Origin of the sequence: Streptomyces sp. NPDC052016 (genome assembly GCF_044548445.1) — a bacterium.
Taxonomy (GTDB): domain Bacteria; phylum Actinomycetota; class Actinomycetes; order Streptomycetales; family Streptomycetaceae; genus Streptomyces.
The window spans coordinates 165,472-221,593 of sequence record NZ_JBIUBX010000012.1; the positions used below are offsets into that span (position 1 = coordinate 165,472).

Sequence of the window (56,122 nt, forward strand, 5' to 3'; positions counted from 1 at the left end):
CGCCGCCCGGGCCAGCTCGGGGTTGTCGGCCCGGATCGCCGACGACACCACGACACAGCTGGCGTCGTCGGCCAGATGCCCGGCGTCGTGCCCGATGTGCACGGTCGCCCCCAGGGCCCGCAACGCCTCGGCGGTCCCGGACTCCTTGGCGTCGCTGCCGGCCACCTTGGCCCCGCGCTGGGCCAGGATCTTGGCGATCCCGGACATTCCGGCCCCACCGATGCCGATGAAGTGCGGTCGGTCCATGGCGGGAGGGAGGCCGGGTGCCATGCGAGTTCTCCAAGCGTGCGCTGCTGACGGGTGAGTCCGCCCCAGCCTATTGGGTCAGGCCCGCCGCCATGCCCGAGGGGCGCGGGGCGGCGTCCCCGCGCGGCTCCGCCGGGTGGGCGCGCCCGGCCCCGACGGTCCCGCACCCGGCGACGCGCCGCGCCCCCTCACGCCTTGCTGTGCGAGAACAGTTTCAGGACCGGCACCCCCACCGTGTGCCGGGCCCGGGAGGCCCAGTCCCGGTGGAAGAACTCCTCCACGTAGTGCGGATCGGTCAGCACGATCACCTCGTCGGCCCCCACCTCGTCGACGACCGTCTTGAGCGCGTCCAGCGGATGGTCCTCGATCAGCCGCCCCTCGGCCGCGCTGCCCGCGTTGCGCAACGCCGTGAGGGACACCTCCAGCGCTCTCTCGCCCACGCTCTTCGCCTCGTCCCCCTCGGGCGTCTCCCCCTCGCGCACGGCCTCGTCGAGCTCGCCGAGGGCGATGTCGTCGATGGCGCGCAGCAACCGGTCGGCCTGTTCGCCGCGCGGCTGGAGCAGCACGTGGAAGGAGACCGGCTCGTCCCCGTGCAAGGTGGTGACGAACTCCACGTCGGCGGACGTCAGGGCCTTTTCGATCATCAAAACACTGTTGAACACCGGCGCCCCATTCTCTTCGAGGACCCCCGCGGCCCTCAGTCCTCCGTGGGCCGTGCCCGGCCCCGCGGAACCCATCCTCCCCCGCACTCGCACGGGGTCGGCGGTCCTAGTCTGCCCACCCGGAGTTAACCGGAACGGCATATTCCGCCGCATTCGGGACTCAGGGCGCTGTGCCCGGATGCCCCCGAAACGGCGGATCACACCTGTCTTTTTCCGTCACATCAGCCCCTGCTGTAGCGCCCGTACAGGAACCCGTCCTCCTCCAGGAGGGACACCAGTGCGAAGCGGTGCGGGACCGCGACCACCGGGCCGCCCGCGATCCGCTGCGCGTCCCCCGCGGTGAGCAGCGGCGAGACGGTCAGGCACAGCTCGTCCAGCACCTCGTCGGCCACGAGCTGGCCCAGCAGCCGCGGCCCGCCCTCGGTCAGCAGCCGGGTGTGCCCGAGGTCGGCGAGGGCCCGTACGGCCCGCGCGGGGTCCACGCCCGTGCCGTCACCGGCGATCACCACCCGGGCGCCGGCCTTCTCCGCGGTCGCGACCCGGTCGGGGGCGGCCGCGGCGCCGGTCAGGATCAGGGTGGGGACCAGCGGCGAGGTGAACAGCGGGAGCGAGAAGTCCAGGTCCAGGCTCGCGGAGACGATGGCGATCGCCGGGGCGGGCCCCTGTCCGGCCGCCTCCCGCCGCGCGGCGAACTCCGCACGCGCGCGTGCGGGCCGGTACCCCTCCTGCCGTACCGTTTCGGCACCGACGAGCACCACGTCGGCGAGCCCCCGCAGGGTGCCGAAGATCCGCATGTCGGTGGCGTTGGAGATGGGCTGGGAGCGCCCCTCGTGCTGGGCCGCCCCGTCGAGCGTGGTGACCATGTTGGCCCGCAGCCAGGGCGTGGGCTCCCCCGGCCCGGTGTCCGGATAGGCGTAGGCCTCGGCGATCTCGTCGAGGCTCCACTCACGGGCCTCCGGCGCCCCGCCCTCCTCACCCCCGCCCGGGCCCGGGGAGGCCGTCGCCGCTGTCTGGTCGGTCACAGGGAACAGGCGTCGCATACCTCGCAGTCTGGCACGGCGCTTAGCATGGGTAACCGTGTCGTCCTCCCATTCCGTCCCCGGCCTCGCCCCGACAGCCGACGCGGCCCCCGTCTCCCTCTGCGCCCGCGAGCCGCGCGTGCCCGCGGACCGGCTGGTCGCCGAGATGGTGCCGCCGCCGCGCTTCGACTCGGTCCGCTTCAGCACCTACATCCCGGATCCCCACCAGCCCAGCCAGACCGAGGCGGTCGGGGTCCTGGAGGGCTTCGCTGCGGGGCTGGGAGGGGCACATGCCGTCGGCGGCGCCAAACGGGGTCTCTTCGGCCTCGGCAGGGCGAAGGCGCCGAAGGCCCCCGCCGGCCCCCGCGGCGTCTACCTCGACGGCGGCTACGGCGTCGGCAAGACCCACCTGCTCGCCTCCCTGTGGCACGCCACCCCGGCCGAGCCGGCGCTCAAGGCGTTCGGCACCTTCGTGGAGCTGACCAACCTGGTCGGTGCCCTCGGCTTCCAGCAGACGGTCCGGACCCTGTCCGGCCACCGTCTGCTGTGCATCGACGAGTTCGAGCTGGACGACCCGGGCGACACCGTCCTCGTGTCGACGCTGCTCGGCAAGCTGGTCGACGCGGGTGTCGCGCTCGCCGCCACCTCCAACACGCTGCCGGGCAAGCTCGGCGAGGGCCGGTTCGCGGCGGCCGACTTCCTGCGCGAGATCCAGGGCCTGTCCGCGCACTTCCGCACCCTGCGCATCGACGGGGAGGACTACCGCCACCGCGGCCTGCCCGAGGCGCCGGCGCCGTACTCCGACGAACAGGTGACGAAGGCCGCGTACGCCACCGAGGGAGCCTCCCTCGACGACTTCCCGCACCTGCTGGAGCACCTCGCCAAGGTGCACCCCAGCCGCTACGGCGCCCTGACCGACGACCTGCGGGCGGTCTGCCTCACCGACGTGCAGCCGGTGCCCGACCAGTCGACCGCCTTGCGCCTGGTCGTCCTCGCCGACCGGCTCTACGACCGCGAGGTCCCGGTCCTGGCCTCCGGGCTCCCCTTCGACCGGCTGTTCAGCGCGGAGATGCTGAACGGCGGCTACCGCAAGAAGTACTTCCGGGCGATCTCCCGGCTCACCGCGCTGGCCCGCGACGCCCAGCGGCTCGTCGAGCACCCCTGAACGATCACCACCACCCGGGGCAAGAGCCAGATCGCGCCATTCGACCCCCGCTTTTGAGGCGCACTTCATCTCGCAACGCCGAGTTAACCCTGCAAACAACTTTGCAGGGTTAACGTGTTTCTTGACCAGCCGTTGACCAACCGTTGGTCCGGACTAGAGGTGCGATCTGCGGGGAGGGAGGCGCATGTTCCGAGGTGTGACGGCCCGGACCGTGGTGTCGATCCTCGCCGCCGTCCTGCTGGCCCTCCCGTTCTTCGCACCCACGTCCTCCTTCGCACGCGCGCACACGGCCCGTCAGGCCGAGGCCAAGGCGCAGCCCGGAATCAAACCCTCCGGCACGTCACTGCGTGACGAGACCGTCACGTCCCGCACGTGCGACCGGTCCGGGGCGCCCGGCGACCCCTTCCGCACCCGCGACCGCAACCGCGCCGCCCTGACGGCCGATTCGGCGCCCCAGGAGCGCGAACGCGCCGTCCCGGCGCCGGATCCCGCGGCCACCCACCCTCTCGGCGGGCCGGCCGCGCTCCACCACCGCTCGTCGAGATCCTCGACGAGCCACTCTCCGGCGGCACTTCAGGTCTTCCGCTGCTGAGAGTGCAGAGCAGAACAGCAGTTCCCCCACCTGTCCTGCCCGTCCGACGCGCCCCCACGGCGCGCCAGGAGGAGTCACCACGTCATGCAGCCCCTCATCGACAACGCCCGTGCCTTCGGACAGCGCCCTGAGGAGTTCGCCAGACTCGCCGAAGGCCAGTCCCCCCAGGTCCTCTTCATCACCTGCTCCGACTCGCGGGTCGTTCCCGCCCTGATCACGGGCGCCCGCCCCGGCGAGCTCTTCGAGCTGCGCACCGCGGGCAACATCGTCCCCCCGTACGTCTCGCAGCTCCCCACCGGCGAGGCCGCCACCATCGAGTACGCCGTGGAGGTGCTCGGCGTCCGGGACGTCGTCGTCTGCGGCCACTCCCACTGCGGCGCCGTCGGCGCGCTGGTGCGCGGCGACGACCTCGAAGCAGTGCCCGCGGTACGGGACTGGCTCGCGCACGCCGCGGACCAGCCCGCGGCCGCCGATCCCGACGACCCGACCGTCATGCGGGCGGTGCAGAACCACGTCCTCGCCCAGATCCTGCGGCTGCGCTCCTACCCGTGCGTGGAGAAGCGGCTCGCGGACGGCCGGCTGCGGGTGCGCGGCTGGTACTACGAGGTGCACACCGGTGCCGTGCGCGAACACCGCGTGGACACCGACTCCTTCGAGGCCCTGTGAGCGCCGCGATGACCCGGCGGAACACCCAGGGGATATCGAGGTTCCCCCATCTCAGGCAGGACTTCACCGCCTCGCTCGTCGTCTTCCTGGTCGCGCTCCCGCTGTGCGTGGGCGTGGCCGTGGCCTCCGGCGTGCCGGCCGAGCTCGGGCTCGTCACCGGCATCGTCGGCGGCATCGTCACCGGTCTGATGCGCGGCAGCAGCCTGCAGGTCTCCGGTCCGGCGGCCGGCCTGACCGTGCTCGTCTTCGAGGCGGTGCAGGAGTTCGGGCTGCCCGCGCTCGGCGTGATCGTGCTCGCCACCGGCGTGCTGCAGATCACGATGGGCCTTCTGCGGCTGGGGCGCTACTTCCGGGCCATCTCGGTCTCCGTCGTCGAGGGCATGCTGGCCGGAATCGGACTGGTGCTGATCGCCGGTCAGCTGTACTCGGTGGTCGGCGCCGAGGCTCCGGACTCGGGGCTCGCGAAGATAGCCGGGCTGCCGGAGGCGCTCGTGGACGCGTTCCGGGACACCGGCGCGCTGGCCTCCCTCGGGCTCGGGGCGGGCACTGTCGCGGTGCTGGTGCTGTGGAAGCGGATGCCGGCGAAGGTGCGCACCGTCCCCGGCCCGCTCGCGGCGGTCGGCCTGGCGACCCTGGCCGCCGTCGTCTTCTCGATGCCCGTGGCCACCGTGGAGGTGCAGGGGCTGCTCGGCTCGATCCAGCCGCCGCCCCTGGATTCCTTCGGGGAGCTGGCGGGCTTCGGCCTGCTGGGCACGGTCGTCGCCTTCACCCTGATCGCCTCCGCCGAGTCGCTGTTCAGCGCGGCGGCGGTGGACCGGCTGCACGACGGGCCGCGCACAGAGTACGACAAGGAGCTGGTCGCGCAGGGCGCGGGCAACACCGTCTGCGGTGTGCTCGGCGCGCTGCCGATGACCGCGGTGATCGTGCGCAGCGCGGCCAACGTCCAGGCGGGCGCCCGCACCAAGGCGTCCCGGGTGATGCACGGCGTCTGGCTGCTGCTGTTCGCGGCCCTGCTGCCGAGCGTGCTGGCGTACATACCCCTGCCGGCCCTCGCGGGCGTACTGGTGCACGCCGGCGCCAAGCTCGTGCCGGTCCGCGCGCTGGCGGCACTGTGGCGCGAGCACCGCGGCGAGGCGGTGATCCTCGTGGCCACGGCCGTGTCGATCGTCGCGGTCAGCATGTTCGAGGGCGTGCTGATCGGCCTCGCGCTCGCCGTCGTCAAGACGGCCTGGGAGGCCTCGCACGTCCGGCTGGAGGTCGTCGACAAGGGCGCCGGACCCGTCCAGGCGTACCTGTCGGGCAACGCGACCTTCCTGAGGCTGCCGAAGATCCTCGACAGCCTCGAGGCCCTGCCGCAGGACCGCCCGGTCGAGCTGGACCTCTCCGGGCTGCACCACCTCGACCACGCGTGCCGCACGGCACTGGAGACGTGGGCCGAGCGGCACAGCGCGGTCGGGACCGAGCCGGTGAGGTTGACGACGGCCGCCTGACCGCCGTACTCGCCACCCGTGGCCGGGTCCGGGGCATGGCCCTGGACCCGGCCACGACATATCGTTGCAGGAACAGACATTACGGACCTCTGGTGGAGGAGGTCGTCATGCTCGAGGCACTGCTGACGGCGGCCGTGGCGGTCGGTGCTGGAGGACTCACGTATCTCGCGGCGGCCGCGCGGGTGGTCAAGCAGTACGAGCGCGGGGTGGTCTTCCGGCTCGGACGGGTCCTCGGCGACGTCCGGAAACCGGGCTTCACCACGGTGATCCCGGTGGTCGACCACATGCGCAAGGTCAACCTGCAGATCGTGACGATGCCGGTGCCCGCCCAGGAGGGCATCACCCGCGACAACGTGACCGTACGGGTCGACGCGGTCGTCTACTTCCGGGTGGTGGAACCGACGGCGGCGATCGTCAACGTCGAGGACTACCGCTTCGCCGTCTCCCAGATGGCCCAGACCTCGCTGCGGTCGATCATCGGCAAGAGCGAGCTGGACGACCTGCTGTCGAACCGGGAGAAGCTCAACGAGGGCCTGGAGTTGATGATCGACAGCCCGGCGGTCGGCTGGGGTGTGCAGATCGACCGGGTCGAGATCAAGGACGTGTCCCTGCCGGACACGATGAAGCGCTCGATGGCCCGCCAGGCCGAGGCGGACCGTGAGCGGCGGGCCCGGGTCATCAACGCGGACGCCGAGCTCCAGGCGTCCAGGAAGCTGGCCGAGGCGGCGCAGCAGATGGCCGACACCCCTTCCGCGCTCCAACTGCGGCTCCTTCAGACGGTGATGGCGGTGGCGGCGGAGAAGAACTCCACGCTGGTGCTGCCCATCCCGGTGGAACTGCTGCGCTTCCTGGAGAGGCCCCAGCAGCCTTTGCACGGACCGGAATCGGCACCGCAGGTCCATTCCCGGCCGGAGCAGGCCCCGCGGGACGGGCAGCCCTTGGCGCAGCCACGGCCGCTCGACCAGATGCCGCCGCAGACACCGTCACCGGCCCAGACGGCGTCGCAGCCCCAGTCGGCGTCACCGGCTCATACGCCGTCGTAGTTCCAGCCGGCGTCACCGGCTCGGACGCCGTCGTAGCTCCAGCCGGCGTCACCAGCTCGGACGCCGTCGTAGTTCCAGCCGGCGTCACCGGCTCGGACGCCGTCGCGGTTTGGCCAGACGGTGTCCGAGCCGCCCTCTGTCGCCCGTCTCCGCCCCGGACACCGTCGCCGCCGCGGGCCGTCACCCGGTGACGCGCGCTACGCGCGTTGTTCCCGAGGCGCGCGGCGAGTGGTAGACACAGCGGGATCGAAGTTCCTGTCCGCCAGCAGGAAGGTTTCGCTATGTCCGAAGTCCGTCACGCGGCAACCCGCCGTCAGATCCTCGCCCGCACCGGTGCCGCCGGAGCGGGCATCGTTTTCTCCGGGGCGCTGTCCGAGCTCTTCACGGACGCGGCCGCCGCCCAGAACCTCGGTCACACCGGCTACGGCCCCCTCGTCCCCGATCCGCACGGCCTGCTCGACCTGCCGGAGGGTTTCCGCTACCGGGTCCTGTCCCGGGAGGGCGACCGGCTGCGCTCCGGCGAGGGCCCGGTCCCCTCGAACCACGACGGCATGACGGCCCTGCCCGGCCGCCGCGGCCGGGTCCACCTGGTCCGCAACCACGAGAACCGCCACACCGCCGAGCTCGGCGTGCCGGCCGTCAAGGGTCTGACCTACGACCCGGCGGGCAAGGGCGGCTGCACGGCCCTGACGCTCGACGCGGACAACAGGGTGCTTGACGAACGGGTCGCGATCGCCGGTACGGCCGTCAACTGCGCGGGCGGCCCCACCCCGTGGCACACCTGGCTGACCTGCGAGGAGAACGAGGACCAGGCCGGCACCAACGGCTACACCAAGGACCACGGCTTCATCTTCGAGGTCGACCCGTCCGACCCGCACCGCACCGGCGCCGTCCCGCTCACCGCGATGGGCCGCTTCCAGCACGAGGCGATCGCCGTCGACCCGCGGCGCGGGATCGTCTACGAGACGGAGGACGCGTTCCAGAAACCCTTCGGCCTCTTCTACCGTTTCCTGCCGGAGAAGCCGCTGGGCGGCGTGGGTTCGCTGCGTGCGGGCGGGCGGCTCCAGGCGATGCGCGTGCCGGGTGTGCCGGACCTGTCGTCGATCCAGGAGACGGGCGCGGCCTTCGACGGCATCGAGTGGGTCGACGTCCCCGACCCGCTGGCCGCGCGGACCCCCGTCCGCCTCCAGGACTTCGGCCCGAAGGGCATCACCCACGCGCAGAAGCTGGAGGGCTGCTACTGGGGCGGGCGGTGCGTGTACTTCGTGTCGTCGTTCGCGCGCGGCACGGACGGCTCGGCGGCCGACCACTACGGCCAGATCTGGCGCTACGACCCGGAGCTCCGCCGGCTGACCCTGGTGATCGTCTTCGGCCCGGACACGGACGTGCAACTGCCCGGCGAGTCCCCCGACAACATCTGCCTCGCTCCCGGCGGCGGCCTGATGGTCTGCGAGGACGGCAACGGCGCGCAACACGTGTACGGCGTGACCAGGGGCGGCGAGGTGTACGCGATGGCCCGTGGCCGCCAGAACATCGGCACGCCCGAGGAACCGGAGTGGGGCGAGTTCGCCGGCGTCGCCTTCTCCCCCGACGGCCGGACCATGTACGTCAACTGCTACACGCCGGGGACGACGTTCGCGGTGACGGGCCCCTGGCGCCGGTAACGCGTGTCCCGCGGATCAGCCCGGCTCTTCCGTAGCGGCGAGCACCGTCACGTGCGGGCGAAGGGACCGGAGTCCTTCACGCGGCTCGCGCGGCTCGCGCACGAAGAGCTCGGGCTGCTCCCGGGTGGCGAGGTGCCCGCCCGCCGGCAGCCCGTCGTCTTCAATCGAGGCCGCGCCAGACGTTGTCGAAGGCGGCCTGCTCGATGCTCCGTCGCTGCCGTTCGGCGTCCAGTTCCAGCAGCGCGTCGTTGACGGCTGCCAGCACGGTCGCCACGGCGTAGTCCGCGATGTTCGGCGGATCAGCGCCCAGCTCGCCGTGGACGTCGAGGCTCTGCGCCAGAGCGACGAGGACGGGCTCGCCGGAGGCCCAGCGCTCCACCGCCCGGCGGCGGGAGGGCGAATCGGCCGGAGTGGGCTCCCCGCTGCGGAAGCGGCCCCCGCCCTGCCGCACGATCAGCCCTTCCTCCTCCAGGACGGCGAGGTACGTAGCGGCCAGGGAGTCGCCTCTGCGCCACAGCCAGTCGCCGACCGGCTCCCATGGATCGTCCATGACGAGGGAGGCGGCGGCCTCCGCCAGCAGGCGATCCGCCGGTGCGTCCAGGTGGCCCGGCACGATGCGCCCGCCGTCGAGCCGGATGGCCGGGGAGGCCGGAAGCCGCAGGAGATCGATCAGCTCGGCTCCCGCCAGCGCGAGCGACAGGTCACCCGCTTCCACAGGGCGGCCGCGCTCCTCACCGAGAGCGACGATCAACAGGTCCCGCGGCGTGGTCATGAGAGGCCTCACGTCCCTGAACGATTCCCCCGTCGAGTGTAGGCAGCGGGCAGACCCCCTGCATCCCGGCCGCTCCCTCCCCGACGTCCGTCCCGCGGCCGACGCCCGTCCCGAGCATCCGGGGCGAGGGCCCGGGCGGGTGACAGGCCACGAGGCGCGTACATATATAAAGACAAACCACACATCGCCGGTCATATCTTCATACGATGATCACTCCCGTACGCCGACTCGTCGCCCTCTGCTTCCTGGGCACCGCGCTCGCCGCATGCGGCACGGACCCGGCGCCCCGAGCGGCCCGCCCCGCACCCGTCCCGCCCTCGCCGGCGCCGTCCCGGCCGCCCACGCTGGCCCCGGGGCCGGGCGGTCTGACCCCTGTCTTCTCGCACGCCCCCCGCGGCCGCGACAGGACCGTCGCCCTCACCTTCGACGCCGACATGACCGCCGGCCAGGGAGCGCGTGCGGCGGCGGGTGAGCGGTTCGACAACCCGGAGCTGATCGCCGCGCTGCGGGCCCTGAAGGTGCCGGCCACCGTGTTCATGACGGGCCGGTGGGCCGAGGAGTACCCGGACCAGGCCCGCGCCATCGGTCGCGACCCGCTGTTCGAGGTCGCCAACCACTCCTACAGCCACTACGCCTTCACCGAGGACTGCTACGGCCTGCCCACCGTGCCCGACGACCGGATGCGGGCCGACGTGGAACGGGCGTACACGGCCTTCCGCGAGGCCGGGATCGCGGACGCGCGGCCGTACTTCCGCTTCCCCGGCGGCTGCTACGACCGGCGCGCGCTGCGGGCGGTGGGCGGCGCCGGGGTGACCGCCGTGCAGTGGGACGTGGTGAGCGGGGACGCGTTCGCGACGGACGCGGACGCCGTGGCCCGGCAGGTGCTGGACGGGGTGAGGCCGGGGTCGGTGGTGGTCATGCACTGCACGCGCAGCGCCGCCCCGACGACCGAGCGGGCGGTGCGCGCGATCGTTCCCGAGCTGCGCCGGCGGGGCTACCGGTTCGTGAAGGTGTCCGAGCTGATCGGGGCCGCGAACGGCCGGCGGTGAGCCGCCCGCGCTCTCGTACGCTGGAGGCATGAGCGACGACGGCGACATGGGCTACTGCCTGATCGACGCGACCCGGCCGCCCAAGGCCGACGGGCCGCCGTACGCGGAGTGCGTGCTGTGCCGGGAACCGACGGAGTACCCGGAGTCGTACAAGGGGATCACGCTGTGCCCGGTGTGCGAGTGGCAGGAGGCGCAGCGCACCGCCTGCTCAGGGTGATCTGCGGGAGGTGAGCGCGCAGGCCGCCGCCGTGGCCGCGGCCGTGAGGACGGCCGCGGCGGCCAGGGGCAGCAGCGGCGGGCTGATCGTCGCGGAGCGCGAGCCGGTGACCAGGCCGCTGACCGCCGCCTGCGCCGGGGAACCCGCCATCACCAGGGCCAGCAGCGCCGCGAGCAGCAGCGTGGGGATCGCCCGGCCCGGCGAGCGCACCACGGGCGGGGCGGTGAGCGCACCGACGGCCGTGCCGAGCATGGCGCAGGTGAGGGCCGCGAGCAGTCCGGCGGCGGAGGCCTCGAGAAGGGGGACGCGCCGCTGGTGGTCGGCGCCGACCGGGTCGCCGACGAGCACGACGACCGCGGTCGCGGCGGCCCCGAGGGCCATGGCGGCGATCAGCCCGACGAGGACGCAGGCCAGATGGGCCCGCGCGGGTCCGGTCGCCGCCGCGACGACGGTGCGGGCCGCCGGGGGTTCCTGGGTGACGCAGACGCGCACCAGCCAGGCGGAGACGGGCAGCAGCGCGGCAGCCGCGTAGCCGAGCGAGTCCAGCAGCGGCTGGCCGCCCTGCACGCCCACGGCCAGGAAGACGGCGTAGAGCAGAAACGGCGGCAGCCAGCGCTGGGAGCGGACGAGCAGGTCGGCCTGGTAGCGCAGGAGGGCGGTCATCGGCGGCCTTCGCGGTCGGCCGGACGCACGCTCACCACGTGGTACGGCGGGTCGGCGGTCAGCAGGGTGCGGAGCACGACGTCGGAGTGGGAGGCGGGGACGGCGAGCCGGTGGGTGCGGTCGGCCGTCTCCCCGGTCGCGGTGGCGAGGCGGAGCGCTTCCGGCGGCAGCGGCGCGGGGCCGCGCACCTCGATGGCCGTGTGCGGCCCGTCGGGGGCGGCGGCCGGTTCCCCGGTACGGTGGTGGAGGCCGCCGTCGCGGACCGTGTACACGGCGTCCGCCGCGTCCGTGAGGCGGCCGGGGTCGTGGTCGACGAAGACGACGGCTGTGCCGGCGGCCACCCGCTCGGCGACCGCCCGCTCCAGTTCGGCGCGCGCCTCGGCGTCGAGGCCGGTCCACGCCTCGTCCAGGATCAGCAGCTCGGGCTCGGCGAGGAGGGCCTGGGCCACGGCGACCTTCTGGCTGCTGCCCTTCGACAGCCGGTTCATCGGCGTACGGGCGTAGGCGGACGCGCCGAAGCGGTCGAGCCGGTCTCCCGCGGCGCGCTCGGCGGCGGCGCGGGTCAGGCCGTGGACGGTGCCGAGACGGGTGAGGTAGCCGAGGGCGGTGAACGGGAGGGCCGGCGGGAAGCGTTCGGGGACGTAGGCGGTGCGGGGGCGGCCGGTGACCCTGCCCTCGGTCGGGGCGTCGACGCGGGCGAGGAGGCGGAGGAGCGTGGACTTGCCCGTGCCGTTGGCGCCCTCGATGCGGGTGAGGGTGCCGGCGGCCGCCCGCAGGTGGACGTGGCGGAGAACCCAGGGGCCGCGGATGCCGTAGCGGCGGCCCACGGCCTCCAGCCGTAGCTCCTGTGGCATGCGGACCGTCCTCTCACGTGCGCGGAAGCAAGGATCTTCCCCCTGGCAGACTGGAGGACGTGACCAGTGATCCGGCCGTTCCCGGCGACAGCCCCTTCCGTGCCCCGCCTTCCTCGCGTTCCTCGCGTGACGAGGCGCCGCAGTTCGTTCTCCCGTTGGTGGTCCGTATCGAGCGTGCCGCCCCGCCGGCGCGTACGGACGCGCTGGAGACGGCCGCGCGGGCCGTGCTGACGCTCCTGTCGGACGAGCGTGCGCTGGGCGACGGCGAGTGGGCCCGGGCGGTGCGGGACTGGCAGGACGCCCGGATCCGCAAGGTCGTGCGGCGGGCCCGGGGAGCCGAGTGGCGCAGGGCGGAGGCGCTGCCCGGCATCACGGTCACGGGCAAGTCGGCGGAGGTGCGGGTGTTCCCGCCCGTGCCGCTGGACGGCTGGCCCAAGGACCTGGCGAGGCTCCAGGTCTCGGGGACCGACCTGGACGACCCGGAACCGCCCGTCGACGCCGACGCCACGGCCCCCGTGATCTGGCTGAACCCGGACCTCGGCATGTCCGCGGGCAAGGCGATGGCCCAGGCCGGCCACGGCGCCCAGCTCGCCTGGTGGGAACTGCCGGAGCAGGAGCGGACCGCCTGGCGCGAGACCGGTTTCGCGCTCGCCGTGCGGACGGCCGAGCCGGACCGGTGGCGGGAGTTGACGGCGAGCGGGCTGCCGGTGGTGCGGGACGCGGGGTTCACCGAGATCGCGCCGGGGAGCTGCACGGTGGTCGCGGACCACCCGGCCCTGCGCTGAACCTCAAATGTTGCTCTGAAGCGGGCCCGCGGGCGGTTCGCCGGGCGGTGGCCGGGTCATACCCACGTCACCACCGAGGGGGGCACGAAGGAGGCGGGGTCATGACGCGACTGGGTACGGGGATCGGCTGGCGGCCGGAGATCGCGGAGGCCGTGGAGCGGATGCCGGGGATCGACTGGGTCGAGGTCGTCGCCGAGAACGTCTGCCCCGGGCACCTGCCCGACTCCCTGCTGCGGCTGCGCGAGCGCGGGGTCACCGTCGTCCCGCACGGGGTCTCGCTCGGGCTCGGCGGCGCGGAGCGGCCCGACGAGGGGCGGCTCGCGGCGCTCGCCGAGCGGGCGGAGGGGCTGGGGTCCCCGCTGGTCACCGAGCACATCGCCTTCGTGCGGGCGGGCGGGCCGCTGACGGCCTCCCCGCACCTGGAGGCCGGGCACCTGCTGCCGGTGCCGCGCACCCGTGACGCGCTCGACGTGCTGTGCGAGAACGTGCGCATCGCGCAGGAGGCGCTGCCGGTGCCGCTGGCCGTGGAGAACATCGCGGCCCTCATCGCCTGGCCCGGCGAGGAGCTGACGGAAGGTCAGTTCCTGTACGAGCTGGCCGACCGCACCGGCGTACGCCTGCTCATCGACGTCGCCAACCTCCACACCAACCACGTCAACCGCGGCGAGGACCCCGCCAAGGCCCTCGCCGAACTGCCGCTGGAGGCCATCGCGTACGTCCATGTCGCGGGCGGCTTCGAGCGGGACGGCGTCTGGCACGACAGCCACGCCCACCCGGTCCCGCGCCCGGTCCTCGACGTCCTGACCGACCTCGCGTCCCGGGTGTCCCCGCCGGGGGTGCTGCTGGAGCGCGACGAGAACTTCCCCGAACCGGGCGAACTGGAGCGGGAGTTGGCGTCGATCCGGGAGGCCGTGGAGGAGGGCGCCCGCACCCGGACCGCCCCGGCGGACGCGACCGGGCCCGCCCGTACCCCGGACGCCGGCCGGGCCGCCGTCCCGGACGCCACCCGTCAGCGCCTCGGTCTCGCCCAGGCCGCCCTGCTGTCGGCCCTGGTCGCCGGGACCCCCGCCCCGGAGGGCTTCGACCGCGTACGGCTCGGGGTCCAGGCGCGGGCCCTGGCGGCGAAGCGGGCGGACGTGGTGGCGAAGGTCGCCCCCGAGCTGCCGTTGATCCTCGGCGGCGCATACCGGACCGCGTTCCTCGCGTACGCCCAGGGGCACCCGATGCGCGGCGGGTACCGGCAGGACGCCCTCGACTTCGCGGAGCGGGTGCTGCTCGGCGCATCGCTGGAGGAGGGCCGCGCGCGGCGGGAGCTGCGCCGCTGGTGGCTGGACCGGTCGGGCCCCGCCCCGAGGCGCCGGTCGCGGCTGGGGCGGGTGGGGCGGTCGTTGATCCGCCGGTGACCGGAGCGGCGGGCGGTCATCCGGCGGCGGCACGGCGCCGGCGGCGGTCGCTCCGCCCGCTGCCGGACGTGGACGAGGCCCTCCCGCCGAGTCGGCGGGAGGGCCTCGTCGCCAGGAGGCCAGAGGGTCTGCAGCAGACCCGTCATCGACTCGACCGAGTCGGCGTCGCAGGACGCGACCACCACCAGCCGGCCCAGTTCCACGGCCTCGGGCCGCTTCGTGCAGGACCACCGGCGGCCCGCCCGCAGGACGACCCGCCACAACCGCTCTCCTTCCGCCGCGTCGTCCGCCGGAATCGCCTGGGCGTTGTCGACGATGAACACATGGTGCTCCGCGTCCAGCCGGCCCAGGTCACGCAGACAGTCCGAGAACGCGTCCCGGTTCCAGCCGAGGTGGTCCGGCAGCCGCAGCGCGTCCCAGAACCGCTGGAACACCGCGTCCATGTCCGTCATCCCGAGCCCGTCGACTCGGGCCACGTACGTCCTGCCCGACACCGGCAGCAGCTCGCCGAGCGGCACGCCGGACTGGTCGGGAACGACGTGCAGCCAGGGGTGGATGCGCACTTGGGGACCCTCCTCCGTCACCGTCGCACCCCTGCGGGACCGGGGACCCGCCACCAGGGCCGGGGCGGGGCGGGGCGGCGGTGCACCACCGTGACACAGGACACGTCCGGGCGGTCAAGCCCCTTTCACCCCGGATGCCCGTGAAGCAACCCTTCGCCCCCGTAAGGAACTTCGCACGGGCGAGTAACATGCCAACCCCGCACCCGAAGCACACCGGCGTGCGGTGCCGTGCGCAGGAGGCACCATGCGACCGCGTCCCCCGATCAAAGGCAGGGGCATCCTCAGTGGTACCGGGCTCATCATCATGTGCCTGGCGGCGACGCTCGTGGCCCTCGTCTACCCGATCTGGTCGTACGAGGACCGGCCGGAAGCGGGGGCGGACGTCCTGAACGCGCAGACCGTGGCGACGATGTACGGTCCGCTGTCCGCGCTGGACCGGGACTTCCTCACCAAGGTGCGGCTGGCCGGGCTGTGGGAGCTGCCGGCCGGGCAGCAGGCGCAGCAGAAGGGCACCACCGAGGCTGTACGGACGGCGGGGCGGCATCTCGTCGAGGGGCACGCCTTCCTGGACGAGCGGGTGCGTTCGGTCGCCGCGCAGCTCGGGATCGGACTGCCGAACGAGCCCGACGACCGGCAGCGGGGCTGGCTGGAGGAGCTGGACGCGGCGCAGGGCGTTGAGTTCGACCGGAAGTTCGCCAACGTCCTGCGGCTGGCGCACGGCCGGGTGTTCTCCGTCGTCGCACAGGTGCGGGCCGCCACCCGCAACCTGCTGGTGCGCGAGCTCGCAGACGACGCCAACACCACCGTGCTGGACCACATCAAGGTCCTGGAGGCCACCGGGTACGTCGACTTCGACGCGCTGGCGCGGCAGCTGGCGTCCACCGGCGCCCCGACGCCGGCCGGCTCCCCCGCCGCGCCCGGTCCGGTGGCCGGCCCCGGCGAGGTCGTGCCGGTCACCCCCTCGCCGTACCCGAGTCACACCCTGCCGCCGGCCGCGACAGGTCCACCGGCGCCGCGGGGCGGTTCCTGAGGCCGGTGCGCCGGGCCGCGGGGGAAGCGGAACGTCACAGACGCGCAACACTGTGTCCGGATGGTGAACAAGGCATGGTGTTCCCCGGCGCGTCCGGCATAGAAAAACGGCATGTTCTGGGTCCTCCTCCTGCTGCTCGCCTGGACCGTCGCCGGTGCGGCGTGCACCCGCCTGTGCCTGGCAGCCGTCCGCACGGCGGCCGTCGAGGCGGACGCGGGCGTGGAACACGATCTGACGCTGTACGAGGCGGCGTTCCTCTCCGGCGGCCCGCGCCGGGTCGCCGATCTGACCCTGGTGTCCATGGCACGGGAGCGGCGGCTGCTGCTCGCCCACACCGGCTGGGCGACCGTCGTGGACCCGCGCGGACGCGACGAGATGGAGCGGTCGGTCATAGGGGCCATCGGACCGGAGGGGCAGTCCCGGATCGCACCGGTGCGGGCGGCCGCGGCCGCGGCGGACGCGGTGCGCGGCCTCGCCGACCGCCTGGTCGGCGCCGGCCTCGCGGTGCCCGACGGGGCGCGGACGACGGTCGCGGCCGGGGTGCGGCAGGTACGGGGCGCCGCCGTGACCGTGCTGGCGCTGGGTACCGTGGCGCTGCTGATGCCCGCCTCCTTGGACGTGCCGCGCACCCTGGTCGCCCTCTGGTTCGCGCTGCCCCTCGCGCTCACCCTGAGCTGTCTGGCCATCGCCCGGATCGAGGTGCACCCCTACTCGCGGTGGGCCTCCCCGGCCGGCCAGCGGCTGGTGGGCGCGCTGGCCCGGCACGCCGACGGCGCCGGTGACGACCGCACCTACCTCACCTCCGTCGCCGTACGCGGGATCCGGGCCGTCGGCGAGCCGGACCTGCGGGCGGCCTTCGCGCACCGCGAGCCGTACGGGCGCGGCTGAGGACCGGACCGGCTCGGGCGCATCCGGGTCCCGGGCAGGCGCACACGGGGCATTGGCGCCGACACCCGCGGACGGTGCTTGCCTTCCCCAACCGGCGCACCAAACATCCCTTTTGTCGCCGCCGACCGAAGGGACACGCGATGAGAGCTGCCGCCCTCTACCCGGCCGCCGGAGCCCTGCTCCTGACCACCCTCTCCACCGCCCCCGCGGGCGGGGTCCCGAACGCCGCCGCCGGCTCCGGCGTCGCGGTCGCGGCCGCGCGCGCCACGCAGGAGGGCATCGTCTTCGGCCCGTGCCCCGGCGCACAGGAGCTGTCGGCGGCCATGCAGTGCGGCACGGTCACCGTTCCGCTCGACTACGCGCAACCGGACGGCAGGAAGATCCGGCTGACCGTCAGCCGCGTGCGGGCCACCCAGCGCGACCCGCACAACAGCAAGCGCCGGGTGCCCCGGCAGGGCGCGCTGGTCTTCAACCCGGGCGGACCGGGCGCCTCGGGACTGCCCTTCCCGATGATCGGACAGCTGCCGGCCTGGAAGCGCATCGGGGCCGCGTACGACCTGGTCGGCTACGACCCGCGCGGCGTCGGCCGCTCGGCGCCGCTGTCCTGCCAGGAACCCCGGCACTTCTTCAAGGCGCCCTCACCGGCGCCGACACACCCCTCCGAGGCGTACAAGCGGGAGCGCATCGCGGCGGCGAAGGCGTACGCGCGCGGCTGCGCCGAGCGGGCGGGCAGCGCCCTGCGGCACTACAACTCGCTGAACAACGCCCGCGACCTGGACGTCGTGCGGGCCGCGCTCGGCGAGCGGCAGCTGACGTTCATGGGCGCGTCGTACGGCACCTACTTCGGGGCGCTGTACGCGACGCTGTTCCCCGCGCACGTGCGGCGGATGGTGTTCGACGCGGCCGTCAACCCCGACCCGGCGCAGGTCTGGTACCGCAACAACCTGGACCAGTCGGTGGCGTTCGAGAGCCGCTGGACGGACTTCCGCGAATGGATCGCCAGGCACGACGACGTGTACGGGCTGGGCGCGACGGCGGAGAGGGTGCTGCGCAGCTACGAGCGGGCGCGCGCCAGGCTGGCCGCCGAGCCGGCCGGCGGGAAGGTGGGCCCCGGGCAGCTGCAGGGCGCGTTCCTGCAGGCCGGGTACTACGACGACTTCTGGCCGTCCCGGGCCGAGGCGCTGTCGGCGTACCTGAAGGGTGATCCGAAGCCGCTCGTCCGGCTGGCCGCGCCGGCCCGGGAGGCCGCGGCGGAGGCGGAGAACGCCAACGCCGTCTACACCGCCGTGGAGTGCAACGACGCGCCCTGGCCGACGGACTTCCGGGTGTGGGACCGGGACAACACGCGGATCGCGCGCGTGGCGCCGTTCGAGACCTGGGACAACGTGTGGCTGAACCTGCCGTGCGCCTACTGGCCGGCGCCGCGCCAGAAGCCGCTGGACGTGCGGACCGGGCCGGGCGAGCTGCCTCCGACGCTGATCCTGGCCGCGGAGCGGGATGCCGCCGCGCCCTACGACGGGGCCCTGGAGATGCACCGGCGTCTGACGGGCTCGGTGCTGGTGACGGAGCGGGACTCCGGCACGCACGGGATCGCGGGCGGGCCGAACCGGTGTGTCAACGGCCACCTGGAGGCGTACCTGCTGGAAGGGCGGCTGCCGGTGCGGCGCGCGGCCTGCGCGCCGCACGCGGAGCCGAGGCCGGCGGACCGCCCCGGGAAGGCGGCGGCCCACGCGAGGAGCTGAAGCGGGTCCGGTCCGGTCAGGGGGCCCGGCGGGACCCGCCGGCCGGACGGGCCGGTCAGGCCAGGCCGGCGATCAGGTCGGCCACCGACTTCCGGCGTCCCGTGAAGAAGGGGACTTCTTCGCGGACGTGCCTGCGGGCCTCGGAGCCCCGCAGGTGGCGCATGAGGTCGACGATGCGGTACAGCTCGTCGGCCTCGAACGCCAGGATCCACTCGTAGTCGCCGAGCGAGAACGAGGCGACCGTGTTGGCGCGCACGTCGGGGTAGCCGCGGGCCATCTTGCCGTGGTCGGCGAGCATGCGGCGACGGTCCTCGTCGGGCAGCAGGTACCAGTCGTAGGAGCGCACGAAGGGGTAGACGCTGACGTAGTCGCGGGGCGTCTCGTCGGCGAGGAACGCCGGGATGTGCGAGCGGTTGAACTCGGCGGGGCGGTGCAGCGCCATGTTCGACCAGACCGGCTCGAGGGCGCGGCCCAGCTTCGTGCGGCGGAAGAGGTTGTACGCCTCCTGCAGCTGGTCGCTGGTCTCGGCGTGCCACCAGATCATGACGTCGGCGTCGGCGCGCAGACCGGACAGGTCGTACGTGCCGCGGATCGTCACGTCCTTGGCGGCGAGCTGGTCGAACAGCTCCTGGACCTCGTCGGCGTAGCCGGTGCGGTCCTCGGGCAGCACGTCCTTCAGTTTGAAGACGGACCACAGCGTGTAGCGGATGACCTCGTTGAGGTCCTTGGCCAGCTTGCCCTTGTTCGGGATCCTGCCGGACTCGGTGGTGGGGGCGTCGTCACTCATGGTTCTCATTCTCCTGCTCCGCCGTGGAGGCTCTGCACCGGGTGGGCGGTGAGTTCCTGCACAGCGCGCAGGTCGCCGCCGATCTGGTCGACCGCCGCGTGGGCGCTCGCGATGCACGCCGGGATGCCGACGCCGTCGTACTGCGCGCCGCACACCGCGAGGCCGGGGAGCTTCGCGAGGTGCTCGCGGACACGGGCCACGCGCGCGTGGTGGCCGACCGGGTACTGGGGCAGTCCGTCGGTCCAGCGGGTGACGCGGGTCTCGACGGGGGTGGCGGCGAGACCGGTGGCCGCCGCGAGGTCCTGCCGGGAGACGGCGACGAGATCGGCGTCGTCCCGCCGCAGGATCTCCGTCTCGCCGTACCGCCCGACGGAGGTGCGCAGCACGATCAGGTCCGGGTCGTCGTCGGCGATCCAGCCCCACTTCCGGGAGGCGAAGGTGGACGCCTTGATGGTGCGGCCGTCGACGGGCGGGACGAGGAAGCCGCTGCCCTCGGGCAGGGCGGCCTCGGAGCGGCGGTAGGCGAGGGTGACGAGTGCCATGGAGGCGTACTCGACGGTGCGCAGCTCGGCGGCCGCCTCCGGGGACTCGGCGGCCAGCAGACCGGCGGCGACGGGCGCGGGGACGGCGACGATGACGGCGTCGGCGTGCAGCACCCGCTCCCCGGCGACGACACGCCAGGCCGCGTGCTCCCGGCCGCCTGCGCCGGCGTCCCGGGCGCCGGCGTCCCCGGCTCGCGGCTCGCCCTCGCCGGCCGGCGCGGCCACCCTGCGCAGCTCCGTCACCGGCGCCCCGGTCAGGATCTCGCCGCCGTGCGCGCGGACCGACTCCGCCACCGCGAGCGGCAGCCGGCCGACCCCTCCCTCGATGCCCATGAAGACGGGGCCGGTCTGCTGCTGGGCGGCGGCCTTCGCCTGGATGTCGCGGACGGCCTCGGTCAACGAGGTGTGCGTCCGCGCGGCCTGGAAGAGCTGCGGGACGGCCGAACGCATCGAGATGCGGTAGGCGTCACCGGCGTAGACCCCGCCAAGCAGCGGCTCGACCAGCCGGTCGACGACCTCGCGGCCCAGCCGCGCCGCCACGTACTCCCCGACCGCCACGTCCTCGCCGATCTCGGTGCGGGGCAGGTCGGCGTCGCGCTCGACGCGGGCGAGGCCCTCGTCGGACAGGACGCCGGAGAGCGCGGCGGCGGTGCCGGGGACGCCCATGACGTGGCCCTTGGGCATGGGGCGCAGGGCGCCGCGGGTCCAGATCGAGGCGGTGGCGGTGGCCGGCGGCTGGAGGCGGTCCGCCAGGCCGACCTCGCGCGCGAGGGCGACCGCCTCGGGGCGGCGGGCCAGCATCGACTCCGCGCCGAAGTCGACCCGCACCCCCGCGATCTCACCCGGCAGCAGCTTGCCGCCGACCCGGCCGGAGGCCTCCAGCACGGTCACGCGCGCCCCGCGCCGCAGCAGCCGGTGAGCGGCGGCCAGGCCCGCGACACCGGCTCCCACGACGACGACGTGCCCCGTGTTCGTACCCGTTGCGCTCATGCGCCCACTCTCTCAGACCCCCCTGACACTCCGACCGCGCCCCGGTGTCCTCCCCGCGTCCCGACCGTGACCTCATCGGAACCGATTCCCGCAAACGCCCTGCCCCGTCCCGGCGTCGAAGGAAGGACTGCCGTTCGTTCCACGACCCCCGGGGGGTACGCCCACATGCGCAGACGACGTTCCGTACGGCCGCTCCACGCCCTGGCCGGCCTGCTGCTGGCCGCCGCGGCGGCGCTCACCGGCTGCAGTGCCTCGGACGACTCCGGAGGAGGCAGCGCCTCCGGGGCGGACGACAAGGCCGCCGTCGGGGAGGCCGGCGCCGCCGACGCCGCCAAGGAGGGCGCGGGCGCGAGCGGCTCCCGGCCGAGCGCGGCGCCGACGCTGCCCGTGAACCGCATCATCCGCACCGCGACCCTGACCGTGCAGGTCGCGGACGTTCCCAAGGCCCTCGACGAGGCCCGCACCACCACCGAGAACGCGGGCGGGTACGTCGGCGACGAGACCACCACCCGCGACGAGGAGGGCGCCGAGCACACCCGGGTCGTCCTGCGCGTGCCGGTCGAGAAGTACGACGACGTCCTCTCCGGCCTCCAGGGCGCGGGCAGGCTCCTGGAGCGCACCGCGAAGGCGCAGGACGTCACCGACCAGGTCGTCGACGTCGACAGCCGCATCACCTCGCAGCGCGCCAGTGTCGCCCGGATCCGCGAACTGATGGACCAGGCCACCGAGCTGAGCGACGTCGTCACCCTGGAGGGCGAGCTGAGCCGGCGGGAGGCCGACCTGGAGGCGCTGCTCGCCCGGCAGGCGTCCCTCAAGGACCGCACCACCATGGCCACCATCACCCTGACGCTCTCCGAGAAGCCGGTGGAGAAGAAGGCGAAGGAGGACGGCGAACCGGGCTTCCTGGACGCGCTCGCGGGCGGCTGGGAGGCGTTGGTGACGGTGCTGCGCTGGCTCGCCGTCGCGTTCGGCGCGGTGCTTCCGTTCGCCACGGTGGCCCTCGTGCTGCTCCTGGTGTGGCTGCGGCTGCTCCGGGGCCGGCGGCGGACGGCGCCCGACGAGCCCGGGCAGGACCGGGATGCCGCCCACCCGTAGCGTGTCCGCATGAGCATGAGCGAGAGCGCGCGCCCCGGGGGCACCGGACGGGAGCGGCTGGTGGTGATCGGCGGGGACGCCGCGGGCATGTCCGCGGCGTCCCAGGCCCGCCGCATGAGGGGGCCGCGGGAGCTGGAGATCGTGGCCTTCGAACGCGGCCACTTCACGTCGTACTCCGCCTGCGGCATCCCGTACTGGGTGGGCGGTGACGTCACCGCGCGGGACGACCTGATCGCCCGCACGCCCGGGGAGCACCGCGCGCGTGAGATCGATGTGCGTCTGCGCACCGAGGTCACGGAGATCGACGTGGCCCGGCAGCGGGTACGCGCGCGTGACGTCGACTCGGGGGCGGAGTCCTGGACGCCGTACGACAAGCTCGTCATCGCGACCGGGGCCCGTCCGATCCGGCCGGACATGCCGGGGGCCGACGCCGAGGGCGTGCACGGGGTGCAGACGCTGGACGACGGGCAGGAGCTGCTCGACACGCTCACGCGCGCGCGGGGGCGGCGCGCGGTGGTGGTGGGCGCGGGCTACATCGGCGTCGAGATGGCCGAGGCGCTGATCAACCGCGGCTTCGAGGTGACGGTCGTCAACCGGGGCAGCGAGCCGATGTCCACCCTCGACCCGGACATGGGCCGCCTGGTGCACACCGCCATGGAGGGCCTGGGCATCACCATGGTGAACGACGCCGAGGCCACCGAACTGCCGACCGGCGAGGACGGCCGGGTGAGGGCGGTCGTCGCCGAGGGCGCCGAGTACCCGGCGGACGTGGTGGTCCTCGGGATCGGCGTCCGCCCGGAGAGCACGCTCGCCGAAGCCGCCGGCCTGCCCCTGGGCGCCCACCGCGGTCTCCTCACCGACCTGGCGATGCGGGTGCGCGGCCACGAGAACATCTGGGCGGGCGGTGACTGCGTCGAGGTTCTCGACCTGGTCTCCGGCCAGGACCGCCACATCCCCCTGGGCACCCACGCCAACAAGCACGGCCAGGTCATCGGCACCAACGCCGGCGGCGGCTACGCCACCTTCCCCGGCGTGGTCGGCACCGCCGTCAGCAAGGTCTGCGACCTGGAGATCGCCCGCACGGGTCTGCGCGAGAAGGACGCGCGCAGGGCGGGCCTCCAGTACGAGACGGTCACCATCGAGTCCACCAGCCGCGCCGGCTACTACCCCGGCGCCTCCCCGATGACGGTCAAGATGCTGGCCGAGCGGCGGACGGGACGGCTGCTGGGCGTGCAGATCGTCGGGCGGGAGGGCGCGGGGAAGCGCGTGGACATCGCCGCGGTGGCCCTGACGGCCGGCATGACGGTGGAACAGATGACGGCCCTGGACCTGGGCTACGCCCCGCCGTTCAGCCCGGTGTGGGACCCGGTGCTGGTGGCGGCCAGAAAGGCGGCGGCGAAGGTACGAGAGGCCGGGTAGCCGGGCCAGGGGCGCCGACGGCTCCGCAGGCCGCCGCCCGCAGCACACCGGGGTCGGGCCGGCACACGACGACGAACGCGAGCGTGAGCACCCCGCCGAGCAGCGCGGTCGTCCGCAGGGGGATGCCGAGCCGGGGCGCCAGGCCACGGCGCTCGACGTGCTGGGCCAGGCCGGGTGGCCCGAGGAGCAGTGCGAGCATGATCGTGAGGTTGCTGCCGGACACGGCCAGTGTGTGGGCGAGGTCGGTTTCCTTGAAGGCCTCGTCCAGTTCGGGCGTGATCCGTGACGTGTCCCCGACGAGCGCACCGCGCGAGCGGCCACGCACGGTCCGCGGGCGCCGTCCACCGCACCCCTCGGCGCCCCGCTGGGCGACTACGCCGTCCCGCTGAGCCTCGGCAGGGCGGAGACGGCGGCGGCCGCGGGCTGCTCGGCCGGCTTGGCGTGCGCGGCGGTCGCGGGCCGGGTGCGCAACCGGTGACTGACGGCCTCGTCGAGCGTCACCGGCCGCTGCATCTGCGAGGCGAGCCGCCCCGCCTCCTGGCCGAGTCGCGCCACGTCCTCCCAGGGCAGCCGGATGACAAGAGCGATCTCCGCCTCACCGTCGGGCGTGGCGTGCATCGGAGGAGTAACTCGGTCGTTCATCGCCTGATCCTCACGTCGTCCCCGCGGCCCGCCTTCCCCGTGCCGCGGACGGTTGCCGCTTCATACGCGCCCGCGGGGTGCGGCGTTCACCGATTCACCGAACGGATCGGGGGCAGTACTTCCTTGTGGTCATCCCCGTCCATGACGTGAACCCGGCACGCCGCACCCCGGTGGTGACGTACGCGCTGATCGCCGTCAACGTCTTCGTGTTCCTCTTCATGCCCGGCCTGTCCGGCGCCATGGCCGGGGACAGCAGCCTGGCCCAGGCCTGCCATCTGCACGCGTTCCTGGAGCAGTACGCGGCCGTGCCACGCGAGTTGATCCACGATCAGCTGCCCCGGCTCGTGCCCACGGGCGAAGTGCGGGACGGCGCCTGCCTGCTGGGACCGCCGGACTACGACAAGTCCCCGGAGGTGAGCGTCCTCACCGCGATGTTCCTGCACGGCGGCTGGCTGCACCTGCTGGGCAACATGCTGTTCCTGCTGGTCTTCGGGAACAACATCGAGGACCGCATGGGCCACGTCCGCTTCGCGCTCTTCTACGTCGCCTGCGGCTACGCGGCCTCGTACGGCTTCGCGCTGCTGAACGCCGAGTCGGCCGACCCGCTGATCGGCGCCTCGGGGGCGATAGCGGGGGTGCTGGGCGCCTACCTGGTGCTGTATCCGAAGGCCAGGGTGTGGGTCCTCGTGCCGTTCCTGATCTTCCTGCCGCTGAGGCTGCCGGCCTGGACCGTGCTGGGCCTCTGGTTCGTGCTCCAGGCGGTGTACTCCTCCGGCGAGGGCGTCTCCGACGCGGGCACCGTCGCGTACGCGGCGCACGTCGTGGGGTTCCTCGCGGGCATGCTGCTGGCCTGGCCGCTCAAGCCGGGCACGCCCCCGCCGCCGGAACCGCGCGGTCTGCTGTTCGGCAGGCGGGCGCGGCCCCGGCACACGTGGTGAGCGTGGGTGAGCGTGCTGCGCGGCTCTAGCGGGCCGTCTGCGTGTGGACGTACTCCACGAGCCGGGTCAGTGCGTCCGGGTCGGTGGACGGCATGACGCCGTGGCCGAGGTTGAAGACATGGCCCTCCAGACCGGCCGCCGCGTCCAGCACCTCGCGGGTCTTCGCCTCGACGGCCTCGGGGGTGGAGAACAGGACCGTGGGGTCGAGGTTGCCCTGGAGCGCCTTGCCGGGACCGACGCGGCGGGCCGCCTCGTCGAGCGGGACGCGCCAGTCGACACCGACGACGTCCGCGCCGGCCTCGCCCATGAGCTTCAGCAGCTCGCCGGTGCCCACGCCGAAGTGGATGCGCGGGACGCCGTACCCGGCGACGGCCTGGAAGACCTTGGCCGAGGCGGGCATCACCGAGCGGCGGTAGTCGGCCGGGGCGAGGGCGCCGACCCAGGAGTCGAACAGCTGGACCGCGCTCGCGCCCGCCTCGATCTGCACCTTCAGGAACGCTGCCGTGATGTCCGCGAGCCGGTCCAGCAGGTCGGCCCACAGCTCGGGGTCGCCGTACATCATCGCCTTGGCGTTCTCGTACGTGCGCGACGGGCCGCCCTCGACGAGGTAGCTCGCGAGGGTGAACGGCGCACCGGCGAAGCCGATCAGGGGGGTGGAGCCGAGCTCGCGGGTCAGCAGGCCGATCGCCTCGGTGACGTAGGAGACGTCCTCGGGGGTGAGGTCGCGCAGCCGGGCGAGGTCGGCGCGGGTGCGGATCGGCTGTTCGACGACCGGGCCGACGCCCGGCTTGATGTCGAGGTCGAGACCGATCGCCTTCAGCGGGACGACGATGTCGCTGAAGTAGATCGCCGCGTCCACGTTGTGGCGGCGCACCGGCTGGAGCGTGATCTCGGTGACCAGGTCGGGCCGCATGCAGGACTCGAGCATGGGGACGCCCTCGCGGACCTTGCGGTACTCCGGCAGGGAGCGCCCGGCCTGCCGCATGAACCACACGGGCGTGTGCGGCACGGGTTCACGCCTGCACGCCTTCAGGAAGGGGCTGTCGTACGTCGCTGTCGGCTGCCGGCCCGCCGGGCTCTCGTTCACGCTCACGACGGCAAGTCTCGCACGGCGCCGAGGCCGGTGGAGCGGCCCCCTGCCCGGCCCGCGGCCCGCGCGCGTGTTCGCCCAGCGCGCACCCGCCGGGCCCCGCGCGCGGGTGTCTTGCCCTGCGCGAAGCCCCCGTTCCCCTTAATCTTCCCCGCATGGCTGCGGCTCAGGGACGACTGTCGGACGGCACGGGCGGAATGGACGACGAGAACGAGGAGGACCGGGGTGGGACGAGGTCGGCTCCGCTGCCCTTCCGGGCCGCCGTCGACGCGCTGAGGGCCGCCCGGCTGCGACCCCAGATCGAGGTGGAGCCGACTCCGGCACCGCAGCGGCTCGCCCCGTTCGCGTACGCGCTGGAGGCGACCGTCGTGGACGGCGACCAGGACCTGGCCGACGGCCGGCTGGTGCTGCTGCACGACCCGGACGGGCACGAGGCCTGGCACGGCACCTTCCGGCTGGTGACCCTCATCCGGGCCGACCTGGAACCCGAGATGGCCGTCGACCCGCTGCTGCCGGAGGTGTGCTGGTCGTGGCTGACGGGCGCGCTCCAGGCGCGCGGGCTGACCTACGGCGAGCCGAGCGGGACGGTCACGCGCGCGAGTTCGCACTACTTCGGCGGGCTGGCGGAGCGTCCCGCGGCCTCGCAGATCGAGATCCGGGCCTCCTGGACGCCCCGGGAGGGCCTGGCCGGGGTGCCGGACACGGCGTCCCACCTGGCGTCCTGGTGCGATCTGCTGGCCCAGGTCGCGGGGCTGCCCCCGGCCGGTCCGGGGGACGCGTCGGTGGTGACCCTGCCGCAGCGGCGGGGACCGCAGACGCGCTGACCCGGTCGCCTCGGCCGAAACCCCCGCCTCACCCGTTCGGCCGCCTCCATGACCGTCTCTTTGTCGATACGGCCACTTCCGGTCTCATACGACACCCACTCAAACCGACTCGATCTTCGGATGATCGATCGCGTGTCCGAATTGCACAGATTGTTACTCACTAGATCGTGATCATTCTCTAAAGGACCCCGGGCCCGCTGCCGAAGACGACTGTGACCTTGAAAGCACGGTTCGTCCCGGCTTCATCCCCAGAGCCGGCCCCGTCCCGCACCCCAGGAGGCCTGGTGTCCGTTCTCCTCGAGCAGCCCGCAAGCCTGGTCGCCTACCGCCCGAACAAGCCCACCGCCATGGTGGTCGTGGCCGATCCACGCGTCCGCTCCACCGTCACCCGCCATCTGTGGGCGCTCGGTGTGCGCGATGTCATCGAGGCCTCGTCCATCGCGGAGGCTCGTCCCCGCATCGGCAACCCCCGAGATATCTGCGTCGCCGACGTCCACCTGCCCGACGGTTCCGGTCTCACCCTCCTGTCGGAGACCCGCGCCGCGGGCTGGCCCAATGGGCTCGCCCTCTCCGCCGCCGACGACATCGGCGCCGTGCGCAACGCCCTCGCGGGCGGCGTCAAGGGCTACGTGGTCACCGGCACCCGCACCAACGTCGGGCTCCCCACCCGGCCCGGTGCAGCCCCCATCGGCGCGGCCGCCGCCCGCCTCCACCGCCGCCCCCCGGGTGCCCCGAGCCACCCGGGCGGCTACCGCGAGCTGTCCGGCCGCGAGGTGGAGGTCCTGCGACTGGTCGCCGAAGGACAGTCGAACAAGGCGATCGGCGTCTCGATGGGCCTGTCCGCACTGACCGTGAAGAGCCACCTCGCCCGCATCGCCCGCAAGCTGGGCACCGGCGACCGCGCCGGAATGGTCGCCGTCGCCCTGCGGACCGGCATCATCCACTGACCCCCCACGACCGCCTGCTCCCCGCCCCTCCCCGCACGGGTCCGAACACGCCCGGACGGCCGAAACGCGGGACACCGCCGGCACACCGACACCCCCGACACCTCGCACACCGCCACCGAACCCACGGGGAGACCACCGGGGCCACTCGTCCCGGTCCTCCCCCGCCTGACTGGTTTACGCCCCTGTGGTGCTCGCCGACGGAACGTTCCGTCGGCGGGTGCCGTCCACACACGGATACCCTTGACAGGTGACCGACGCCCAAGAAACCGCAGCAGCCAGCTCACTGCGAACCACCGGAGGCGCCCCTCCGGACGACGGCGGATCTACTGCTTCCGGGGCGCCGACACCTCTCCTCGAACCGCGCGAGGGCATCCCTGAGGTGATCACCGACGAGGGCTCCCTCGCCGAGGTGATCGCGGCCTTCGCCGCCGGTTCCGGCCCCGTCGCCGTCGACGCCGAGCGGGCCTCCGGCTACCGCTACGGCCAGCGCGCCTATCTGGTGCAGCTGCGCCGCCAGGGCGCCGGGACCGCGCTGATCGACCCCGTGGCCTGCCCCGACCTCTCCGCCCTGGGCGACGCCCTGTCCGGCGTCGAGTGGGTGCTGCACGCCGCCACCCAGGACCTGCCCTGCCTGCGCGAGATAGGCATGGCGCCGACGCGGTTGTTCGACACCGAGCTGGCCGGACGGCTCGCCGGATTCCCGCGGGTCGGCCTCGGCGCGATGGTCGAGAGCGTCCTCGGTTTCGTCCTCGAGAAGGGGCACTCCGCCGTCGACTGGTCGACCCGGCCGCTGCCCGAGCCGTGGCTGCGCTACGCCGCTCTCGACGTCGAACTGCTGGTCGACCTGCGGGACGCGCTGGAGAAGGAGCTGGACCGGCAGGGCAAGCTGGAGTGGGCCCGCCAGGAGTTCGACGCGATCGCCGCGGCCCCGCCGCCGGAACCCCGCAAGGACCCCTGGCGCCGTACGTCCGGCATGCACAAGGTGCGCCGGCGGCGGCAGCTCGGTGTGGTGCGGGAGCTGTGGCAGACGCGGGACCGGATCGCACAGCGACGGGACGTCTCCCCGGGCAAGGTGCTGTCGGACGCGGCCATCGTGGAGGCCGCGCTCGCGCTTCCGGCCAACGTGCACGCGCTCGCCGCGCTGAACGGGTTCGGGCACCGGATGGGGCGGCGGCAGCTGGAGCAGTGGCAGGCGGCCGTGGACCGGGCGAAGGCGTTGAGCGAGTCCCAGTTGCCGCTGCCGGGTCAGCCGGTCGCCGGACCTCCGCCGCCGCGGGCGTGGGCCGACAAGGATCCCGCGGCCGCCGCCCGGCTCAGTGCGGCGAGGTCGGCCGTCACGGCGCTGGCCGAGGAGCTGAACATGCCTCAGGAGAACCTCGTCGCGCCGGACAGCGTGCGGCGGGTCTGCTGGGAGCCGCCGAACCCGCTCGACGAGGACTCGGTCGCGGCGGCGCTCTCGCACCTGGGGGCGCGGCCGTGGCAGGTGGAGCAGGTGACGCCGGTGCTGGTCGCCGCGCTTTCGGCCAAGGGGGCCTGAGGACCGGCCCTTCGGGTCATGGCCCCGGCCGCCGCGGGACGGACGTCCTGCGGCGGCCGCGGGCCGTCCGGGGTCGGTCGCGCCCGGTCGCGCCCGGGCGGCGGAGCCTCGACGGGGGCGCAGCCCGGCGCGCCTGAGGCGTCTCACCTGGACGCTCCTCTCATGAAGCCGTTGTAGATGTACTTCTGCAGGGCCAGGAAGACGATCAGGGTCGGCAGGATCACGAGGACGGCTCCCGCCGAGATCGTTTCCCAGTGGGCGGAGTAGGGGCCCTTGAAGCGGAACAGGGACGTCGAGATCACGCCAAGATCCTGCGAGGGCATGTAGAGGAAGGGGATGTAGAAGTCGTTGTAGACGGCGATCCCCTTCACGATGACGACCGTCGCGATCGCCGGTTTCAGCAGCGGGAAAATGATCTTGCGGTAGACGGTGAAGGCGTCGGCGCCGTCGAGGCGGGCCGCCTCGTCGACTGGGGGTGGGAGGAGCGGCTCGGCGGGGACTCGTGGGGGGAGGGCTACTACCTGGGTCTGCTGCCGCGGGTGGTGGCCGAGCTGGATCCGACGCGGCCGTACACGGCGGGCAGCCCCTGGTCGGGGTCGTGGGCGCGGCATCCGAACGACCCGGCGCACGGCACGCACCACTCCTGGGAGGTGTGGAACCGGGAGGACTACGCCGACTACCGGCTCGATGTGCCGCGGTTCGTCGCCGAGTTCGGCTGGCAGGCGCCGCCCGCGTACGCCACCCTGCGGCGTGCCCTTCCGGACGAGGAGCTCGCGGCCGACTCCCCCGGCATGCTGCACCACCAGAAGGCCGAGGACGGCAACGGCAAGCTCCGGCGGGGACTGGAACGGCACTTCGCCCTCCCCGAGGGCGACTTCGACCGCTGGCACTACCTCACGCAGGTCAACCAGGCCCGCGCGGTGGCCGCCGGGATCGAGCACTGGCGCTCCCACTGGCCGGTGTGCGCGGGCACGGTCGTCTGGCAGCTCAACGACTGCTGGCCGGTGACCTCCTGGTCGGCGGTCGACGGCGACGGACGGGAGAAGCCGCTCTACCACGAGCTGCGCCGGCTGTACGCCGACCGGCTGCTGACGCTGCAGCGGCGGGGCGCGGGCCTCGTGGTGGCGGCCGTCAACCAGTCCGCCGAGCGCTGGACGACGGCGTTGTCGCTGCGGCGGATGTCCGTCGAGGGGGAGGTGATCGGGGCGGTGGAGAGTGAAGTCGTGGCGGGGGCGCGGGCGGTGGCCGAGGTGCCGGTGCCGCCGGAGCTGGCTCCGGCCGGGCCGAAGGAGTTCCTGGTCGCCGACGCGTGGGCGTCCCCCGCGCATGGGGGCCCATCCCGCTCGGGCGACGCCGGGAGCGGGGCGGGCGCCGAGGACGGGGCAGGGCTGCGGGCCCTGTACTTCGCGGTGCCGGACCGTGACGTCGCCTGTCCGGCGCCGGAGTTCGACGTGACCCTGGTACCGGGGGGTGTCGAGGTGGGCGCCCGCACCCTCGTACGGGACCTGCTGCTGCAGGCCGACCGGCTGGATCCGAGGGCGCGGGCCGACCGCGGGCTCGTCACGTTGCTTCCGGGTGAACGGGTGACCATCGGGGTCGAGGGCTGGGAGACTCCGGATGCCGACGCCGCCCGTGCCGCGCTGTACTGCCAGGAGCCCGCTCGATGACAGCCTCCCCGTCCCCTCGCGTCACCATCAAGGACGTCGCCGCACGCGCCGGCGTGTCCAAGGGCGCCGTCTCGCTCGCCTTCAACCACAAACCGGGGCTGTCGGAGGCGACCCGGGACCGTATCTTCGCGGCGGCGCGGGAGCTGGGCTGGGAACCGAACCTGACCGCGCGGTCGCTGTCGAGTTCGCGCGTGGACGTGGTGGGGCTCGCGATCTGCCGGCCGGCGCGGATGCTGGGGCTGGAGCCGTTCTACATGGAGTTCGTCTCCGGGGTGGAGAGCGTGCTGACCGAGCACTCCTGCTCGCTGCTGCTGCGGCTGGTGCGCAGCCTGGAGGAGGAGGTCGGGCTCCAGGAGTCGTGGTGGCGCGGTCGGCAGATCGGCGGGTCGATCCTGGTGGACTTCCGGGCCGACGATCCCCGGGTGGCGGCGGCGGAGCGGCTGGGGATGCCGGTGGTGGCGGTGGGGCACCCCTCGTTGACCGGGAGTCTGACGTCCGTGTGGACCGACGACGCCACCGCCGTGGCGGAGGCCGTGCGGTATCTGGCCGCGCTGGGGCACCGCCGTGTCGCACGGGTCGGGGGTGCGGCCGCGCTCGGGCACACGGCGATCCGGACGGCCGCGTTCGACGCGGCGGCGCGGAGTCTGGGGCTGGCCGGGGCGTGGCAGGTGGCGACGGACTACTCCGGGGAGGCGGGGGCGCGGGCGACCCGGTCGATGCTGACCGCCGCGCCGCCGGACCGTCCGACGGCGATCGTCTACGACAACGACATCATGGCCGTGGCGGGGCTGTCGGTGGCGGCCGAGATGGGGTTGTCGGTGCCGCGGGACGTCTCCCTGCTGGCCTGGGACGACTCCCAGCTGTGCCGGCTGACCCATCCCACGCTGTCCGCGATGAGCCACGACGTGCACGGGTTCGGGGCGGAGGTGGCGCGCACGCTGTTCGGGGTGATCACCGGGGAGGGGCCGGGGTCGCATCCCGTGCCGACGCCGGTGCTCACGCCACGCGGTTCGACCGCTCCCCCGAAGGTGTGACCTTCACCGCTTGGCCCTCCCGGACTGGGCAGCTACGTTACCCACAAGTAGCATGGGTTCTGAGCGCGCGCTCAGCGCTTGCGTGTCGCAGCAGTGCCACCCCGCACCCTGGAGGAGAGCCATCGTGCCTCGTACCGTCAGGGACGTCGTCTTCGTCGACGGCGTCCGTACCCCGTTCGGCAAGGCGGGCCCGAAGGGCATCTACCACGAGACCCGCGCCGACGACCTCGTCGTGAAGGCGATCCGGGAGCTGCTGCGCCGCAACCCCGGCCTCGACCCCAAGAAGATCGACGAGGTCGCCATCGCCGCGACCACGCAGATCGGCGACCAGGGCCTCACCATCGGCCGCACCGCCGGAATCCTGGCCGGTCTCCCCCAGTCGGTCCCCGGATACTCCATCGACCGCATGTGCGCCGGCGCCCTGACCGCCGTCACCACGGTCGCCGGCTCCGTCGCCTTCGGCGCGTACGACGTCGCCGTCGCGGGCGGTGTCGAGCACATGGGCCGCCACCCGATGGGCGAGGGCGTCGACCCGAACCCGCGCTTCGTCAGCGAGAAGCTGGTCGACGAGTCCGCGCTGTTCATGGGTATGACCGCGGAGAACCTGCACGACCGCTACCCGCACATCACCAAGCTGCGCGCCGACGAGTACGCCGTGCGCTCCCAGGAGAAGGCCGCCAAGGCGTACGCCAACGGCAAGATCCAGGCCGACCTGGTGCCGATCTCCGTGCGCCGCACGAACCCCGAGGGCGGCGAGACGGGCTGGGGCCTGGTCACCGCCGACGAGCCGATGCGCCCGGGCACCACCCTGGAGAACCTGCAGGGCCTCAAGACACCGTTCCGTGTGCACGGCCGGGTCACCGCGGGCAACGCGGCCGGTCTCAACGACGGCGCCACCGCCTCCCTCATCGCGTCCGAGGACTTCGCCCGCGCGAACGACCTCCCGGTGAAGATGCGCCTCGTCTCCTACGCCTTCGCGGGCGTGGAGCCGGAGGTCATGGGCTACGGCCCGATCCCGGCCACGGAGAAGGCCCTCGCGCAGGCGGGTCTGTCCATCTCCGACATCGGTCTCTTCGAGATCAACGAGGCCTTCGCCGTCCAGGTCCTGGCCTTCCTCGACCACTACGGCATCGCCGACGACGACGCGCGCGTCAACCAGTACGGCGGCGCCATCGCCTTCGGTCACCCGCTGGCCTCCTCCGGCGTCCGCCTGATGACGCAGCTGGCCCGCCAGTTCGAGGAGCAGCCGCACGTCCGCTACGGCCTGACCACCATGTGCGTCGGCTTCGGCATGGGCGCGACGGTCATCTGGGAGAACCCGCACTTCGAGGGGGACAAGTGAGCACCACCGCTGAGCTGCTGAAGGGCGCGGCCGAGCTGTTCCCGGACGAGGTCGTCACGACCGCGCACGTACGCCACTTCGACCTGCCGCTGGGTGCGGGGCGCTTCGCCCTGATCACCCTCGACAACGGTCACGACCACACCAAGCCGACCACCTTCGGCCCGCAGTCCCTCGCGAACCTCAACACCGCGATCGACCAGGTGGAGAAGGAGGCCGCGGACGGCGAGATCGTCGGTGTCGGCATCACCGGCAAGCCGTTCATCTTCGCGGTCGGCGCCGACCTCAAGGGCGTCGAACTGCTGAAGGAGTGGGACCACGCCTACGCCATCGGCAAGGGCGGCCACGACGTCTTCAAGCGCCTCGCGGGCATCGCGGTGCCGACCTTCGCGTACTACAACGGCGCGGCCATGGGCGGCGGCGTCGAGGTCGGCCTGCACTGCACCTACCGCACGGTGTCCGCGGCCCTGCCCGCCTTCTCGCTCCCCGAGGTCTTCCTCGGCCTGGTGCCCGGATGGGGCGGCTGCACCCTGCTGCCGAACCTGATCGGCGCGGAGAAGGCGGTCTCGGTGATCATCGAGAACTCGCTCAACCAGAACAAGCAGCTCAAGGGCAAGCAGGTCTACGAACTCGGGATCGCCGACGCGCTCTTCGAGGGCGCCGACTTCCTGGAGCAGTCGCTGATCTGGACGGCGTCCGTCCTCAAGGGCGAGATCGTCGTCGACCGCCCGGTCATCGACCGCGGCGAGGCCTGGGACCAGGCCGTCGCCAAGGGCCGCTTCATCGCCGACAGCAAGGTGCACGGCGCGGCCCCGGCCGCCTACCGCGCGCTGGACATCATCGCCGCCGCCAAGAACGGCGACCTCCAGCAGGGCTACGACGCCGAGGACAAGGCGCTCGCCGACCTCATCATGGGCGGTGAACTGCGTGCCGGCATCTACGCCTTCAACCTGGTGCAGAAGCGCGGCAAGCGCCCGGCCGGCGCCCCGGACAAGTCGCTGGCCCGTCCGGTCACCAAGGTCGGCGTCGTCGGCGCCGGCCTGATGGCCTCCCAGCTCGCGCTGCTGTTCCTGCGCCGCCTCGAGGTGCCGGTCGTGCTGACCGACATCGACCAGGAGCGCGTCGACAAGGGTGTGGGCTACGTCCACGCCGAGATCGACAAGCTGCTCGGCAAGGGCCGCATCAACCAGGACAAGGCCAACCGCCTCAAGGCGCTGGTCTCCGGCGTCCTGGACAAGGCCGAGGGCTTCGCGGACGCGGACTTCATCATCGAGGCCGTGTTCGAGGAGATCGGCGTCAAGCAGCAGGTGTTCGCGGAGGTCGAGGCGGTCGCCCCGGCGCACGCGATCCTCGCCACCAACACGTCCTCGCTGTCGGTGTCGGAGATGGCGTCGAAGCTCCGGCACCCCGAGCGGGTCGTGGGCTTCCACTTCTTCAACCCGGTCGCCGTCCTGCCGCTGCTGGAGATCGTCCGCGGCGAGAAGACCGACGACGCCTCCCTGGCCACGGCGTTCGCCGTCGCCAAGAAGCTGAAGAAGACCGCGGTCCTGGTGAAGGACGCCCCGGCGTTCGTCGTGAACCGCATCCTCACCCGCTTCATGGGCGAGGTCCAGAACGTCATCGACGAGGGCACTCCGGTCGAGGTCGCGGAGAAGGCGGTCGAGCCGCTGGGCCTGCCGATGTCCCCGCTGGTGCTGCTGGAGCTGGTCGGCCCGGCCATCGGCCTGCACGTCTCCGAGACGCTCAACCGGGCTTTCCCGGACCGCTTCACGGTCTCCCCGAACCTCAAGGCGGTCGTCGAGGCGGGCAAGCGCGGCTTCTACGTCTACGACAGCGGCAAGCCCGAGCTGGACCCGGAGGTCGCCGCGCTGCTGAAGCAGGGCGACGCGGTCCTCACCGAGGAGCAGGTGCGGGCGCGCGTCCTGGAGGCGGTGGCCCAGGAGATCGGGCTCATGCTCGACGAGGGCGTCGTCGCCGAGGCCCAGGACATCGACCTCTGCCTGATCACCGGCGCCGGCTGGCCCTTCCACCTGGGCGGCATCACGCCGTACCTGGACCGCGAGGGCGTGTCGGAGCGGGTGAACGGCAAGAGGTTCCTCGCCCCGGGCGTGGCGTCGGTTCCGGCGTAACCACCGCACCACGACAGCGAAGAGGGCCTCCGCCGGTATGGCCGAGGCCCTCTTCCTCATCCGTCGCTCTGCTGCTCGGCCGCTTCCAGCCGTGCCCTGAGCTCGGCGTTCTCCGCCTCCAGCAGGGCGATGCGCTTGCGGGCGAAGTACAGCTCCATGACGGCGTCGTGGAACTCGGAGATCAGTTCTTCGGGGGTCAGTTGCATGGTGTGGGGCCCCTTACGCCGGCGCGATCCGGGTGGGCGTGCCGTTGCCACCCTTCCAGTACAGGGCGCCGTCCTGGGCGTAGAGGGAGCCGCCGCCGAGCGCGGCGGGCGCGTTCGAGGGTACGGCGGTGACGTCCGCGAGACGTACGGCGCCCTCGGCGAGGATGGCCGAGGCGGCGTCCTGGGCACGCTGGACGACGTGGAGCTGGGACTGGGGCGTGGCGCCACGGGCTATGCCGACGCCGATCCGGCCGGTGCCCTTGACGATGAAGTCGTCGAGTCCGTCGTTGTTGCGCAGGGCGATCAGGGCGCCCTTGGTGGGCTTGCCGGGGTCCGAGTACACGTAGATGCCCTGCGCGGCCGTACCGGCGGTCTGGAGGTTGATGGAGAGACCGGAGGCGTTGGCGTCCGAGCCGTCGGCGTAGCCGACGTGCGCGATCTTCACGGTTCCGCGCCCGGTCTCCACGCCGGTCACGTACATCGCCGAGTCCTGAGGGTTGTCGGAGGTGACGTTCAGGGCCACGGACTGACCCGAGGTGGCCTTGTGGTTGATGATGACGGTGTGCGCCGTCGTCGAGGTGCCGTAGAACTGGGCCGGCGAGGTGTAAAGGGTGTACTCGCCGTCGGCGGCCGCCTCCGTGCCGGCCGCGACGGTGACCGCGCCGGCGGTGAAGGCGCCGAGGAACACTCTTCGTCCCACTGCCATGGATGAACTCGCTTTCCGTGTCGTCGTGTCGGACCGCCCTGAGCGGTGTGAGGATCATGTGATCACCTCTTACGAGACGAGCACAATGGGGTACCTCAGCAGCGCCTTCGGCGACGCCCTTGCACGTCCCCTCCACCAGCGGGTACTTGAGGCGGTCGGGGCCCTGAGCTGCTGCACCACCTCGCCCGAGTACCTCGCGTCGAGCAGGCCGGCGGCGGCCTCCGTGGGGTCCGGCGGCCGGCAGTGGATCAGGCTGACGGCGTGACGGGCGCGGGGCCGTCGGTGCGGCCCGCGGACGATGTGGGCAGGCGGCGTCGGCCCCCGCTCACACCTCCTCCCACGCCCTCAGCGCGAGCCCCGGCTCGTCCTTGCGGCGGGTGACGAGGAGACGGCCGGTCGACGGGGAGAGGGTGGCCGCGACCACCCGGTCCTCGTGGTCCTTCGCCAGCGCCACCCGGGCGTCGTCGGGGAGTCGGGGTCCGGACTCGGTCCACCAGGCGCCGGCGGTCTCCTCCTCGGTGGGGTAGGCGGCGAAGGCCACCCGGCCGTTCGCGGAGCGCTGGGCGAGCAACGTGCAGTCGTGGCCGTCCAGTTCGCAGCGGACGGCGGCCACCGGGCCGGGGCCGGCGGCGGCGAGCAGCGGGACGGGCTTGCCGCCGGGGCGCCAGGCGCAGACCTCACCGGACTCGTCGTCGGTGAAGAAGAGGGTGGTGTGCTCGGGGGAGGTGGCCAGGGCCCGCAGGGTGCCGGGGCGGACCGCCGCCTCCAGGGGCTCCTCCCGCACCGGAACGGCGCCCGGCTCCGCCTGCCGCCAGTGCAGGATCGCGCCGGGGGCGGCGGCGTACGCCTCGACCCGGCCGGACTCCCCCGCCACCGCGACCGGCGGGCCCTGCACGCCCCGCGCCTCCAGAGTGCGCCACGGGTCCCAGCCGCCCTTCTCCTTCTGGGCGACCATGCCGATCCCCGTGGCGGTGTTGCGCACGAAGACGTGCGCCCGCCCCCGGGCGTCCACGGCCACGGCGGGCGTGTCCGTGGCGTCGCCCTTCTTGTCGGGGTGACCGATCGGGGCCCAGTCCAGGGGGGCGAGCAGGGGCCGGAAGTGCGTGGAGTGCACCAGGACCGCCCTCCCGGATCCGGCCGGCCTCCACGACGTCAGGTGGGCGTAACCGTCGGCTCCCTGTCCGACGGCCACGGTCGGCCGCACCTTCTGGTCGCCGCCCACTCTGCGCGGCGGGTCCCAGGGACCGCCCGGAGTGCGTTCCGCCCGGCACAGGACGGCTTCGTCCGACGTCAGGTAGACACTGAGCCGCCCGTCGCGGCCGCGTATGAGCCATTCGCCGTTCACCCGGTCACTGTATGTCGGCGGCCCTCCGCCCACGCCTCCCGGGCCACGCCGGCCCCGGCCCGTGCGACCCTGGGCCGCATGGACCACGACTCCCCCTTGCTGGTGATCGTCGACGCCGCGAACGTCGTCGGGTCGGTGCCCGACGGCTGGTGGCGCGACCGGCGGGGCGCCGCGGAACGGCTCCGCGACCGGCTGGCCGCCCACGGCCTCCCGGGGCACCCCGGCCCCGAGGAGATCGTCCTCGTCGTCGAGGGCGCCGCCCGCGGGGTGGAGCCGGTCCCCGGCGTACGGGTGGAGTCGGCGCCCGGCAGCGGCGACGACCACATCGTCGCCCTGGTCGCCGCGGCCACCGACCGCGCCCGCCTGGTCGTCACGGCGGACCGCGAACTTCGCCACCGCGTGACGGAACTGGGCGCGGAGGTCACCGGACCGCGCTCGGTACGGGGCTGAGGGCGACGAGGCGAAGAGCCCCCGGCCGACGGGGGACGGTGCCCACCGCCCGAGCTCGACGGGCGAGGCCTACGCGGCCGAACGGGACCGGGCAGGTGGTACGAGGACCCACGGGACCGAACGGACCAAGGCCCGACCGGCGAGGCCCACGCAGTCGAACGGACCCCGGCTCGGGGCGAGGACCACGCGGCCCGACGGGCCCCGGCTCACGGCGAGGCCCACGCGGCCGAACGGGACCGGGGCGCTGCCCGCCTGCCAGGTGACGGGTCGGAGGGTCCGGGCCCGTGCCCGGCTGAGGGGTGGCTGGAGCCGATGGGGGCGCGTGCGCGGCCCGGTGCTGCGGTGCTCACCGCCGGGCCTGCGGGGCAGCGCGGGGCGTGGGACGGGGTTCCTGGCGGCCGGGAATGCGGTCCACGCGCGCCGGGAGCCCTGGCACGGCGCGGCCGGGCCGGCGTGGCGAGAAGTCGCCGCGTCCCGCCCGTCGGCCCCGCACCCCCGCCGAAGCGGGACGTGCGGGGCCGGGCGCGGGAGGCCGGAGACGAGGGGCGGGTTCAGTCCATGCCCGGTTCTCCCTTGACCACCTGTTCGACCGTGGTCTCGTGATGGCGGCCGAGACGGCTGTGGGAGTGGCCGTAGAGGAAGTAGACGACGATGCCGATCGCCATCCAGATGGCGAAGCGGATCCAGGTCTCGGCGGGCAGGTTGAGCATGAGCCAGAGGGAGGCGGCCACCGACAGGATCGGGATGAACGGCACCCAGGGGGTGCGGAAGGCCCGGTGCAGGTCCGGGCGGCTCCGGCGGAGGATGATCACGCCGATCGCGACGACCACGAAGGCGAAGAGCGTGCCGATGTTCACCAGCTCGGCGAGCTCGCTCAGAGGCGTGAAGCCGGCGAGGACCGCGATGAGCACGCCGAGCAGGATGGTCGGCCGGTGCGGCGTCTTGAACCGCGGATGGACGTGCGAGAAGAAGCGCGGAAGCAGCCCGTCGCGGCTCATCGCGAAGAAGACCCGGGTCTGGCCGAGCAGAAGGATCATGCATACCGTGGTGAGGCCGACGGCGGCGCCGAAGCTGATGAAGCCCGCGAACCAGGGGTGCCCGGTGGCCTTGAAGGCGTCGGCGAGCGGCGCGGTGATGGACAGATCGCTGTAGTGCTGCATGCCGGTCACGACGATCGACACCAGTACGTACAGCGCCGTGCAGATGAAGAGCGAGCCGAGGATGCCGCGGGGCATGTCCCGCTGCGGGTTCCTGGTCTCCTCGGCGGCCGTGGCGACGACGTCGAAGCCGATGAAGGCGAAGAAGACGACCGAGGCGGCGGTGAAGATGCCCATCACGCCGAAGTTGGACGGCGCCCAGCCGAACATCAGCTGGATGAGCGGGGACTGGAGACTGTCGCCCGCGGGCACCTCCTTCGCCTTCGGGATGAACGGGTCGTAGTTGTCCCCGTTGATGAGGAAGGCGCCCGCGACGATCACGGTCAGGACGACCGTCACCTTGATGGCGACGACGATCGAGGTGACCCGCGCGGAGAGCTTCGTGCCGAGCACGAGGATGCCGGTGAGCACCAGGACCAGCAGCGCGGCAAGGATGTCGAAGCCGAAGCCCTCGGCCGCGTCCCGGCTGCCCAGCGTGGCCGGCAGGTGGATCCCCGCGTTGTCCAGCAGCGAGTGGATGTACCCCGACCAGCCGACGGCCACCACCGCCGTGCCGAGCGCGAATTCCAGGACCAGGTCCCAGCCGATGATCCAGGCGGGCAGTTCCCCGAGGGAGGCGTACGAGAAGGTGTACGCGGAGCCCGCCACCGGGACGGTGGAGGCGAACTCGGCGTAGCAGAGCGCGGCCAGCGCGCAGACGACTCCGGAGACGACGAAGGCGAGGGCGACGGCCGGGCCCGCGTTGTTCTTGGCCACGGTGCCGGTCAGGACGAAGATCCCGGTGCCGATGATGACGCCGACGCCGAAGACGGTCAGGTCGAGCGCGGACAGGGATTTCTTGAGCGCGTGCTCTGGCTCCTCGGTGTCGAGGATGGACTGCTCGACCTTTTTCGTCCGGAAGAGGGTACTGCTCACGGGCTTACCTCCCACGCTGCGTCGTCCTCGACATGATCGAGAGGGGCCCAGTGCGTATGCCCCGGCGCGGGCTTGTTCACGCGGAACGGGCCGGTCGCGCCACTTCTCACGGTGGCACAACCGGCCCGTTCGGGCATGTCCGTCCTGTCAGTCGCGGGCCGGCTCCACCGAGTCGACCTCGGCCGCCGCGCTGCCGTACCGTCCGTCCAGCTTGGAGACCAGACCGGTGACCTGACGGGCGATGTCGGGGGCGGTCAGCCCGATCTCCGCCATGACCTCCGCGCGGGAGGCGTGGTCGAGGAAGCGCGGCGGGATGCCGAAGTCGCGCAGCGGGACGTCGACGCCGGCGTCGCGCAGGGCCTGCGCGATCGCGGAGCCGACCCCGCCGACGCGGGAGTTGTCCTCGACGGTGACGACCACCCGGTGCCGCTCGGCGAGCGGGGCCATGGCCTCGTCGACGGGCTTGACCCAGCGGGGGTCGACGACGGTCGTGGAGATGCCCTGCTGGTCGAGGAGGCCGGCGATCTCCAGGCACATCGGCGCCAGGGCGCCCACCGAGACCAGCAACACGTCGGGCCGGTCCGTCCCGGGCTCCCGCAGCACGTCCATGCCGCCCACCCGGCCCACGGCGGGTACGGCGGGGCCGACGGCGCCCTTGGAGAAGCGGACGACGGTCGGGGCGTCGTCGACCTCGACGGCCTCGCGCAGCTGGGCGCGGACCTGGTCGGCGTCGCGCGGCGCGGCCAGCCTGAGCCCCGGCACGACCTGCAGGATCGACATGTCCCACATGCCGTTGTGGGAGGCGCCGTCGGTGCCGGTGATGCCGGCCCGGTCCAGGACGAACGTCACCCCGCACTTGTGGAGGGCCACGTCCATCAGGACCTGGTCGAAGGCCCGGTTGAGGAAGGTGGCGTAGACGGCGAAGACGGGGTGCACGCCCGCGTGTGCCAGGCCCGCCGCGGAGACGGCGCCGTGCTGCTCGGCGATGCCGACGTCGTACACCCGCTCGGGGAAGGCCTTGGCGAACTTGTCCAGGCCCACCGGCTGGAGCATGGCGGCGGTGATGGCGACGATGTCCTCGCGCTCCTCGCCGAGCTTGACCATCTCGTCGCCGAAGACGGAGGTCCAGTCGGCGCCGGAGGTGGAGATGGGCAGGCCGGTGTCGGGGTGGATCTTGCCGACGGCGTGGAAACGGTCGGCCTCGTCCTGGAGGGCGGGCTGGTAGCCGCGGCCCTTCTCGGTGAGGCAGTGCACGATGACGGGACCGCCGAACCGCTTGGCGCGCGCCAGCGCCGACTCCAGGGCCTCGATGTCGTGTCCGTCGATCGGGCCGACGTACTTCAGGCCGAGGTCCTCGAACATGCCCTGCGGCGCGATGAAGTCCTTCAGGCCCTTCTTGGCGCCGTGCAGGGTCTCGTACAGCGGCTTTCCGACGACCGGGGTGCGGTCGAGGATCTCCTTGGTGCGGGCGAGGAAGCGCTCGTAGCCGTCGGTCGTGCGCAGGGTCGCCAGGTGGTTGGCGAGGCCGCCGATGGTCGGGGCGTAGGAGCGCTCGTTGTCGTTGACGACGATGACGAGCGGGCGGTCCTTGGCCTCGGCGATGTTGTTCAGCGCCTCCCAGGCCATACCGCCGGTCAGCGCGCCGTCACCGATCACCGCGACGACGTGACTGTCGCGTTTGAGGAGCTGGTTGGCCTTGGCGATGCCGTCGGCCCAGCCGAGCACCGTGGAGGCGTGGCTGTTCTCGATGACGTCGTGCTCGGACTCGGCCTGGGAGGGGTAGCCGGACAGACCGCCCTTCATCTTCAGCTTGGAGAAGTCCTGCCGCCCGGTGAGCAGTTTGTGCACGTAGGACTGGTGGCCGGTGTCCCACAGCACCTTGTCCTTCGGCGACTCGAAGACACGGTGGAGGGCGATGGTGAGCTCGACCACGCCGAGGTTGGGGCCGAGGTGGCCGCCGGTCTTGGAGACGGCGTCGACGAGGAAGGTCCGGAGTTCCTCTGCCAGCTGGTCCAGCTCCTCCAGGCTGAGCCGGTCCAGATCGCGCGGTCCCCTGATGCGGGTCAGCAGCGGCACCCGTGCCTCCTTGCAGTAGAGCTGATCGAGCTGTTGCCGGGCTCGTCGAGTCTAATGTTCCGCCCCGGCGCCCGGCGCCCGGCCCGTACGTCATACGTCACGGATCGGCCGTACCCAGGATGGGCCATTGCTATGACAGGCCTGTGCCCGGCACCGTTTCGGTGCCGGGCACAGGCGGATACCTCAGGCGCTCCCGCGACCGTCAGCCGCGGCCCGCGGCCTTCTGGCTCTTGCGCGAGACGGAGTCGATGACGACCGCGCCGAGCAGAACACCACCGGTGATCATGTACTGGATCGAGGTGTTCATGTTCAGCAGGTCGAGACCGGTCTGGATGGACTGGATGACCAGCATGCCCAGGAGGGCGGACCAGACGGTGCCGCGACCGCCGAAGAGGCTGGTGCCGCCGATGACGGCCGCCGCGATGGCGAGCATCAGCGTGTTGCCGCCACCGGCGCTGAGCGTGGCGCTCGCGGTCTGACCGGCGAAGAACATGCCGCCGACCGCCGCGAAGCCGCCGGAGATGGCGAACACGGTGATGCGGATCATCGGCACGTTGATACCGGCACGGCGGGCGGCCTCGATGCCACCGCCGACCGCGAACACCTTGCGGCCGTACGTCGTCCGACGGAGCACGAAGTCGACGATCACCAGGGCGGCCAGGAAGATCACCAGCGCGTTGGAGACGCCGGCGGAGTTGTTCAGCACCGCGGCGGCGGCGAAGGACGCGACCGCCAGCAGACCGACGCGCAGCAGGATCTCGCTGGTGGGCCGGAACGGCACACCAGCGGCCCGGCGGCGGCGCTGTTCGCCGAAGTTGCCGACGAGGGTCAGCACGACGCCGAGGCCGGCCAGCAGGTAGGCGCCGATGATGGCCTGGTCCATGAAGAAGGAGCTCTGGCCGAGCAGGTGGATCGGCCCGTCCTCCGAGGGGATGTTGATGGTGCCGCTGGAGCCCAGCAGCCACAGCATCAGACCGTTCCAGCCGAGGAAACCGGCCAGGGTGACGACGAACGCGGGTACGCCGATCTTGGCGAAGAACCAGCCGTGCAGCGCGCCGATGGCGATACCGGTGAGGATGGTCAGGACCAGCGACAGCCACGGGTTCATGGTGTGGTCCACCACGAACACGGCGAAGAGCGTCGAGGCGAGACCGCTGACGGAACCGACCGACAGGTCGATCTCACCCAGCAGCAGCACGAACACCAGGCCGATGGCGAGCATGCCGGTGGCCGACAGGAAGTAGCTGATGTTGGAGAGGTTGTCGGCGCTCAGGAAGCGGTCGTTCTGGAACTGGAAGATCGTCCAGATGACGATCAGGCCGATGACCACCGGCAGCGAGCCCAGCTCGCCGCCCTTCACCTTGCGCTTGAACTCGGTGACGTAACCCTTGAAGCCCTCTTCGCGGACCAGCAGGCGCGGGTCGACGACGGCGACCGGCGCGGCCGTGGGGTCGTCGGCGGGGGCGACCGTGCTCTGCCCCTCCACGACGCCCTCGGTCTTCTCCACCTTCTCGGCCTTGGTGCTGTCGCTCTTCACGGTCTTGGACGTGTCGCTCACTTTGCCGCCTCCGCGGTGCGACGCCCCGCACGACGGGTGACGGCGTTGTCCGTGGCACCCGTGATCGCGGCGATGATCTCTTCGTGGCTGGTGTCCTTCACGGGGAAGGAGCCGTTGTTCTTGCCCAGGCGCAGTACGGCCACGGTGTCCGCGACCGCCTTGACGTCGGCCATGTTGTGGCTGATGAGGATGACGCCGAGGTCGCGCTCGCGCAGCCGCTCGACCAGGTCGAGGACCTGCGCGGTCTGCTCGACGCCGAGGGCGGCGGTGGGCTCGTCGAGGATGACGACCTTCGGGTCGCCGATCAGGGCGCGGGCGATGGCGACGACCTGGCGCTGGCCGCCGGAGAGGCTCGCGATCGGGATGCGCACGCTCGGGATGCGGATGGAGAGCGTGGACAGCAGCTCGCGGGCGTTCTTCTCCATCGTCACCTCGTCGATGACGCCGCGGTGCAGCAGCTCGCGCCCGAGGTAGAGGTTGCCGACCACATCGAGGTTGTCGCACAGGGCGAGGTCCTGGTAGACGGTCGCGACGCCCAGTCCCTGGGCGTCGTGCGGCTTGGTGATGCTGACCGGCTTGCCCTGCCACTCGATGACGCCCTCATCGATGGGGTGGACACCTGCGATCGTCTTGACCAGGGTCGACTTTCCTGCGCCGTTGTCGCCCACCAGGGCGACGACTTCTCCGGCGTGGACCTCCAGATCGACGTCGGTGAGTGCCTGGACCGCACCGAATCGCTTGGAGACTCCGCGCAACGCCAGCACGGGCGTAGCGGACACGTGAACCATCTCCTTCGCCGCCTGACCGGCGGGGATGCCGCGCTGTGGGAAAGGCGCGGAGGGGTGTGCGTGATGCGCGCGGCCGCGGCGTCGACGCACGAGGTTTACAAGATGAACATGCGCGAGTCCACTGCGCTTGGCAACGGTTCCGTCCTGGGTGACGGTTCCGTCCGACGCCCGCCCCGGCAGCGGGGTGTGAAAGGCGGGGCAGGCGTCGGCGGGGTCTCGCGGGACCGCCCGGCGGCGGTCGGGGCCCGGGTCCGAGCGGGACCCGGGCCGGCTGCGCGTCGTGCGCGTTACTGCAGGCCGGCGGCCTTGCAGGCGGCGGCGTACTCGGCGGTGCAGATCTCCTGGACCGTGTACAGCTTGTCCTTGATCACCGTGTCCTTGATGTTGGCCTTGGTGACGGAGACCGGGGTCAGCAGCTGGGAGGGCACCTTGTCGCCGGAGCCGCTGGTCAGCGTGGTGGTGGCCAGGGACTTGATGTCCTTGCCCTCCAGCAGGTTGACCGCGAGCTGGGCGGCGGCGTCCGCCTCCGGCTTGAAGGCCTTGTAGACGGTGGAGGACTGGGTGCCCGCGACGATGCGCTGGATGCCCGCGAGCTCCGCGTCCTGACCGGTCAGCGGGATGCCGCTGATGCCGGCGCCCTTGAGGGTGTTGGCGATGCCACCGGCCATGCCGTCGTTGGCGGAGTAGACGCCCGCGATGTTCTTCGCGCCCAGCTGGGTGATCGCGGCGGACATCTTCTGGGCGGCGACGGTGTCCTTCCACAGGCCGGACTGCTCGTAGGCGATCGTGACCTTGCCGTCGAGGGCCTTGTGGGCGCCTTCCTTGAACTGGCCGGCGTTCGGGTCGGCGTCGTCACCGTTGATCATGACGATCTTCGACGCGGGGGTGGCCTTGGCGCCGAGGGAGGCGAGCAGGGCCTGGCCCTGGAGCTCGCCGACCTTGACGTTGTCGAAGGAGACGTAGGCGGAGACCGGGCCCTGGGCGAGGCGGTCGTACGCGACGACCTTGACGCCCTTGCTCACCGCGGACTGGATGGAGGACTTGATCGCGGCGGAGTCCTGCGCGGAGACCACGATGACCTTGACGCCCTTGGTCACCATGCTGCTCATCTGCTGGGCCTGCTTGGCCGGGTCGGCCGCGGCGTTCGCGTACTGGACGTCGCAGTCGGAGCAGAGTTCCTTGACCTTGGCCTCGAAGAGCGGCTTGTCGAACTTCTCGTAACGAGCGGTGACGCTGTCGGGGAGCAGCAGGCCGATCGACTTGCTGTCCGAGCTGCTGCTGCCGGAGTCGTCGTCGCCCGCCTTGCCGCACGCGGCAATCGACAGGGCCATGGAAGCGGCGGTGGCGCCGATCACGACTCTACGCATCGTTGCGTTCATTGGGTTGTGCCTCCCTGACAGGGCCGCAGCGCTGCGGCCGAGGTGGCAGGAAGTCAACTCGGCCACACGTGCGACGTCAAGAAGTAAATACTTAACGAGATGGCAACGGGGTCATTCGTTTTCTAAGTGAAGGCGGGTGCCGCGGTCGGCAAAGTGCCGTCCAAAAGTGTCGAATCGCCCATCTCGCTGAGCGCGAGAGCGAGCGCGCCGAGCACCTCCGCACGGCCTCCAAGTGCCCCGGGGAGAACGGAGAGTTGCCGTGCGGCGCTGGGGATCGCGTAGCGGCCGACGGACTCCCTGATCGGCCCGAGCACCAGCTCACCGGCCTCGGCGAGGTCACCGCCGAGTACCACCCTGCTCGGGTTCAACAGGTTGCAGAGATTGGCGACTCCGCTGCCGACATGGCGCCCGACGTCGGCGATCACCCGGCGGCAGCCGGGGTCGCCGTCCCGGGCCAGCCGCACCACGCCCTCCATCGTGAGATCGGTGCCGTGGCTGGACTGCAGGAGCGGCAGGACGTACCGCGCGGCCGCGAAGGTCTCCAGGCAGCCCCGGTTGCCGCAGCGGCAGACGGGACCGGACTCGTCGAGCGTGATGTGCCCGATCTCCCCCGCCGTTCCGCCGGGGCCCCGGTAGATCTTCCCGTCGATCACCAGACCGGCGCCGACACCGCTCGCGACCTTGATGTAAGCAAGATCACGTACGCCTCTTCCACTGCCCCAGACCATCTCGCCGAGGGCGCCGAGGTTGGCGTCGTTGTCCACGTGGACGGGCACTCCGAGCCGGCCCCGCAACTCCTCGGCGGGGCGGGTGCCGATCCAGCCGGGCAGGATGGCGGAGGACCCGAGCGTGCCGGACTCCACGTCGATGGGCCCGGGCACGCCGAGCCCCACGCCGGCGACTTTCGTACGATCGACTCCAGTGGCCTCGATCAGGCGGTTGACCAGCTGTTCCGCCCGGTCGAAGCCCTGGGTGGAGGAGGCGTCCACGTCGAGCGGCTCGGACTCCTCGGCGAGGACCTGATGGGCGAGGTTGCCGATCGCGACCCGGAGGTGCGTATGGCCGAAGTCGACCCCGATGACGATGCCGGCGTCACCACTGAGACTGACGCTGCGGGCCCTGCGCCCGCCCGCCGAAGTGGGCGTGACCTCGACCGTTCCGCCGTCCTTCAGTTCCCGCACGATGTTGGAGACGGTCGCCGCGGACAGGCCCGTCGTCCGGGCGATCTCCGCCTGGGTGAGGGACCCGGCCAGACGCACGGCCCGTACGACTCGCTCCAGGTTGGCTCGGTGCAGCGACGACTGCGACCCCGGAGTCTCCACGACGACCTCCTGCGCGCGGGACCGCATCGATGAGGCCCCGTCCATGTCCAACTAGTGAACTCTAAGCTGAGCTGTTCGGGTCGCCTCCCGTCAAGAGGTTGAACAGCATCCGCACGGTCGAACAAGCGCGCGCTTGGTATCGGGCCCCGGTGTCGCGGGGTGTACAGGACCGGTCGCGGACGGTCGGGACCGGGCTTCACGGATTGTGGGGGCGGCGGCCGGCGAGGACCCGGGTCCGGGGCCCTGCCTCCGGCTTTCCTACTTGAGCGCGCCAGCCGTCAGCCCCTGCACCACCTGCCGCTGGAAGACGATGTACGCCGCCAGGACCGGCAGCATGGCCATCACCAGACCGGCGAAGAGACCCGACCAGTCGCCCTTGTAACCCTGGCTGACGGCGAGCTGGACCAGGCCCTGGGTGAGGACGCGCTGGTCGGGGTCGGTGTTGAGCACCGTGGGGAGCATGTACTGGTTCCACTGGCCCAGGAAGTTGAAGATGCCGACGCTGATCAGTCCGGGCTTGGCCATCGGCAGCATGATCTGGAAGAACGTCCGGCTGTGCGAGGCGCCGTCGACGAAGGCCGCCTCCGCCACCGAGGTGGGCAGCGTGCGGAAGAACGCCGTCAGGAAGAACACCGTGAACGGCAGCGAGTACGCGATGTAGACCAGGATCAGGCCGTGGATGGTGTTGAGCAGCCCCATGTTGTTCACGACGTAGAACAGCGGGACCAGCGCCAGCATGATCGGGAAGCTCATGCCGCCGATGAAGAGGTAGTAGACGAAGCGGTTGCCCGGGAAGTCGAACCGGGCGAGGACGTACGCCGCCATCGAGCCCAGCACCAGCGTGCCGACGAGCGAACCGCCCACCACCAGCACGGTGTTGAGGAAGTAGTCGCTCATGTTGGCCTCGGTCCAGGCCCGCGACCAGTTGTCGAAGTGAAGGGTGTCGGGCAGGGACCACGGCGAGCCGAAGATGGAGCTGTCGTCCTTGAAGGAGGTCATCACCGCCCACACCAGCGGCAGCACCACCATGACCGCCCAGAGGACGAGGATGCCGTGCGAGAAGACGTCGAGGATCTTCCCCTCCGGCCTCCGCGTGTGCGGCCCGCCGGCCGCCGGCCCGTCGGCCTTCGTGACGTGGACACCGGAGTCGGCCGGCCCGGGCGCGGGCTGCTCCGCGGTCTTCTCGATGCTCATGATCAGTACTCCAGCCGCTCGCGCCGCCCCAGCCGCATCACGACCGCGGCGAAGGCCAGCGTCACGACGAGCAGGGCGACGCCGATGGTGGTGGCGTAGGCGGCCTGACCGTCACGGAACGCCTTCTGGTACACGTACAGGACCATGACGGTGGTCGAGTAGTCGGGACCGCCGGGACCGGTCGTCATGATCTGGACGACCGCGAACGACTCCGCGCCGAGCGCGAGGATGCCCATGTAGACCCAGCCGGACTGCACGGTGTCCCACAGCAGCGGCAGGGTGATGCGGAAGAAGGTCGTGACCCGGTTCGCGCCGTCGAGCAGCGCGGCCTCGTACAGGTCCGCCGGGATCGACGCCATGCCGGCCGAGAACAGCACCACGAAGAAACCGACCGTCGACCACACCAGCACCGCCATCACGCACCACAGCGCGAGGTTCGGGTCGCCGAGCCACAGGGGTTGAACACCGTCCAGGCCGACTCCCCGCAGGAGCGAGTTGATCGCGCCGCTGTCCGGGTTGTAGGCGAAGGCGAACAGCAGCGCGACGATCGCGATCGACAACACCTGCGGAAAGAAATACACGATCTTGTAGAAGGAGGAGCCCCGGACGCCGGACATCACCGGGCCGCCCTTTCTCCTCCGTCCGCCGATATTGATCATGAAGGCGAAGAACAGCGCCAACCCGATCGTCACCAGCGGCAGCACGACCGCGAACATCAAGCTGTGCTGCAAGGACTTCCAGAAGATGTCGTCGTCCAGCATCCTCCGGTAATTGTCCAGGCCGACCATCTTGAATTCGGGGCTGAGACCGGTCCAGTCCGTGAACGAGTAGTAGATGGACTGGACGAACGGCCAGACCACGAAGAGCGCGTACAGTCCCAGGGGCAGCGCCAGGAACCCCGCGACGAACCGGTACTTGCCGTGCTGCATCGCCACTCCGGTGCCGTGATATTGCCGGTTACTGGTGCTTGTAGTGCTTGATCGTCGTGTCCTTCGCCGCCTCGTCGGCGAAGCCCTGGATTTTCTTGACGGCCTCGGCCGGGGTGAGGCGGCCGGCCATCATCTCGCCGAGACCGGACACCCCGATCTTCTCCTTCTGCAACTGCACGTACCAGTCCTGCAGTCGTGGGTTCACCACGTTCTCGCCGGCCTTCTCCAGCGCGGCGACACCCGACTTCAGGCCGGGGGTGAGGGTGATGCCGTCGGTGCCGCCGTCGTAGGCGGTCAGCGACTTCACCTTGGCGGTGAAGTTCCTCGACGAGGCCTCGCTGAGCATGATGCGCAACTGCTCCATGCCGCCCGCCGCGTTCTTCGCCTTGGCCGGCACGATGAACGGCTCGCCGCCGGAGGCCCAGATGGTGCCGAAGGGCATCTTGTCCGAGCCGTCCATGCCGGTGGGCGCCGAGACGGCCAGGTCGAAGTCGGCCGGGATGACGTTCGCCGACTCGTTCTCCACCCAGGAGCCGTTGGGGAGGAACAGGGCCTTGCCCTTGGCCCACGCGGTCTGCGACTGGATGTGGTCCAGGCCCGGGGTGCCCCTGAGGACGTAGCCCTTCCTGTAGAGCTCGTAGTAGGCCTCGAAACACGTCTTGACCGCCGGGTGCTCCCAGGCCTTCGGCTCCAGGTTGTCGATGGCGTCGAGGACTTCACGGCCGCCGACCTTGCCGATCATCGGGTACAGCGAGAAGGGGAGGTAGTAGGGGTACTTCCCGGCGTACGTCCAGCCCGCGATGCCCTTCTTCTTGGCCTTCTCGCAGACCGCGAGCATCTCGTCCCAGGTCTCGGGGTACGTGGCGTCGAGCGAGTCGAGGAGCTTCTGCGAGTACCAGACGCCGTACACGGTGTAGGCGTAGTACAGGATCCAGACGGGGTCGCCGTCGAACTGGCCCATCTCGACGATGCCGGGGCGCAGTGTGTCGCGGACCTTCTTGGCCGGGTCGTCGTAGGAGGGCGCGTCGAGCAGCGGAGTGAGGTCGGAGAGCTGCTTCTTGCCGACCAGCACGCCCATGTCCATCTGTTCGGCGCCGGAGTTGTCGATGAGGTCGGGCGGGGTGCCCTGGTTGAAGCGGGGCTGGAGCGTGGACTGGATCTTCTGGGTGGCCGAGAACTTCACCGTGGCCTCGGGGAAGTTCTTCTCGTAGATCTTCACCGCGTCCTCGGCGTACTCCTTGCCGAAACCGCCGTCGAACAGGACGAATTCCATCTGGGTGGTGTCGTTGACGCCCAGCGGGTTCTTCGCCGTTTTCTTACCCGCCTTCGCCTTCTCGTCGTCACCGCCGCCCCCGCTGCTGGCACAGGCGGACAGGAAACCCGTCGTGGGGACCGAGATCAGGCCGAGCGCGGCGGACCGTTTGATCAGATCGCGGCGGCCGACACCCGCGGAGCCATTGTTCTCCGAAGCCGATGCGGAAGTGGATCCCATGCTCAAGTCCTCGCCTTCTCCAGGACTCAGGCGGTGAACCGGAGCCTTGCCGGCACCGCGGTCAGGTCAAGCAGGGTCGTGCGGATCGCGAATCGCCGACAGGTATAGTCCACTTCTGGCCAGCGGAGCAAGATCGAATACAAGGTTGGTCACGGGTCTTTTCCGAGTTGAGACCTGGCGGACATGCGAACGGACCGCAGATTCCTCGCCGGAAATGCGCACGACATGAATCTCCCGCGACACGATCGACATCCTCGGTAGTCACCTACCGCCGACCCCCGGGTGTTTTCCGCACGACCGGGTGATCCCAGGTTCGGGACCGGCCGGCGCACCTCGACGGGAGAGGCCGTGAAGACGCACGCACGGGCACGGCCGGCTCCTCGCCGACGGCGAAGTCGGCCTGGGGCAGGCCGAGTTGTCATGATCGTGTAACTGACAGCGATCTCGTGGTGACCCGGGCGTCACCCGTGTTCCAGAATGGCCGAGGCCGCCGACACACCGGGCGGCCCGTCATCGCAGGGGGGAGAACGAGGATGGGCATCGTCAGACGGTTCACGGGTCTGCTCGCGGGTGCGGCGCTGGGGGCGGGGGCCCTGGTCGCCACGGCGGCGCCGGCGCAGGCGTACAGCCCGAACCCGACGTTCAGCTCGTACTACTACGACACCGACAACTGCCCGTGCAGCGGCGGCAACCTCACGGACCCGTTCGACGACACGTACTTCGCGAACGACGCGGGCGGGTACGCCGTGAAGATGGAGATGGTCGCCTCCGGCGCCTTCGTCGGCAAGGTGGAGTTCCACCCGAACGACGAGAAGCTGTGGGTGTACGACACCGCCAACGACGGTGACACCTACTACGTCAAGGTCGGCTACTCCTCCGGCGGCACCTACCACAACCTGGGCACCTTCACCCCGCCGGGCACCAGCGCGGTGCTGGACTACTCGGTCCAGGACTTCGACCTCCCCGAGGGCGCGTCCGTCGACATCTCCGTCTACGACGACGCGGGCCTCACCGACCTGATCGGTTCCGCGCGCGGAACCGGCGCGGCGATCGCCTAGCCGCCGAAGGGGCCGTGCCGCCTGTGCAGGCCCGCCCCGCCCGAGGGGACCGACCCCGCCCGGCAGCCACCGGACGCCTTCCGGCCGCTGGGCGTCCGGCGGACGCCGATCCGGGGCTCGGGGCCCCTCGTGGAGACCGTGCACGGTGAAGTGGCGCCCGCACGCGCACAGTTCGGCGGAGAGGTCGTACGAGGCGACAGCACGGTCGCCCCGTACGGCCTCGTCCTGCGTCCGGACGACGTTCGGTGACCTCGGGGACGAGGGTTCGCCCACCAGCGGGCGCGCGGCGATCGGCACCGACGGCCCGCGGGGAGGCGGTGCAGGTGGGGCGCCGACCGGACCGGCTGCGGGACGTGGTCGTCAGCGGCCGGGCGCGGTCGGGCCGCGCGCTCTCACCGCGCCCCGACGACGGCCCCCGCACGGAGTTCCAGACGGCTCCCCGCGAACCGCTCCCGCATCCGCCGGTCATGGGTCACCAGGACCACCGCGCCCGGGTAGTCGGCCAAGGCCGCCTCCAGGTCCTCCACCAAGGCCGGGGAGAGGTGGTTGGTGGGCTCGTCCAGCAGAAGCAGGTCCACCGGCTCGCTCACCAGCCGGGCGAGTTCGATGCGGCGCCGCTGGCCGTACGACAACTCCCCCACCCGGCGGCGCAGGTCGTCCGGGACGAACAGGCCGAAGGACAACAGCCGGTCGGCGTGTTCGTCCCGGTCGCCGGGACGGCCCTGCGCGTAGGCGGCCAGGAGCGTGAGGTGCGCCGGCCAGGGCGTCTCCTCCTGGCGGAGGTGTCCCACGCGGCCGGGAACGCTCACCGTGCCGCCGTCCGGGCGCAGTTCGCCGGACAGGACCCGCAACAGGGTGCTCTTCCCGGCCCCGTTGGGACCGGTGACCAGCAGGCGTTCGGACGGTGCGATCCGCAGGTGCGGCAGCCGCAGCCGGCCGGCCACCTCGACCGCGTCGAGGGCCGCCGCCGGAGCCTCTCCCGGTGCGCCGACGTTGGCCAGGCGGGCCGTGAAGGTCAGCCGCTCCGGCGGCGGGGTCACCGGCTGGGCGGTGAGCCGCTCGACCCGTTCCTTGGCATTGCGGATACGGCTCATCGCGCCGTGCGCACGACCCCGCATGCGGAAGGCGCCGTGGCCGAAACAGGCCTTCGTCATCTTGCGCGGGATGCCCTCCAGGCGGACCACGTTGGACTCGGCCAGCCGGCGGCTGCGGGCGAGCTCGGCGCGCCACTCGTCGTACTGCTGCTGCCGTCGCCGGTGTTCGGCGGCCTTGGCGGCGAGGTAGCCGGCGTAGCCGTTGCCGTGGCGGGAGACACGGCTGGCGTCGACCTCCAGGACCGTGGTGGTGAGGCGTTCCAGGAACACCCGGTCGTGGGTGACGGCGACGACGGTGCCCGGGTGGGCGCGCAGATGTTCCTCCAGCCAGTGGACGGCCCGGTCGTCGAGGTCGTTGGTCGGTTCGTCGAGCAGCAGCAGCTCCGGCCGGGAGGCGAGGGTCGCGGCCAGGGCGAGCCGGGAGCGCTCGCCGCCGGAGAGCGTGCCCAGCCGTCGGTCGCGGGCCAGTCCGGGCAGCCCGAGTCCGTGCAGCGCGGTCTCGACGCGCGAGTCGGCGGCGTAGCCCTCGCGGGCCTCGTACCGCTCGGTCAGCCGCGCGTAGGCGGCCAGCGTGTCGTGCGGTACGGCGTCCGCGGGCCCGTCGGCGAGCGCGGCCTCGGTGCGCCGCAACTCCGTCTCGAGCGCCCGCAGTTCGGCGAGCGCCAGGTCGACGGCGTCCTGGACGGTGGCCGTCGGAGGAAGGCCGAGGGTCTGGGGGAGGTGGCCGGTGCCGCCGGGCGCGGTCACGATCACCTCGCCCGAGTCGGGCCGCTCCGCACCGGCCAGCAGGCGCAGCAGGGTGGACTTCCCGGCCCCGTTGTCGCCGACGACGCCGGCCTTCTCGCCGGGCGCGAGGCTGAGGGACACCTGGTCCAGCACGGTGCGGTCGTCGTAGCGCTTGGTGACGCCGTGCAGGGAGAGCTGGGAGGAGGCGGTGGGACGTGAGGAGTGGGAGGTTGTCGGCGCACGCATGGGTCAGCCCCTGTTCTCGGCCATGCCGATGGAACGGATTCGATGAGGAATCGACGCCACGACTGCGAAGCGGTGCTCCACGTGTTCGGTGCTCTACGTGTGCGATGCTCCACGCGGTCCGCGGTGCTCTGGCGGTCCGCGGTGCTCTACGCGGTCGTGGGCGGGGCTGTCACAGAGTTCCCATGCGAGCGAACGTACGTGACCGGCCTGCCGCGGGGCAACGGTTTTTCGGCCGATCACGTGCGCCCGGCGCAGCCACGGCGGGCGGGGTTCACCGCCCGCCGTGGCGCGGCCGTGTCCGTCGGATCAGGTGACGCCGCGGGTCCCGGTGGCCCGGCTCGGTGTCGGGCCGGTCCGCAGACCACGGCCCGGGCCGGGGCGGGAGGTCACCCGACCCGGCAGGGCAGACTCGTGGCCGTGTCACCTCCCGGCCCCGTGACGACGTATCCGAAGGTCGTGCTCTGGCCCGGACTGAGCGAGCCGTTCCAGCCGGCGTTGTGGACCATCACCGCCTGTCCGGTGTAGGTGGCGTTGCCGCTCCACAGGCTGTCGACCTTCTGACCGGCGGGGAGGGTCCAGTCGACCATCCAGCCGAGCATGGGGACGTCGCCGGAGTTGGTGACGGTCACCTCGGACTGGTAGCCGCCGCTCCAGCTGCCGGTCGTCCTGCGGGTCGCCGTGCAGCTGCCGGGGACGGGCTCGGTCGGGTTGCCCGGCTCGTGGATGCCCGTCACCTCGCCGTTGCCGCCGTCGAAGACGACGTCGGAGCAGGAGTAGAAGGTCTCCTGGCTGTCGGAGCGCTGCCAGACCATGTAGATGATGTGGCGCCCGGACTTGTCGTCGGGGAGCTTGCCGGTCCAGGAGTAGTCGGCCTCGACCGTGCCGGGGCTGCCGTTGAGCGGCGGGTGGTCGACGCTGAGGAAGGGCTGGTCCTCCATGTCGTCCCAGGTGAGGGTCCGGGTGGGGTCGAAGCCGTCCTTGGTGACGTAGACGTAGAACCAACCCGGGTGCGCGGCCCAGGCGTTGTAGGAGAAGTCGACCGTCGCACCCGAGGTGAGGTGGGTGAGCGGCCAGTCGCCGCGTGGGGCGTCGAAGCCGGTGAAGTTGGTGTTGCCACCGCTGCACAGCTGCCCGTCGGGCACGAAGCCGCGGGTGCGGCCGGCGCCGTCGGAGCGCAGCACCGAGAACCAGTTGTAGAACGGCGTGGTGCCGCTGACCTGCTGGGCGTTCTTGCAGGCCGGGTTGACCGGCTTGATCTCACCGGTGTCGGTCAGACCGTCCTGCCAGCACAGGAAGGTGCGGCTGCCGGGCTTCATGGGGGTGCCGTGGGCCTCGGCCTCGCCGCCGGTCGTGACGATCAGACCGAGGGCGGGGACGGCGGCGAGGAGGGAGACGAGGACGAGGAGGAGGGCTCGGGTGCGTAATCCCGTTCTCGCCCGCCTGCTTGGCGTGATCATGACAGTTCGCATGACGGAGTCCGTCCTTCCGTGTACGGACTGTGCGGGTAGGGGGTTCGGTGGTGCGGAGTGGAGCGTGCGGTGCGATGACGTGCCGGTGGTGCGGGGGGACGTGCGGTGATGCAGGGTGGGGTGCCCGCGACGCGACCGTGGAGTGGGGGGCGTGAAGCGGGAGCGGTCCCGGGCGGGTTCCGGTCCGCCGGGGTGGGAGCGCTCCCACCCCACCTGTGGCGGAAGGTAGCGCCGCACGGCCGACTTGTAAACGGGTGCGTACGGACCTTCTGCCGACGACCTCCTGGCCTGCCCGCCGGTACCGGCGGGCAGGTCGGCGGGCGGTGTGTCCCTCCCCTGCGCCGACGCCCCTACACCGACGCACGCGATCCCCACGTCAGCGCGTCCGCCCCGCTCTCCCCCACCGCCGGCAGGTCCACCCTGAACTCCGTGCGCCCCGGCTCGCTGTCGACGTCGATCCGCCCACCATGGGCCGCGGTGATCGCGGCGGCGATGGCGAGGCCGAGGCCGGAACCGGTG

Annotated in this window: 48 protein-coding genes and 5 pseudogenes (2 of these 53 running past the window's edge); 25 read left to right on the plus strand and 28 right to left on the minus strand. The window is 72.1% G+C overall.

Going from position 1 to position 56,122, the window contains the following annotated elements:
• The 3 genes from murC to ACIHAR_RS17175 all read right to left on the minus strand — a co-directional run.
• Positions 1-270, minus strand: partial view of a UDP-N-acetylmuramate--L-alanine ligase gene (murC, locus tag ACIHAR_RS17165; protein ID WP_400020115.1) — the start only. The gene continues 1,119 nt to the left of window position 1, outside the view; only the first 270 of its 1,389 coding nucleotides appear in the window; it begins with the start codon at positions 268-270; the stop codon falls past the left edge of the window.
• A gap of 164 nt (positions 271-434) precedes the next feature.
• Positions 435-908 (minus strand): indole-3-glycerol phosphate synthase, encoded by a 474-nt coding sequence (locus ACIHAR_RS17170; RefSeq protein WP_400020117.1) that lies wholly within the window; start codon positions 906-908, stop codon positions 435-437.
• A gap of 221 nt (positions 909-1,129) precedes the next feature.
• On the minus strand, positions 1,130-1,948 hold the full coding sequence (locus tag ACIHAR_RS17175; RefSeq protein WP_365463244.1) for a pyrimidine reductase family protein: 819 nt from the start codon (positions 1,946-1,948) through the stop codon (positions 1,130-1,132).
• A 37-nt stretch (positions 1,949-1,985) separates the two neighbouring features.
• Here ACIHAR_RS17175 and zapE point away from each other — a divergent pair, with 37 nt between their 5' ends.
• From zapE to ACIHAR_RS17205, 6 genes are all read left to right on the plus strand, one after another.
• Positions 1,986-3,092, plus strand: coding sequence for a cell division protein ZapE (zapE, locus tag ACIHAR_RS17180; RefSeq protein WP_365463241.1), 1,107 nt, complete (start codon positions 1,986-1,988; stop codon positions 3,090-3,092).
• 184 nt (positions 3,093-3,276) lie between these two features.
• Positions 3,277-3,684, plus strand: coding sequence for a hypothetical protein (locus tag ACIHAR_RS17185; RefSeq protein WP_365463238.1), 408 nt, complete (start codon positions 3,277-3,279; stop codon positions 3,682-3,684).
• Between the two features lie 84 nt (positions 3,685-3,768).
• Entirely contained in the window at positions 3,769-4,350 is a 582-nt protein-coding gene (locus ACIHAR_RS17190; RefSeq protein WP_400020120.1) for a carbonic anhydrase, read from the plus strand.
• An 8-nt stretch (positions 4,351-4,358) separates the two neighbouring features.
• On the plus strand, positions 4,359-5,840 hold the full coding sequence (locus ACIHAR_RS17195) for a SulP family inorganic anion transporter (RefSeq protein WP_365463232.1): 1,482 nt from the start codon (positions 4,359-4,361) through the stop codon (positions 5,838-5,840).
• Between the two features lie 107 nt (positions 5,841-5,947).
• On the plus strand, positions 5,948-6,883 hold the full coding sequence (locus ACIHAR_RS17200; protein ID WP_400020123.1) for an SPFH domain-containing protein: 936 nt from the start codon (positions 5,948-5,950) through the stop codon (positions 6,881-6,883).
• 281 nt (positions 6,884-7,164) lie between these two features.
• Positions 7,165-8,547: a PhoX family protein gene (locus ACIHAR_RS17205; RefSeq protein ID WP_400020125.1), complete on the plus strand. Its 1,383-nt coding sequence runs from the start codon at positions 7,165-7,167 to the stop codon at positions 8,545-8,547.
• A gap of 160 nt (positions 8,548-8,707) precedes the next feature.
• Here ACIHAR_RS17205 and ACIHAR_RS17210 read toward each other — a convergent pair whose 3' ends face one another.
• Complete coding sequence (locus ACIHAR_RS17210) at positions 8,708-9,319, minus strand: GPP34 family phosphoprotein (protein WP_365463224.1); 612 nt, start codon at positions 9,317-9,319, stop codon at positions 8,708-8,710.
• 206 nt (positions 9,320-9,525) lie between these two features.
• Here ACIHAR_RS17210 and ACIHAR_RS17215 point away from each other — a divergent pair, with 206 nt between their 5' ends.
• Positions 9,526-10,368: a polysaccharide deacetylase family protein gene (locus ACIHAR_RS17215; RefSeq protein ID WP_400020127.1), complete on the plus strand. Its 843-nt coding sequence runs from the start codon at positions 9,526-9,528 to the stop codon at positions 10,366-10,368.
• 28 nt (positions 10,369-10,396) lie between these two features.
• Positions 10,397-10,585, plus strand: coding sequence for a hypothetical protein (locus ACIHAR_RS17220; RefSeq protein WP_365463218.1), 189 nt, complete (start codon positions 10,397-10,399; stop codon positions 10,583-10,585).
• Here ACIHAR_RS17220 and ACIHAR_RS17225 read toward each other — a convergent pair.
• Together ACIHAR_RS17225 and ACIHAR_RS17230 are read right to left on the minus strand one after the other, a co-directional pair.
• Positions 10,577-11,248: an ABC transporter gene (locus ACIHAR_RS17225; RefSeq protein WP_400020129.1), complete on the minus strand. Its 672-nt coding sequence runs from the start codon at positions 11,246-11,248 to the stop codon at positions 10,577-10,579. The genes ACIHAR_RS17220 and ACIHAR_RS17225 overlap by 9 nt on opposite strands.
• Positions 11,245-12,102, minus strand: coding sequence for an ATP-binding cassette domain-containing protein (locus tag ACIHAR_RS17230; RefSeq protein ID WP_400020131.1), 858 nt, complete (start codon positions 12,100-12,102; stop codon positions 11,245-11,247). The genes ACIHAR_RS17225 and ACIHAR_RS17230 overlap by 4 nt, the downstream gene beginning before the upstream one ends.
• Positions 12,103-12,161: 59 nt before the next feature.
• Between ACIHAR_RS17230 and ACIHAR_RS17235 the strand changes: the two genes are divergently transcribed.
• Together ACIHAR_RS17235 and ACIHAR_RS17240 are read left to right on the plus strand one after the other, a co-directional pair.
• The gene (locus tag ACIHAR_RS17235) at positions 12,162-12,887 is read left to right on the plus strand and encodes an aminoacyl-tRNA hydrolase (protein ID WP_400020133.1); all 726 of its coding nucleotides are present in this window, start codon (positions 12,162-12,164) and stop codon (positions 12,885-12,887) included.
• A gap of 101 nt (positions 12,888-12,988) precedes the next feature.
• Positions 12,989-14,290, plus strand: a complete 1,302-nt coding sequence (locus ACIHAR_RS17240) for a DUF692 domain-containing protein (RefSeq protein WP_365463206.1) — start codon at positions 12,989-12,991, stop codon at positions 14,288-14,290.
• 239 nt (positions 14,291-14,529) lie between these two features.
• Here the strand turns inward: ACIHAR_RS17240 and ACIHAR_RS17245 are convergent.
• Positions 14,530-14,907, minus strand: a pseudogene (locus ACIHAR_RS17245) (barstar family protein); the annotation flags it as partial.
• Between the two features lie 190 nt (positions 14,908-15,097).
• Between ACIHAR_RS17245 and ACIHAR_RS17250 the strand changes: the two are divergent.
• From ACIHAR_RS17250 to ACIHAR_RS17260, 3 genes are all read left to right on the plus strand, one after another.
• Positions 15,098-15,883, plus strand: a complete 786-nt coding sequence (locus tag ACIHAR_RS17250) for a DUF4142 domain-containing protein (RefSeq protein ID WP_400020135.1) — start codon at positions 15,098-15,100, stop codon at positions 15,881-15,883.
• 111 nt (positions 15,884-15,994) lie between these two features.
• A complete protein-coding gene (locus ACIHAR_RS17255) occupies positions 15,995-16,771 on the plus strand; it encodes a TIGR04222 domain-containing membrane protein (RefSeq protein ID WP_400020137.1) in 777 nt (258 codons plus the stop codon).
• A 140-nt stretch (positions 16,772-16,911) separates the two neighbouring features.
• The gene (locus ACIHAR_RS17260; RefSeq protein WP_400020139.1) at positions 16,912-18,513 is read left to right on the plus strand and encodes an alpha/beta hydrolase; all 1,602 of its coding nucleotides are present in this window, start codon (positions 16,912-16,914) and stop codon (positions 18,511-18,513) included.
• Between the two features lie 55 nt (positions 18,514-18,568).
• Here ACIHAR_RS17260 and hemQ read toward each other — a convergent pair whose 3' ends face one another.
• Positions 18,569-19,300, minus strand: a complete 732-nt coding sequence (gene hemQ / locus ACIHAR_RS17265; protein WP_365463194.1) for a hydrogen peroxide-dependent heme synthase — start codon at positions 19,298-19,300, stop codon at positions 18,569-18,571.
• Positions 19,301-19,305: 5 nt separating this feature from the next.
• Positions 19,306-20,832 (minus strand): protoporphyrinogen oxidase, encoded by a 1,527-nt coding sequence (hemG, locus tag ACIHAR_RS17270; protein WP_365463191.1) that lies wholly within the window; start codon positions 20,830-20,832, stop codon positions 19,306-19,308.
• Positions 20,833-20,997: 165 nt separating this feature from the next.
• On the opposite strand from hemG, the gene ACIHAR_RS17275 reads away from it, so the two are divergent.
• Both ACIHAR_RS17275 and ACIHAR_RS17280 read left to right on the plus strand, forming a co-directional pair.
• Positions 20,998-21,927 carry a DUF4349 domain-containing protein gene (locus ACIHAR_RS17275; RefSeq protein WP_400020142.1) on the plus strand — a complete coding sequence of 310 codons (930 nt, stop codon included), beginning with the start codon at positions 20,998-21,000 and terminating at the stop codon, positions 21,925-21,927.
• 15 nt (positions 21,928-21,942) lie between these two features.
• Positions 21,943-23,346, plus strand: a complete 1,404-nt coding sequence (locus tag ACIHAR_RS17280) for an FAD-dependent oxidoreductase (protein ID WP_400020197.1) — start codon at positions 21,943-21,945, stop codon at positions 23,344-23,346.
• On the opposite strand, the pseudogene ACIHAR_RS17285 reads toward ACIHAR_RS17280, so the two are convergent.
• Both ACIHAR_RS17285 and ACIHAR_RS17290 read right to left on the minus strand, forming a co-directional pair.
• A pseudogene (locus ACIHAR_RS17285) lies at positions 23,324-23,653 on the minus strand (ComEC/Rec2 family competence protein); the annotation flags it as partial. The gene ACIHAR_RS17280 and the pseudogene ACIHAR_RS17285 overlap by 23 nt on opposite strands.
• 65 nt (positions 23,654-23,718) lie before the next feature.
• Positions 23,719-23,988, minus strand: a complete 270-nt coding sequence (locus ACIHAR_RS17290) for a hypothetical protein (RefSeq protein ID WP_365463182.1) — start codon at positions 23,986-23,988, stop codon at positions 23,719-23,721.
• Between the two features lie 125 nt (positions 23,989-24,113).
• Here ACIHAR_RS17290 and ACIHAR_RS17295 point away from each other — a divergent pair, with 125 nt between their 5' ends.
• Positions 24,114-24,926 (plus strand): rhomboid family intramembrane serine protease, encoded by an 813-nt coding sequence (locus tag ACIHAR_RS17295; protein WP_365463179.1) that lies wholly within the window; start codon positions 24,114-24,116, stop codon positions 24,924-24,926.
• Between the two features lie 25 nt (positions 24,927-24,951).
• On the opposite strand, the gene hemE is transcribed toward ACIHAR_RS17295, so the two are convergent.
• A complete protein-coding gene (gene hemE, locus ACIHAR_RS17300; RefSeq protein ID WP_365463176.1) occupies positions 24,952-26,019 on the minus strand; it encodes a uroporphyrinogen decarboxylase in 1,068 nt (355 codons plus the stop codon).
• A gap of 194 nt (positions 26,020-26,213) precedes the next feature.
• Between hemE and ACIHAR_RS17305 the strand changes: the two genes are divergently transcribed.
• The 3 genes from ACIHAR_RS17305 (at position 26,214) to ACIHAR_RS17315 (ending at position 29,324) form a co-directional block, all read left to right on the plus strand.
• The gene (locus ACIHAR_RS17305; protein ID WP_365463345.1) at positions 26,214-26,840 is read left to right on the plus strand and encodes a DUF3000 domain-containing protein; all 627 of its coding nucleotides are present in this window, start codon (positions 26,214-26,216) and stop codon (positions 26,838-26,840) included.
• Between the two features lie 284 nt (positions 26,841-27,124).
• Positions 27,125-27,787: a response regulator transcription factor gene (locus tag ACIHAR_RS17310; protein ID WP_003993737.1), complete on the plus strand. Its 663-nt coding sequence runs from the start codon at positions 27,125-27,127 to the stop codon at positions 27,785-27,787.
• 247 nt (positions 27,788-28,034) lie between these two features.
• Positions 28,035-29,324, plus strand: a complete 1,290-nt coding sequence (locus ACIHAR_RS17315) for a ribonuclease D (RefSeq protein WP_365463173.1) — start codon at positions 28,035-28,037, stop codon at positions 29,322-29,324.
• 143 nt (positions 29,325-29,467) lie between these two features.
• Here the strand turns inward: ACIHAR_RS17315 and ACIHAR_RS17320 are convergent.
• Positions 29,468-29,806, minus strand: a pseudogene (locus ACIHAR_RS17320) (ABC transporter permease subunit); the annotation flags it as partial.
• Between ACIHAR_RS17320 and ACIHAR_RS17325 the strand changes: the two are divergent.
• From ACIHAR_RS17325 to ACIHAR_RS17340, 4 genes and pseudogenes are all read left to right on the plus strand, one after another.
• Positions 29,792-30,991: pseudogene (locus ACIHAR_RS17325) on the plus strand (glycoside hydrolase family 2 protein); the annotation flags it as partial. The pseudogenes ACIHAR_RS17320 and ACIHAR_RS17325 sit on opposite strands and share 15 nt — an antisense overlap.
• The gene (locus tag ACIHAR_RS17330; protein ID WP_365463170.1) at positions 30,988-32,025 is read left to right on the plus strand and encodes a LacI family DNA-binding transcriptional regulator; all 1,038 of its coding nucleotides are present in this window, start codon (positions 30,988-30,990) and stop codon (positions 32,023-32,025) included. The pseudogene ACIHAR_RS17325 and the gene ACIHAR_RS17330, both read left to right, overlap by 4 nt.
• 124 nt (positions 32,026-32,149) lie before the next feature.
• Positions 32,150-33,367: an acetyl-CoA C-acyltransferase gene (locus tag ACIHAR_RS17335; protein WP_365463167.1), complete on the plus strand. Its 1,218-nt coding sequence runs from the start codon at positions 32,150-32,152 to the stop codon at positions 33,365-33,367.
• Complete coding sequence (locus ACIHAR_RS17340; RefSeq protein ID WP_365463164.1) at positions 33,364-35,493, plus strand: 3-hydroxyacyl-CoA dehydrogenase NAD-binding domain-containing protein; 2,130 nt, start codon at positions 33,364-33,366, stop codon at positions 35,491-35,493. The genes ACIHAR_RS17335 and ACIHAR_RS17340 overlap by 4 nt, the downstream gene beginning before the upstream one ends.
• 56 nt (positions 35,494-35,549) lie before the next feature.
• On the opposite strand, the gene ACIHAR_RS17345 is transcribed toward ACIHAR_RS17340, so the two are convergent.
• The 3 genes from ACIHAR_RS17345 to ACIHAR_RS17355 all read right to left on the minus strand — a co-directional run bounded on the left by ACIHAR_RS17345 (position 35,550) and on the right by ACIHAR_RS17355 (position 37,750).
• Positions 35,550-35,699, minus strand: coding sequence for a hypothetical protein (locus ACIHAR_RS17345; protein WP_365463162.1), 150 nt, complete (start codon positions 35,697-35,699; stop codon positions 35,550-35,552).
• Positions 35,700-35,712: 13 nt separating this feature from the next.
• Positions 35,713-36,405, minus strand: a complete 693-nt coding sequence (locus tag ACIHAR_RS17350; protein WP_365463159.1) for a hyaluronoglucosaminidase — start codon at positions 36,403-36,405, stop codon at positions 35,713-35,715.
• 325 nt (positions 36,406-36,730) lie between these two features.
• Complete coding sequence (locus ACIHAR_RS17355; RefSeq protein ID WP_400020147.1) at positions 36,731-37,750, minus strand: hypothetical protein; 1,020 nt, start codon at positions 37,748-37,750, stop codon at positions 36,731-36,733.
• 78 nt (positions 37,751-37,828) lie between these two features.
• Here ACIHAR_RS17355 and ACIHAR_RS17360 point away from each other — a divergent pair, with 78 nt between their 5' ends.
• Entirely contained in the window at positions 37,829-38,200 is a 372-nt protein-coding gene (locus tag ACIHAR_RS17360) for an NTP pyrophosphohydrolase (RefSeq protein ID WP_365463150.1), read from the plus strand.
• A 551-nt stretch (positions 38,201-38,751) separates the two neighbouring features.
• Here ACIHAR_RS17360 and ACIHAR_RS17365 read toward each other — a convergent pair.
• The 9 genes from ACIHAR_RS17365 to ngcE all read right to left on the minus strand — a co-directional run bounded on the left by ACIHAR_RS17365 (position 38,752) and on the right by ngcE (position 51,010).
• Positions 38,752-40,272 (minus strand): amino acid permease, encoded by a 1,521-nt coding sequence (locus tag ACIHAR_RS17365; protein ID WP_400020149.1) that lies wholly within the window; start codon positions 40,270-40,272, stop codon positions 38,752-38,754.
• 147 nt (positions 40,273-40,419) lie between these two features.
• Positions 40,420-42,348 carry a 1-deoxy-D-xylulose-5-phosphate synthase gene (dxs, locus tag ACIHAR_RS17370; protein ID WP_365463144.1) on the minus strand — a complete coding sequence of 643 codons (1,929 nt, stop codon included), beginning with the start codon at positions 42,346-42,348 and terminating at the stop codon, positions 40,420-40,422.
• A 202-nt stretch (positions 42,349-42,550) separates the two neighbouring features.
• The gene (locus ACIHAR_RS17375) at positions 42,551-43,906 is read right to left on the minus strand and encodes a sugar ABC transporter permease (RefSeq protein WP_400020152.1); all 1,356 of its coding nucleotides are present in this window, start codon (positions 43,904-43,906) and stop codon (positions 42,551-42,553) included.
• Entirely contained in the window at positions 43,903-44,694 is a 792-nt protein-coding gene (locus tag ACIHAR_RS17380; protein WP_365463141.1) for an ATP-binding cassette domain-containing protein, read from the minus strand. Before ACIHAR_RS17380 ends, ACIHAR_RS17375 begins: the two co-directional genes overlap by 4 nt.
• Before the next feature lie 287 nt (positions 44,695-44,981).
• Positions 44,982-46,061 (minus strand): substrate-binding domain-containing protein, encoded by a 1,080-nt coding sequence (locus ACIHAR_RS17385; RefSeq protein WP_365463138.1) that lies wholly within the window; start codon positions 46,059-46,061, stop codon positions 44,982-44,984.
• A 134-nt stretch (positions 46,062-46,195) separates the two neighbouring features.
• Positions 46,196-47,395: an ROK family transcriptional regulator gene (locus ACIHAR_RS17390; RefSeq protein WP_400020199.1), complete on the minus strand. Its 1,200-nt coding sequence runs from the start codon at positions 47,393-47,395 to the stop codon at positions 46,196-46,198.
• A gap of 258 nt (positions 47,396-47,653) precedes the next feature.
• Positions 47,654-48,589 (minus strand): carbohydrate ABC transporter permease, encoded by a 936-nt coding sequence (locus ACIHAR_RS17395; RefSeq protein ID WP_400020155.1) that lies wholly within the window; start codon positions 48,587-48,589, stop codon positions 47,654-47,656.
• Between the two features lie 2 nt (positions 48,590-48,591).
• Positions 48,592-49,518 (minus strand): carbohydrate ABC transporter permease, encoded by a 927-nt coding sequence (locus tag ACIHAR_RS17400; RefSeq protein ID WP_400020157.1) that lies wholly within the window; start codon positions 49,516-49,518, stop codon positions 48,592-48,594.
• 28 nt (positions 49,519-49,546) lie between these two features.
• Complete coding sequence (ngcE, locus tag ACIHAR_RS17405) at positions 49,547-51,010, minus strand: N-acetylglucosamine/diacetylchitobiose ABC transporter substrate-binding protein (protein ID WP_365463129.1); 1,464 nt, start codon at positions 51,008-51,010, stop codon at positions 49,547-49,549.
• Positions 51,011-51,543: 533 nt separating this feature from the next.
• On the opposite strand from ngcE, the gene ACIHAR_RS17410 reads away from it, so the two are divergent.
• Positions 51,544-52,068, plus strand: a complete 525-nt coding sequence (locus tag ACIHAR_RS17410) for a hypothetical protein (RefSeq protein ID WP_400020160.1) — start codon at positions 51,544-51,546, stop codon at positions 52,066-52,068.
• Between the two features lie 392 nt (positions 52,069-52,460).
• Here the strand turns inward: ACIHAR_RS17410 and ACIHAR_RS17415 are convergent, their stop codons facing one another.
• The 3 genes and pseudogenes from ACIHAR_RS17415 to ACIHAR_RS17425 all read right to left on the minus strand — a co-directional run.
• A complete protein-coding gene (locus ACIHAR_RS17415) occupies positions 52,461-54,134 on the minus strand; it encodes a TlrC/CarA/OleB/SrmB family ABC-F type ribosomal protection protein (RefSeq protein ID WP_400020162.1) in 1,674 nt (557 codons plus the stop codon).
• Positions 54,135-54,520: 386 nt separating this feature from the next.
• Entirely contained in the window at positions 54,521-55,603 is a 1,083-nt protein-coding gene (locus ACIHAR_RS17420) for a lytic polysaccharide monooxygenase (RefSeq protein ID WP_365463120.1), read from the minus strand.
• A 350-nt stretch (positions 55,604-55,953) separates the two neighbouring features.
• A pseudogene (locus tag ACIHAR_RS17425) lies at positions 55,954-56,122 on the minus strand (ATP-binding protein); its annotated part runs 32 nt beyond the window's last position; the annotation flags it as partial.

What these genes read in the sequence shown, in the direction of transcription:
- ACIHAR_RS17175 (WP_365463244.1), bottom strand. Translation starts at nt 1,948, where the DNA reads ATGCGACGCCTGTTCCCTGTGACCGACCAGACAGCGGCGACGGCCTCC.
- ACIHAR_RS17185 (WP_365463238.1), top strand. Translation starts at nt 3,277, where the DNA reads ATGTTCCGAGGTGTGACGGCCCGGACCGTGGTGTCGATCCTCGCCGCC.
- ACIHAR_RS17190 (WP_400020120.1), top strand. Translation starts at nt 3,769, where the DNA reads ATGCAGCCCCTCATCGACAACGCCCGTGCCTTCGGACAGCGCCCTGAG.
- ACIHAR_RS17195 (WP_365463232.1), top strand. Translation starts at nt 4,359, where the DNA reads ATGACCCGGCGGAACACCCAGGGGATATCGAGGTTCCCCCATCTCAGG.
- ACIHAR_RS17200 (WP_400020123.1), top strand. Translation starts at nt 5,948, where the DNA reads ATGCTCGAGGCACTGCTGACGGCGGCCGTGGCGGTCGGTGCTGGAGGA.
- ACIHAR_RS17205 (WP_400020125.1), top strand. Translation starts at nt 7,165, where the DNA reads ATGTCCGAAGTCCGTCACGCGGCAACCCGCCGTCAGATCCTCGCCCGC.
- ACIHAR_RS17210 (WP_365463224.1), bottom strand. Translation starts at nt 9,319, where the DNA reads ATGACCACGCCGCGGGACCTGTTGATCGTCGCTCTCGGTGAGGAGCGC.
- ACIHAR_RS17215 (WP_400020127.1), top strand. Translation starts at nt 9,526, where the DNA reads ATGATCACTCCCGTACGCCGACTCGTCGCCCTCTGCTTCCTGGGCACC.
- ACIHAR_RS17220 (WP_365463218.1), top strand. Translation starts at nt 10,397, where the DNA reads ATGAGCGACGACGGCGACATGGGCTACTGCCTGATCGACGCGACCCGG.
- ACIHAR_RS17225 (WP_400020129.1), bottom strand. Translation starts at nt 11,248, where the DNA reads ATGACCGCCCTCCTGCGCTACCAGGCCGACCTGCTCGTCCGCTCCCAG.
- ACIHAR_RS17230 (WP_400020131.1), bottom strand. Translation starts at nt 12,102, where the DNA reads ATGCCACAGGAGCTACGGCTGGAGGCCGTGGGCCGCCGCTACGGCATC.
- ACIHAR_RS17240 (WP_365463206.1), top strand. Translation starts at nt 12,989, where the DNA reads ATGACGCGACTGGGTACGGGGATCGGCTGGCGGCCGGAGATCGCGGAG.
- ACIHAR_RS17250 (WP_400020135.1), top strand. Translation starts at nt 15,098, where the DNA reads ATGCGACCGCGTCCCCCGATCAAAGGCAGGGGCATCCTCAGTGGTACC.
- ACIHAR_RS17255 (WP_400020137.1), top strand. Translation starts at nt 15,995, where the DNA reads ATGTTCTGGGTCCTCCTCCTGCTGCTCGCCTGGACCGTCGCCGGTGCG.
- ACIHAR_RS17260 (WP_400020139.1), top strand. Translation starts at nt 16,912, where the DNA reads ATGAGAGCTGCCGCCCTCTACCCGGCCGCCGGAGCCCTGCTCCTGACC.
- hemQ (WP_365463194.1), bottom strand. Translation starts at nt 19,300, where the DNA reads ATGAGTGACGACGCCCCCACCACCGAGTCCGGCAGGATCCCGAACAAG.
- hemG (WP_365463191.1), bottom strand. Translation starts at nt 20,832, where the DNA reads ATGAGCGCAACGGGTACGAACACGGGGCACGTCGTCGTCGTGGGAGCC.
- ACIHAR_RS17275 (WP_400020142.1), top strand. Translation starts at nt 20,998, where the DNA reads ATGCGCAGACGACGTTCCGTACGGCCGCTCCACGCCCTGGCCGGCCTG.
- ACIHAR_RS17280 (WP_400020197.1), top strand. Translation starts at nt 21,943, where the DNA reads ATGAGCGAGAGCGCGCGCCCCGGGGGCACCGGACGGGAGCGGCTGGTG.
- ACIHAR_RS17290 (WP_365463182.1), bottom strand. Translation starts at nt 23,988, where the DNA reads ATGAACGACCGAGTTACTCCTCCGATGCACGCCACGCCCGACGGTGAG.
- ACIHAR_RS17305 (WP_365463345.1), top strand. Translation starts at nt 26,214, where the DNA reads ATGGACGACGAGAACGAGGAGGACCGGGGTGGGACGAGGTCGGCTCCG.
- ACIHAR_RS17330 (WP_365463170.1), top strand. Translation starts at nt 30,988, where the DNA reads ATGACAGCCTCCCCGTCCCCTCGCGTCACCATCAAGGACGTCGCCGCA.
- ACIHAR_RS17345 (WP_365463162.1), bottom strand. Translation starts at nt 35,699, where the DNA reads ATGCAACTGACCCCCGAAGAACTGATCTCCGAGTTCCACGACGCCGTC.
- ACIHAR_RS17350 (WP_365463159.1), bottom strand. Translation starts at nt 36,405, where the DNA reads ATGGCAGTGGGACGAAGAGTGTTCCTCGGCGCCTTCACCGCCGGCGCG.
- ACIHAR_RS17360 (WP_365463150.1), top strand. Translation starts at nt 37,829, where the DNA reads ATGGACCACGACTCCCCCTTGCTGGTGATCGTCGACGCCGCGAACGTC.
- ACIHAR_RS17380 (WP_365463141.1), bottom strand. Translation starts at nt 44,694, where the DNA reads ATGGTTCACGTGTCCGCTACGCCCGTGCTGGCGTTGCGCGGAGTCTCC.
- ACIHAR_RS17385 (WP_365463138.1), bottom strand. Translation starts at nt 46,061, where the DNA reads ATGCGTAGAGTCGTGATCGGCGCCACCGCCGCTTCCATGGCCCTGTCG.
- ACIHAR_RS17395 (WP_400020155.1), bottom strand. Translation starts at nt 48,589, where the DNA reads ATGAGCATCGAGAAGACCGCGGAGCAGCCCGCGCCCGGGCCGGCCGAC.
- ACIHAR_RS17400 (WP_400020157.1), bottom strand. Translation starts at nt 49,518, where the DNA reads ATGCAGCACGGCAAGTACCGGTTCGTCGCGGGGTTCCTGGCGCTGCCC.
- ngcE (WP_365463129.1), bottom strand. Translation starts at nt 51,010, where the DNA reads ATGGGATCCACTTCCGCATCGGCTTCGGAGAACAATGGCTCCGCGGGT.
- ACIHAR_RS17410 (WP_400020160.1), top strand. Translation starts at nt 51,544, where the DNA reads ATGGGCATCGTCAGACGGTTCACGGGTCTGCTCGCGGGTGCGGCGCTG.
- ACIHAR_RS17415 (WP_400020162.1), bottom strand. Translation starts at nt 54,134, where the DNA reads ATGCGTGCGCCGACAACCTCCCACTCCTCACGTCCCACCGCCTCCTCC.
- ACIHAR_RS17420 (WP_365463120.1), bottom strand. Translation starts at nt 55,603, where the DNA reads ATGCGAACTGTCATGATCACGCCAAGCAGGCGGGCGAGAACGGGATTA.